The sequence below is a fragment of the Nonomuraea sp. KM90 genome, assembly GCF_052246675.1.
Lineage (GTDB): Bacteria > Actinomycetota > Actinomycetes > Streptosporangiales > Streptosporangiaceae > Nonomuraea.
Genome location: NZ_JBQQCB010000006.1, coordinates 1 through 56,636, shown reverse-complemented (window position 1 = coordinate 56,636; position 56,636 = coordinate 1). Strand labels below are relative to the sequence as shown.

Here is a 56,636-nt window from a genome sequence, read left to right as displayed (position 1 = left end):
TCGAGCCTGTTCGAGCCTGTTCGGGGCCTGGGGTCTCCCTAGCTGAAGAGTTGCTGGTAGAAGGCCAGTTCGGCGGCCAGGGCGGCGGCTCGTGTCTCCGTGCGGCGGAAGCCGTGGGACTCGCCCTCGAAGGCGAGGTACGTGCACGGCACGCCGCGTTCGGACAGCGCGTCGGCGAACGCGGCGGACTGCCCGGGTGGCACCACCGGATCATCGAGGCCCTGCAGGAGCAACATGGGACACGTCACGCCGTCCACGAGGGCGAGGGGCTCGCGGGTCGCGTACAGCTGGGGGTCCTCGGGGCCCACCAGCGCCTCCACGTAGCGTGACTCGAAGTCGTGAGTGTGCGCGACCAGCGGCCCGAGCGCGCTGACGCCGTAGTACGACACCCCTCCGGCGAACACGTCCGACCGGCAGCAGGCGGCCATCACGGTCCAGCCGCCCGCGCTGCCCCCGCGCACCGCGATCCGGCCGGGGTCGGCGAGGCCCTCCGCGGCCAGCCACCTGGCGGCGGCGACCGTGTCCTCGACGTCCACCAGGCCCCACTGGCCCCTGAGCCGGTCCCGGTAGGCCCGGCCGTAGCCGGTTGAGCCGCCGTAGTTGACGTCGAGCACGCCGATGCCGCGTGAGGTCAGGAACGCCTTCTCCAGGTCGAGGGCGGTGTCGGCGTGCGCGGTCGGACCTCCGTGCACGAAGATCACGTAGGGGGGTGTGCCGTCGGTGGCGGGGGCGTGCGGCGGGTAGAGGAACGCGTGGACGTCCGCCTGGGGGCCGGGCACCCGTACGGGGCGGGGGATGGGTAGGTAGGCCGGGTCGGGCAGGGTGGAGACGTCGCGTTTGAGGGGAGTGTGTTCGCCTGTCGTCGTGTCGACGGTGACGACGGAGCGGGGGGTGGTGGCGGCGTACCCGATGCCGACCACGCTCGTGCCCTCGGTGGCCAGCGCCGCGTCCCAGCCGGTATGGGGGACGTCGAGGTTGGTGAGCGTGCCCGAGCCGGGGTCGAGGACGCCCAGGCGCAGGTCACCGCGCCCGTGCAGGACCGCGAGACGGCCGTCGGGGAGCGGCGCGTACGGCATCCCGCCCAGGCGCCAGGGTGGTGCCGTGAACTCCTCCTCGGCTGGATGGAGGGCTCGTGCGTCGTCGCCCTGGAGGCCGACCTCGTAGAGGTTCCACCAGCCGGAGGAGTCGGAGACGAGGTAGAGCCGGGAGTCGTCCTTCCAGGCCGGGGCCAGCACGGACTCGGCGGGCCCGCCCCTGACCGTCCACGAACCCTGGCCGCCGGAGACGCCGGACAGGCGGGTGACGCGTAGTTCTGTGCCGTCCCAGGGCATGCGTGGGTGGTTCCAGCAGACGTAGGCCAGATGCCGCCCGTCTGGGGAAATGGCGGGAGAAGCGTAGAAGTCGCACCCGGTGGCCCATTCGCGGGCCTCCCCGCCGTCCAGCGGGATCGACACGATCGCCCTGGTGACCTTGCCGTCCTCGGCGTGGCGCTCGCGTACGCACCAGACCTGGCCGTCGTGCACCAGCAGATCCGCGTAGCGGCAATCCTCGTCCGTGATGGGTTTCGGTTCGCCGTTTTCGCCCAGAACGTACAGGCGCTGGTCCTTCAGGTTGGCGAACACCACCTCGCCCGCCGGGGTCACGGCGTACGGTCTGCCGCCGTACTCGTGGACCCGGGTGCGCGCGCACCACGGGGCGGGGAGCAGGTCACGGTGGGTGCCGTCGGCGGCGCGGCGGACGATCGTGGTGCGCCCGCCCTCGTCGGGACGGTCCTCGGTCCACCACACCCGGCCGTCCCTGGCCGTGGGCCAGCCGGGGCGCACGCCGGAACCGGCCACGTCTCTGGTCGAAATGGGGGAGGGCCAGAAAGGCATACCCGCATCCTGCCGGAAGATCGCCGGGAGTGCGGGCCGGTCCTCACAGTTGACGCGACCGGTCGTCACAGTTGACGGGCTGGTCGTCACGTTTACCGGGCAGTCCGCACAATTCCCGGGGCGGTCGCGGCAGCTGGCGGGTCGGTCTCCGCAGTCGCCGGTCTCCGCGGTCGCCGGTCTCCGCAGTGGCCGGTCTCCGTAGTCCGCAGGGCGGGTGCCCGCCGTTCAGTGGCAGCCCTCGGCACGTGGCTGGGTGGAGGGCAGTCGCAGGTCGGTCCGGCCGAACCACTTGCGCAGCAGTCGCGTGGCCGTCCCGTCGTGCCACATCTGGGCGATCGCCCGGTTGACGGCCTCGCAGGTCTCGATGTCGCCCTTCTTGATGCCGACGCCCCACTTCTCGTCGCTGATCGGTTCGTTGAGCAGCCGGTACCGGCCGGGATCGTGCTCGGCGAACCCGGCCAGGATCAGGTTCTCGGTGCTCACCGCGTCGAGCTGATCGGCGGCGAGCTTGCGTACGCAGTCGGAGTAGTTGCTGGCGTTCACCAGCTCGGCAGGCAGGTCGAGCCGGCCGTCCGGGGGCGGGTCCACGATCCGGCGGTACGAGTTCGAGCCCTCGGCCAGGCAGATCCGCTTGCCCCGGAGATCGGTCACCTTGCGGATCCTCGTGTCGTCCGCGCGCACCATCGTGTCCTGGCGGACGATCACGTACGGGCCGCCGAACGTCACCTTGGGCTTGCGGGCCTCCGTGATGGAGTAGGAGGCGAAGATCATGTCCACGGTGCCGTTCTGGAGCAGCGCCTCCCGGGTGGACGACGGCGACTCCCGCCACGTGATCTTCACGGGGGTGTCGCCGGCGAGGTATTTGACGACGTACCGGGCGACGTCCGTGTCGAAGCCCTCGGGCTCGCCCTCGCCCGTCCTGAGCCCCAGGCCCGGCTGGTCCCACTTGGTGCCGACGACGACAGTCCCGGTTCCCTTGATCTTTTCGACGACGGTGGCGTACGAGCCGCCGCCCGCGCAGGCGGCCAGGCCCGTCACCATGGCGCCGGCGATCGCCACGTACGCCTGACGCATGCGCCACCCCCCGATGCTTCCCCTACAACAAAGTCTGCCGCCGGTCAGGCGGTGCGAGAGAGCGTGTGCGCGGTTCTAACCGAGCCGTGGCACCTTCTTGAGGCTTTACGGGAAGCATTTCCGCAAAAATCGCTTTTACCGCAACAACGGGATATCCGGGTATTGATCGCCAGAAATAAATAACACCATGGTGGAAAAGTGTCAAATGTCCAACGGGCATTACCGATGCGCGATGATTTCTTGTTGTCGCCGATGGGCCGCCGTAGCGTGGCGAGCGTTCGATGAACAAGGGGGCTCGGTGCTTCGTCGGAGCACAAGGGAGTTCGTATGGGGGCATCACGCACGACACCGGCCCGCTGGGCCAGCGCGATCATCCTCGCGATGGCGGCCCTGGCCGTCCCGTCCCACAGCGCTTCCGCCGCGGTGGGATGGCAGCACTACGGGGCCTGGTACCGCGGGCCGGCCGGTTTCCCGCAGTCGTACGCCTGCCGTAATTACATCGGCGTCACGGCCGTCGGGAGCCGCCTTCACGTCAAGGGCTTCTACGAGTGCTCGCGGCGCATGGGCGGCTCGCTGACCGTCAACATCCGCGGCGTCGTCAAGACGAAGTACTGCTACGTCCAGCGACTCACCAGCCGCTACTGCAGCATGTCGTTCTACGTCGACAATCCCAGAGGGCGCCAGTCGTGGGTGGCGCTCACCCTGTCCGGGATCGGGCCACCCATAGAGCCGCCGCCCGCCCGCGTCTCATTCCGCTACTAGTCCACGAAATCTCGTGGACGAACGAACGGCGGTGGTGCGCGATTCGCGCACCACCGCCGTGGCGTTCCTTCCGGGAGCCGTCATTCCATGGTGGAGACGGCCTCCCTGCCCGGACCGCCGCCGGGCCCCGTGCCGATGGCCGTGGGCGGCGCGATCGGACCCGCGGCCGACTTGCGGCTGCGCCGGCTGCGGCGCTCGAGCCAGTGCGCGAGGTAACCGAGTGCCAGGTTGATCAGCACGTAGAACATGGCCAGCACGATCGCGCTCGGGATGAGGTTGCCGTAGTTGACCGCGAACTGCTTCAGCCCGGCGTTCAGCAGGTCCTCGTACGCGATGATCCAGCCCAGCGCGGTGTCCTTGAGCAGCACGACCATCTGGCTGACGATCGCCGGCATCATCGCGGTCGTCGCCTGCGGCACCAGCACCATACGCATCACCCCGGACTTGCGCAGCCCGATGGAGTAGGCGGCCTCCGACTGGCCCTTCGGCACGGAGAGGATGCCGGCCCGGACGATCTCCGCGAGCACCGACCCGTTGTACAGGGTCAGGCCGATGACCACGGCCCAGAACGCGGGCACGCTCACCGTGTAACCGCTCAGCGTGGCCGGCCCCGCCTGCACGAAGAAGATCAGGATGAGCAGGGGGATCGCCCGGAAGAACTCCACGACCCCGCCGGAGACCACCCGGATCACCCGGTGGTCGGACAGCCGGCCCAGACCGAAGACCACGCCGAACACCAGCGCCAGCACCGCCGACACGACCGCGGCCTGCAGGGTGCCGATCAGGCCGGGGATGATGAATCCGGTCCAGGTGTCGCCACGCAGGAACGGCTCCCACTTGGCGGCCTCGAGCTGGCCCTTCTCACCCAGCGTGGTGATCACCAGGTAGGCGATGAGGAGCAGGACGACGACGGACAGCAGCGTCAGCGCGTTGTTGCGCAGCCGCGCCCGCGGCCCGGGGGCGTCGAACAGGACACTCGTGCTCATCGCGCCACCGCCAGTCGCTTGGCCAGCCAGCCGAACAGGAAGCCGGTGGGCAGGGTCAGGACCATGTACCCGAAGGCGAAGCCCAGGAAGATGGGGATCGTGCCGCCGTAGTCGTCGAACATCTGCTTCATCTGGGCTGCCGCGTCGAGATAGCTGGCGACGATGACGATCGTGGTGTTCTTGGTGAGCGCGATCAGGATGCTGCCCAGCGGCGAGATGACCGACCTGAAGGCCTGCGGCAGCACCACCAGCCGCAGCGACTGGATGAAGGTGAACCCGATCGCCCGGGCGGCCTCCGCCTGCCCCAGGGCGACGGTGTTGATGCCGGAGCGCAGCGCCTCGCACACGAACGTCGCGGTGTACGCCGACAGACCGGCCACCGCCCACCAGAAGTAGTTGGTGGTGGGGTCCTCGGAGAACGTGAGCTGCATCGTGTCGCTGAGCCCCAGCGCGCAGAGGATCAGCACGAGCGTCAGGGGCGTGTTGCGGACGACGTTGACGTACGCCGTGCCGGCCCAGCGCAGGACCGGGGTTGGCGCGACCCGCATCGCCACCAGGATCGTGCCGAGAACGAGCGCGATGATCGCGCTCATGACCGTCAGCCGGATCGTCGACCAGAACCCGATGAGGATCTTGTCGAATTCCTGTACCAACGGCGAGAAATCAAACAGGGCAGAAGTGTCCATGACGTTCCTCGTCAGGAGAGCTCGCCGATGAGCAGAACGCGCTCATCGGCGAGCGACCGGGTCTGAACGGGGATCAGGCGCAGCCCTCAGCCGGCGGCGCCGCGGTCTCCACCTTCAGGCCCGTCCCGGCGAAGTGCTTCTCCAGCAGCTTGGCGGCCGTGCCGTCGGTCCACATCCCTGCGACGATCTTGTTGATCTCGTTGCAGGTCTCGATGTCGCCCTTCTTGATGCCGATGCCGTACTTCTCGTCGGTGAACGGCGCGCCGGCCACCTTCAGGGCGCTGCCCTCGCGCTTGGCGAAGCCGGCCAGGATGGTGTCGTCGGTCGTCACCACGTCGACGGCGTTGCTCTTGAGCTTGGCGATGCACTCGTCATAGCCACCCGCCGGCACCAGGGACGCCTCGACCTTGAGGCTCATCTTGTTGGTGCCCTCGGTGATGTTCTTCCACGAGTTGGAGCCGCTGACCTGGCAGACCTTCTTGCCCTTCAGCGTCTCGAGGCTCGTGATCGAGCTGTCGTCGGCCCGGATCAGCGAGTCCTGGTGCGCCAGGTAGTAGGGGCCGGCGAAGGTGACCTGCGGCTTGCGGGCGTCGGTGATCGAGTAGGTCGCGATGACCAGGTCGACCTGACCCTGCTTCAGGAAGCTCTCCCGGTTGGCGGAGCGGGCCTCCTTGAACTCGATCCCGCTCTCGGGCACGCCCATCTTGCCGGCGATGTATTTGGCGACGTCCACGTCGAAGCCCTCGACCGTGCCGTCGGGCTTCTTCAGGCCAAGACCGGGCTGGTCGTACTTGACGCCGACGACGAGTTTCTTCTCGTCCTTGGCCTTCTGCAAAACGGTGGTCGCCTCGCCGCCGCCGCAGGCGGTAAGGCCGGCGACCATGGCGCCGGCCGCGACGAGGGCTGCGCCCATGCGACGGATCTGCATCGTTACCTCGACTCTCTCAATGTGTCAGGATCTTAGAAAGGAAATCCTTGGCCCTGTCGGTCTGCGGTGAGCCGAAGAACGCCTCAGGATTGTTCTCCTCCACGATCTGGCCGTCGGCCATGAACACGACCCTGTTCGCGGCTCTGCGGGCGAAGCCCATCTCGTGTGTGACGACCATCATCGTCATGCCGTCCCGGGCCAGCCCGATCATGACGTCCAGGACTTCTTGCACCATCTCGGGGTCCAGCGCAGACGTCGGCTCGTCGAAAAGGATCATCTTCGGGTCCATGGCCAGCGCCCGGGCGATCGCCACGCGCTGCTGCTGGCCGCCGGAGAGCTGTGCGGGGTATTTCTGCGCCTGCGCCGCGATGCCGACGCGCTCCAGCAGCTCCATCGCCCGCTTCTCGGCGGCCTCACGTGCCTTGCCGCGAACCTTGATGGGCCCCAGCGTGACATTTTCGAGGATCGTCTTGTGCGCGAACAGATTGAATGACTGGAACACCATGCCGACGTCAGAGCGGAGCCTGGCCAGCGCCTTACCCTCGTCCGGCAGCTCTTGCCCGTCAAATATGATCTTCCCGTCGTTGATCGTCTCCAGTCGGTTGATCGTGCGGCACAACGTGGACTTGCCGCCGCCCGAGGGACCGATGACGACCAGAACCTCGCCACGAGAGACGGTCAAGTTGATGTTCTTCAGGACATGTAGCGCCCCGAAGTGCTTGTTGACGTTCTCCAACTGGACCAGTGGAGTGACGTCGCCGTTCTCCGTCATGGAGTAAAACGGTAGAGGGCATTAGAGCGCTGGTCACTAACCGAGCGGTACCGATCCGATCACATCATGCCGTCAAGCTGGCCTTTTAGATCGGTACGGGCCGCCGCAAGCCGGACAACGACTACTCTTGAACGTGCCATGACTGTGACCCAGGAGGGCGCCCGCACGTACGAAGTGCGCACATACGGGTGCCAGATGAACGTCCATGACTCCGAGCGGCTGTCAGGCCTGCTGGAGGACGCCGGCTACGTGGCCGCTCACGACGGTGAGACGGCCGACGTGGTGGTGTTCAACACGTGCGCCGTGCGGGAGAACGCCGACAACCGCCTCTACGGCAACCTCGGCCATCTCAGGCCGGCCAAGGTGAGCAACCCTCGCATGCAGATCGCCGTCGGGGGCTGCCTGGCGCAGAAGGACCAGGGCGAGATCGTCCGCAAGGCGCCCTGGGTCGACGTGGTGTTCGGCACCCACAACATCGGCTCGCTGCCGGTGCTGCTGGAGCGGGCCCGCATCGAGGGCGAGGCGCAGGTCGAGCTGAAGGAGTCGCTCGAGGTCTTCCCCTCGACGCTGCCCACCAAGCGCGAGTCCGCCTACGCCGCCTGGGTCGCCATCTCCGTCGGCTGCAACAACACGTGCACGTTCTGCATCGTGCCGTCGCTGCGCGGCAAGGAGAAGGACCGCCGCCCCGGCGACGTCCTCGCCGAGGTCCGGACGCTGGTGGACCAGGGCGTGCTGGAGGTCACGCTGCTGGGGCAGAACGTCAACACCTACGGCGTGGAGTTCGGCGACCGGCTCGCCTTCGGCAAGCTGCTGCGCTCCTGCGGCACCATCGAGGGGCTGGAGCGGGTGCGCTTCACCTCGCCGCACCCGGCCGCCTTCACCGACGACGTGATCGCCGCCATGGCCGAGACGCCCAACGTCATGCACCAGCTGCACATGCCGCTGCAGTCGGGCTCGGACCGGGTGCTGCGGGCGATGCGGCGCTCCTACCGGGCGGAGCGCTATCTGGGCATCATCGAGCGGGTGCGCGCCGCCATGCCGGACGCCGCCATCTCGACCGACATCATCGTCGGCTTCCCCGGCGAGACCGAGGAGGACTTCCAGGGCACGCTGGAGGTCGTCCGGCAGAGCCGCTTCGCCAACGCCTTCACCTTCCAATACTCCATCCGCCCCGGCACCCCCGCGGCCACCATGGAGGACCAGGTGCCCAAGGAGGTCGTGCAGGAGCGCTACGAGCGGCTGGTCGCCCTGCAGGAGGAGATCTCCTGGGAGGAGAACAAGAAGCAGGTGGGCCGGACGCTCGAGGTCCTGGTGGCCGAGGGCGAGGGGCGCAAGGACGAGGCGACGCACCGGCTGTCCGGGCGTGCGGCCGACAACCGGCTGGTGCACTTCGCCGTGGGGTCCGAGGCGCCGCGGCCCGGTGACATGGTGACGGTCGAGGTGACCTACGCGGCACCGCACCACCTGGTGGCGGACGGCGCCGTGCTGGGGGTCCGGCGCACGCGGGCCGGTGACGCCTGGGAGTCCCGCCAGGGCGGGGCCGCGAACGCCGGCACCGGCGTGCTGCTGGGCATGCCGACCATCGGGCGCCCCGCGCCCGCGCCCGCGGCCACGGGGGCGTGCTCGGCGCACTGAGCGAGTCAGCGGAGAAGGGCGGTGCCACCGGCGCCGCCCTTTTTCCGTCCGTACGAGGTCACCGGGTGAGGCCGCCCAGGATGTCGTAGCAGGGCTGCCGGCGGAAGTCGTGGAACGTGGCGCACGGGTCGGGCATCCCCCGCCCCCGCGACGACGGCGGCGGATCGGCGGGCCGTTCCGGGGCGGGCGCCTCGGGGGGTGCCTGCGGGGCCGGCGAGCCCTGCGGCCGCGGACGGGCCGGCCGATCCTGGGGCGGCGCCAGGGGCCTGTCCGGCCGCCGGTCCCGGCGGGGCACCTCGACGGCCGGGAACGGCGACACCGGCGGGCCCGCGCTCACCGACGGGAGGACGGTCACCGGCGGGACCCCGGTCACGGACGGGAGGGCGGAGATCGGCGGGACGGCGACGACGGGCGGGACGGCGGAGATCGGCGCGTGCCACGGCGGGACGGGCTCGATCCAGGGCGGTGACAGCGGGCCGAGCATGACGTCGGCAGGCTGGGGCGACGCGAATTGGAGCGATCCATCGGAAGGCGTCGAAGAGAGCAGAACCGCGGTCGCACTTTGTGGCGCGTTCGACGCCCAGAGTAGCGGTGATCTTGAGGAAAGCGGAGTTTCCTGATCAAATTCGGGTGGTCTTTGCGGTGATGGTTCGTGGCTGTTGGTGAATGCCAGGAATATTCCCAGCGTCGCGGTGACGAGTACCCCGACGGCTCCGGCCACGGGTGCCAGGCGGGCGCGGCTACCTGGGCAAATGGATCTAAGGGGGGACAAGTCGTGATTCCTTTGTGATTGGTGTGCGAGCATTCAGCTGTTGCGGCTAGTGTGGTCCATCACCCGCGGAAGCCGGCGAGCTTTCCCCGATACGACCGCAGGGAGCTGCACCACCATGCATGATCCGATCGAGGCGGATCGCCAGGAGATCCTTACCGGCCCCGGAGACATCCGCCCGGCTTCGAGAAACAGACCTCCGAGAAAAAGGGCGAAGAGCAACCAGAAGACCATCCTCATCGCCGCCTCGGCGCTGGTCGCCGTGCTCGCGGCGGGCGGCACCGGCTACCTGCTGGCGTCGGACTCCGGCCAGGCCGCCCAGCAGAGCGGCGGCCGCCCCGCCCCCTCGCAGAGCGTCGCGGGCGAGGACCTCGGCGGCGACGACGCCACCATGGGCGACGTCACCACCGACTCCCCTGAGGACGGCCTGCCCACCGACGCCGACGACGACGGCAGCATGGGCGACGTGGCCGACCCCGGCAACGGCGTCAGCGAGCCGGTCGACCAGGGTTCGACGGGCAGCGACTCCTCCGACGGCACCACGAAGACCGGCACCGGCAAGAAGCCGGCGACGACGTCGCCCACCAAGTCGCCGCAGTCCGCGGGCGACGCCCCCGTCGACACCCCGGCGGACGGGCCGGCGGGCGAGGTCAGCGGCCAGTGCTCGAAGAGCGGCTGCTGAACCCCGGGAAGTGGCTTGCCGCTAATGGGTCGTACTGGACCTTCGGCGGGAGCCACTCCGTTCCGTAGGGTCGGGGCATGATGACCGACAGACTTTCCGGCGGGGCCTCCGAGCTGCGGGCGTTGCACGTCCCGGGCGCCCCGCTGATCCTGCCCAACGTCTGGGACGCCGCCTCCGCCCGTGCCGTGCAGGAGGCCGGGTTCCCGGCCGTCGCCACCGGCAGCGCCGCCGTCGCCCGCGTGCTGGGGTACCCCGACGGCGAGGGCACGCCGGTCGGCGAGATGATGGCGGCCGTCGCCCGCGTGGTCAGGGCCGTCGACGTGCCCGTCACCGCCGACGTCGAGCGCGGCTACGGGCTCAAGCCCGCCGAGCTGGTCGAGCGCCTGGCCGCGACCGGGGCCGTGGGCTGCAACCTGGAGGACTCCGTGCCCGGCCGGGGCGAGCTGGTGGACCCCGGGGAGCAGGCGGACTTCCTGGCCGAGGTGCGGGCCGCCGCGGGGGACGCGCTGGTGATCAACGCCAGGGTCGACGTCTACCTGCACGGCCGGGCCACCCGCGAGGAGGCCCTGGAACGCGGGCGGCGCTACCTGGAGGCGGGAGCCGACTGCGTGTACCCCATCCTGCTGGCGGACGAGGACGAGATCCGGGCCCTGACCGGCGAGCTGGGCGGGCCGGTCAACATCCTGTTCCGGCCGGGCGCCCCTGACCTGGGCAGGCTGGCCGAGCTCGGGGTGGCCAGGATCAGCTTCGGGGGAGGGCTGCACCAGGCGGCCCACGCCTACGCCGAGGGCCTGTTCGCGAAGGTCCGGGAAGGCCGCACCCCGTACTGACCTGGGCGGCGTCGCCCCGTACGCTTGCGCTCGTGCTTGTCGCCGCGGCCGTCTGCCCGCCAACCCCGCTGGTCCTGCTGGAGATGCCCGACCTGCGCTCCGCCTGCCGGACCGCGATCGCCGCGCTGCGCGAGGCACGTCCCGACGCGCTGATCGTGGTGGGCGGCGCGGACACCACCGGTGCGTACGCCGGCGGCGCGGCGGGCACCCTGCGCCCCTGGGGCCCGGACCTCGCCGCGGGCACCGGCGAGCCCGTCCTCCCGCTGTCGCTGACCGTCGCCCGCCTGCTCATGGGCGAGCCCGCCCCGGACGGCTTCCGGTCCGTGGCCTTCGACGCCACCGCCGGGGAGTGCCGCGAGCTGGGGGAGCAGCTGGCGGAGGCCGGGGAACGGGTGGCGCTGCTGGTCATGGCCGACGGCTCGGCCTGCCTCAGCCCGCGGGCCCCGGGCAGGTACGACGAGACGGCCGGGCCGTACAACGACGGGATCGCCAAGGCCATCGCCGCCGGCGACGCGAGCGCCCTCGCGGCCCTCGACCCTGGGCAGGCCGACAGGCTGTGGGTGAGCGGGCGGGCGGCGCTGCAGGTGCTGGCGGGCGCGGCCGGCACCCGGGCCTTCGGCGGCCGCCTGCTGATGGCCACCGCCCCGTACGGGGTGGGCTATTTCGCCGGGTTGTGGGCGGCCTGACGCTTCGGCACCGGGATCCGCATCAGGTCGCGGGCCAGCACCACCTCGCCCTCGAAGCTGCGGCGCACCTCCTGGATGAAGGCCGGCTCGTCGTCGAACCCGTACCGCTCGGAGAAGTGCGTGAGCACCAGCCGGCGCACCCCCGCGTCCGCCGCCACCAGCCCCGCCTCGAACGCCGTCAGATGCCCGTACTCCTTGGCCAGCGCGCTCTCACCCGACAGGAACGTGGCCTCGATCACCAGCAGGTCTGCCCCGGAGGCCAGCTCGAAGACGGTGTCGCAGAGCCGGGTGTCCATCACGAACGCCATGCTCTGCCCCGGTTTCGGCACGCTGCACTCGTCGAGGGTGACGCCGCGCACGGAGCCGGTGCGCTGGAGCTCGCCGACCTCCGGGCCGCGGATGCCGCGGGCGGCCAGCCTCTCGGGAAGCATGCGGCGGCCGTGCGGCTCCTGGACGCGGTAGCCGTACGACTCGACGGGGTGGGACAGGCGGCGCGCGATGAGCGGGCCGACACCGGCCAGGTCGCCGGAGACGGGGTGCTCGGAGATGACCGACGTGTCGGCGAACGCGGCGGCGTGGCGGAGCCGGCGCCAGTACATCTCGCCGGAGCCCGGGAAGACCGCGCGCACCGGATGGCGGACCCTGTCGCGGGCGATGCGCTGCACGACCCCCGGCACCCCCAGGCAGTGGTCGCCGTGGAAGTGCGTCACGCACAGCCAGTGGACGTCGTGCGCGCTCAGCCCGGCGTGCACCATCTGCCGCTGCGTGCCCTCGCCGGGGTCGAAGAGGAAGCCTTGACCGTCCCAGCGCAGGAGGTAGCCGTTGTGGTTACGGTGTCGGGTAGGAACCGCGCTGGAGGTGCCCAGCACCACGAGCTCACGTGAGGACACGATGACCACGGTCTCTTTCGCCGAGGTGCCCACGCCGGTGGGCACGTTCGTGCTGGCTGTCACCGAGATCGGGCTCGTCGCGTCGGGCTGGGGGTCCCGCGCCCGGCTGGCCGGCGGGCTCGACCTGGGTGAGGTTCATGATGCGGATCGTACGGCCTTCGCGGTCGCCGAGCTGAACGCTTATTTCGCCGGGGAGCTGAAGAGGTTCGAGACGCCGATCGACTGGCGGCTCATGTCCGGCTCCCGGCTGCGGGTGCTGCGGGCCCTGCACGGAGTGCCGTACGGCAAGGCGGTCACCTACGGCGAGCTGGCCACGCTCAGCGGCTCCGGCGTGCCCGCCCGCGGCATCGGCTCGATCATGGGCTCCAACCCGATCCCGATCGTCGTGCCCTGCCACCGCGTCATCGCGGGCAACGGGCTGGGCGGGTTCAGCGGCGGTGCGGGCGTGGAGACCAAGCGCTGGCTGCTGACCCACGAGGGATACCTGCAACCGACTCTGCTCGATCTCTAGCAAACTGGTCGTGTGCGCCAGCAGCCAGTCATCGCCGTCGTGGGCCCCACCGCGGCAGGAAAGTCCGATCTCGCCGTGGACCTCGCCCTCCGGCTGGGGGGTGAGTGCGTCAACGCCGACTCCATGCAGCTCTACCGCGGCATGGACATCGGCACGGCCAAGCTGACCCCCGCCGAGCGGCGCGGGGTCCCCCACCACCTGCTGGACATCTGGGACGTCACGGTCACGGCCAGCGTGGCCGAATACCAGAAGCTGGCCAGGGCCGTCATCGACGCCGTCGAGGTGCCCGTGCTGGTCGGCGGCAGCGGCCTCTACGTGCGGGCGGCCATCGACGAGCTGGAGTTCCCCGGAACGGAGCCGGAGATCAGGGCCCGGCTGGAGGCCGAGCTGGCCGAGCGCGGCCCGGCCCCTCTCCACGAGCGGCTGCGCGGCAGCGATCCCGCCGCCGCGGCGGCCATCCTGCCGAGCAACGGCCGCCGCATCGTGCGCGCCCTGGAGGTGATCGAGCTCTCGGGGCGCCCCTTCTCGGCGACGATGCCGTCCTACGACGCCGTCTACCCGAGCGTCCAGATCGGCGTCGAGGTGCCCAGGCCGGTGCTGGACGAGCGGATCGAGGTCAGGGTCGAGCGCATGTGGGAGGCGGGCCTGGTGGAGGAGGTGCGCGCGCTGCTCGGGCAGGGGCTGGCCGAGGGGCGTACGGCCGGCCGCGCCCTCGGGTACGCCCAGATCATCCGTTTCCTGTCGGGCGAGTGGAGCGAGGAGCAGGCCAAGGCCGAGACCGTCAGGCTGACCAGGCGCTTCGCCCGCCGCCAGGAGTCGTGGTTCCGCCGGGATCCGCGGGTGTGCTGGTTGCCGTACGACGATCCGGAGCTGCTTGACCGATCCCTGGCGCTGATTGCCGCACACCCGTACGCATAAACTCCTACAATGCGCTTTCTCAAGGGGCACGGCACCGAGAACGACTTCGTCATCCTGCCTGATCCGGAGGGCGAGGTCGACGTCACGGCCTCGCTCGTCGCCAAGATCTGCGACAGGAGAGCCGGCATCGGTGCCGACGGCGTGCTCCGGGTGGTCCGTACGAAGCAGAGCCACGAGGTGGCCGACCAGGCGTCCGCCGCCGAGTGGTTCATGGACTACCGCAACTCCGACGGCAGCATGGCCGAGATGTGCGGCAACGGCGTGCGCGTGTTCGCCCGCTACCTGATGGACGCCGGTCTCGTGCACGCCACGGAGTTCGGGGTGGCGACCAGGGGCGGCCTGCGCAAGGTCCGCGCCGAGCCGAACGGCGACATCACGGTGGACATGGGCAAGCCCGTCATCCGCGGCCAGAGCGTGGCCAGCGTGGGCGGCCACGAATACCGCGGGATCCACGTCGACATGGGCAACCCCCACCTGGCCTGCGCCATCGGTGACCCCGTCCTCCAGCTCGACCTCCACCACCAGCCGGGCTTCGACACCAGGGTCTTCCCGGCGGGGGTGAACGTCGAGCTGTTCAACCCGGTCGGCGTCAGCCGGGCCGTCATGCGCGTCTACGAGCGCGGCTCCGGCGAGACCCGCGCCTGCGGCACCGGCGCGGTGGCCACCGCAGTCGCCGCCGCGCAGCTGTCGGGCGACACCACCGGCACGTGGACGGTCGAGGTGCTGGGCGGCACGCTGACCGTCATCCTCGACGAGGACACGAGCTACCTGTCCGGCCCCGCGGTCATCATCGCCAGCGGCGAACTGATGCTTGCAGAATGAAGTTCTAATAGGGGATGCTGGGTTCACTTCACGAACTGAGAGGTGGACATGGCGGACCCACGCACCACCGCTGCACAGGTCAAGGCGCCTATCGGCCAGTTCGGCGGCGGATTCATGATCTCCAGAGAGGCCAAGGCCGTCTGCGAGGAGCACGGGCTCGGCGCCCGCGAGTTCTACTTCAGAGGCCGCTGCGGCGTCCTCGGCGAGTGCGACGCCGACGTGGTCAACTCGGTCGTCGTCTTCTTCCCTCCCGCACACGTCGAGGAGAGCTGGAACGGCGGCCGCAAGCTCCCGGTCGACCGGGCCGTCGAGCTCTACGCCGAGGTGTGCCAGGCGTGGGGGCGGCGCAAGCTGGGCGGCTACGACGGCTGTGCCCGGATCGCCGAGCTGCTGCAGCCGGTCGTCGATCGGGCCTCGTCGGTCGGGGCGCCGCTGTTCGCGGGGTGGCGGGCGGTGCCGCTGGCCGCCGACCCGCCCGCCAGGGCCGTGCAGCTCATGCACGTCGTACGCGAGCTGCGCGGCGGCCTGCACGCCAACGCCGTGCTCGCGGCCGGGCTGCGGCCGCTGGAGGCGACGCTGGCGACGGACCACGACGCGACCCCGTTCGGGCAGACGACCGGCGAGATGATCGCCAAGTTCTTCACCTGGCCCGAGCCGTACGACAAGCCCGGCCCGGACGTCGTGGCCCGGCGCGCGGCCGTCGAGCAGACCACGGACGACCTCATGGCCGACGTGTTTTCGGTCCTGACCGACAGTGAATCGGACGAGCTGATCGAGCTTCTGCGTTTTGGGCACGGTCATTGACCTGGCAGACTGACTGCCCATGGACGTGGACATCTGGGCCTGGGTCGGCGAAACCCAGCAGCAGCTTTCCGAGGCGGGCAACGTTGGCCTCGCCATGGCGCTGGGAGACCTCCCTGCACAGGCCTATGAGGGCCGTTATCCCCAGCTCGACGTCATGGCCCCGGCCATCGCGCAGCAGGCGGAGACCCTGGAGCTGCCGTGGCTCGAGTTCTACGCCCGCTACTGGCACCTGATGGGCCGCATCGGCGACCGCGCCCAGGGCGCGGTCGCCATCGACGACGCGCAGCAACTTCTGGCGTTCGCCCAGCGCGAAGACGTGCGCGAGTGCCCCGCCACCCCGGCCGCCGTCGAGGCGCTGGCCGTCGTGTGGGCCAACGCCGACGGGCCCGGCCACGCCGCCGAGCGCCTGGAGACGCTCGGCGCCTACATCGAGGCCACCACCCCGGAGAAGCCGGCCTTCACCGGGCTCGTCACCCAATACGTCGCCGCCCTCATCGACGCCGGCAAGCCGGGCGAGGCGGTGACCTACGCCGAGTCCGCCGTCGAGCGGCTGCGGGTGGCCGGCCGCGAGGCGAGCTGGGAGCTCGGCGCCGAGAGCGCCCGCGCGCTGCTGGCCGTCGGCCGCACCGACGACGCGCTCAACGCGCTGCAGGCCGCGGCCGGGTTCCAGGCCGACGACCCGGTGGCCAAGGAGCACCGCGACGGCGTCCGGCGGGCCCTCATCCTGGCCACGCTCGGCCGCACCGCCGAGGCCGTGGACGCGCTGCCCGACCTCGACGTGGTGGGCGAGCACCCGCGGGTGTGGGTCGAGTGGGCGCAGGCCGTCAACAAGCTGGCCGGCTCCTCCCAGATCACCAACACCTGGCAGCTCGGCCGCGTCCTGCGCCAGTGGATGGACTACTTCGGCATGATGGGCGGCTACCGCGCCCGCGTCGAGCTCGCGCTGGTCGCGGGCGACCTGGCGATCGCCAGGCAGGGCGTGTGGCAGGCCCGGCTGCTGGCCGACGTGGCCGAGTCCGGCGCCGCCGAGCTGCGCGAGACCGGCGACCTGAGCGAGCGCATCGCCGCGCTGCGCGCCGCCGCCGAGACCACCGCCGAGCCCGAGGCGCCCGGCGCCCCGGAGGAGCGGGTGGGCCTCTTCGACGCCGCCGACGGCTTCAACGCCGACCCGGAGAAGTGGGTCGGCTGGCTGGCCCCGCTGTCCGGCCAGGACCTCGAAGCCACCCGCCGCCACACCACCACGATGGGCTTCCTCGGCTACCCGGCCACCGGCGCCGACATCTACTGGAAGCTGCTGGTCGACTCCGGCGACATCGCCACCGCCGACCCCGACGACGTGGCCTACCTGACCACGCTCCTCGTCGAGGCCCGCCAGGACGAGCGGCTGGAGCAGATGGCCGCGATGCTGCCGCACGCCGCCCAATACCTCACGCTGGCCAGGCTGCACAGCGCCCGCGAGCGCTGGCAGGAGACGCTCGACGCCGCCGAGCACGCCGTCGCGGCCGGGGCCGGGCTCGACGCCCGCCGCCTGCTGTCCGGCGCCGCCCAGCAGCTCGACCACAACGCCCGGGCCGCCGAGGTGCTCCTCGAGGTGATCGACGACCTGGTCGAGGAGGACGTCTGGCGCATGATCGTCATGGCGACCTCGGCCGAGGACTGGGAGACCGTGCGCAAGGGCGCGGCCAAGATCGGCATGCCGATCAAGTCCAAGGAGGGCCCGATCGAGGAGGAGATGGGCCTCATCAGGCTCATCCTGCCCGCGCCCGACGGCGGCCAGCGCCAGGTCCTGTCGATCCGCACCGGCCCCGCCACCGCCAGGCTGGCCCTGCCGCAGCCGCGCGGGATGGACTACAACGCCGGCGACCTGGTCGTGTTCGACCCGCAGCTGCTGGAGCCGGTCCCCGACGACCCGCAGGAGCAGCAGAACTTCGTGCCGCCCTTCGCCGCGGTGCGCATCCTGCGGCCGGGCGGCTACACCAGCTACTTCTTCGACGGCGCCGCGCCGAGCGAGGAGGACTGGGCGGAGTTCACCGAGGTCATGGCCGAGCGCGGCTGGCCGATGTGGGTCTACAGCGACGAGAACTACCAGGTCACCCACCCGACCAGCGGCGAGCCGCTGCCGGGCGTGTTCGGCTGGGTCGCGGTGCCGCCCAACGTGGCGCCCTCCGAGGTCGACGCGCTGCTCGACGACGCCACCGAGCGGTGGGTGCACCCGCTGGCCTGGCTCGACCTGGCCCGCGAGATCGACGTCGAGGTCGAGCGGCACGAGCGGATCGTCAAGGAATACGGCCTGTAACGAGTCGCCGCCGGGCTCCGGCCCCGGCGACGTGGTGCCGGGCTCCGGTCCCTGTGACGGGGTCTGGCGTGGTGCCGGGCTTCGGTCTCGACCGGGAGGTTTGACGTGCTGGAGCGGTTCCGGCTCGACGGGAAGGTGGCCATCGTCACCGGGGCCTCCGCGGGGCTGGGCGTGGCCTTCGCGCGGGGCCTGGCCGAGGCGGGCGCCGACGTGGTGATCGGCGCCCGGCGCAAGGAGCGGCTGGAGGAGACGCGGCGGCTGGTCGAGGAGACCGGCCGCCGGTGCCTGGCCGTGCCCGCCGACGTGGCGCGACCCGAGGACTGCGACGCCCTGGTGGCCGCGGCCGTCGAGACCATGGGCGGGGTCGACGTGCTGATCAACAACGCGGGAGTCGGCACGGCCGTGCCCGCGCTGCGCGAGACGCCCGAGGAGTTCCGGCAGGTCATCGACATCAACCTGCACGGCACCTACTGGATGGCCCAGGCGTGCGCGCGGGTGATGCGGCCCGGCTCGTCCATCGTGAACATCGGCAGCGTGCTCGCCGAGACCACCGCCGGGCTGCCGCAGGCCGCCTACACCGCGTCCAAGGCGGCCGTCGCCGGGCTGACCCGCGACCTGGCCCAGCAGTGGACCGGGCGGCGGGGGATCAGGGTCAACTGCCTGGAGCCCGGGTTCTTCGCCTCGGAGATGACCGAGCAGTACAAAACCGGCTACCTCCAGCAGGTCGTGGAGTCGCGGGTGGTCATGAAGCGCGCCGGTGACCCGGCCGAGCTGGTGGCCGCCGCGGTGTTCCTGGCGAGCGACGCGTCCTCGTACGTCACCGGGGTGACGCTCCCGGTGGACGGCGGGATCCTGCTCACCTGAGCCCCGCCGTACTTCGGCGGGTGTCCCCGTTGGGCAGGGAGGGGGCAGGGAGGCGGGGCCGTGGCGGCTGCGCGGAAGCCGCGGTCGGCAGGCGGTCGTGCTGGCTGGGATGTGAGGTTCGGCGGGGGAGTCGTGCCCGGGCGGGGTGTGGCCGGGCGAGCGGGTCGAGCCGGGCAGGGTGTGCGGTTCGGCGGGTGGGTCGGGCTGAGGCGGGTGTGGTCAGGTGAGAGGCGGGTGTGGTCAGGCGAGCAGGTCGTGCTGGGCGGCGAGGAAGCCGGCGTGGAAGCGGGTCCGGGCGCCCAGGCGCTCGCAGAGCACCTGCACGCGGCGCTGCACCGTACGCGGGCTGAGGCCGAGTTGCCTGGCGATGGCGTCGTCCTTCATGCCGGCCGCGAGCAGCGCCAGCACCTCCGTGTCCGGGGCCTGCGGCCACGCCTCCGGCTCCAGGGCGTCGGCCGACAGGCGCAGCGGCACGGCGGCCCGCCACAGCGTCTCGAACAGCCCCACCAGCGCGTCGAGCAGCGCGGACGGGTGCACCACGAGCGCGCTCTCCACGGCCCGGTCCTCGTCGGAGACCAGCGGCAGGATGGCGGTGCGGGCGTCGGCGATGGCCAGCTTGACCGGCACCTGCCCGAGCCTGGCCTGCTCGCCGTCGGCGATGGCGCGGCGGGTGTGGGCCAGCATGCCGGGGTGCTCGAAGGCCAGCGGGCTGTAGATGCCACGGGTCGGCGCTCCCTGGCGGGCCGCGCGCTGCCGGTTCTCCTGGTCGTCGCTGACGTCCACCGCGTACGGCGGATGGACCAGCACCAGCATCTCCCGGGTCGCGTTGCGTTCGAGCTGGAGGTAGCGCCGGGCCACGGCGTCGCGGCCGGTCACCACCTCCAGCACCTCCTCCGGATGCGGCCCGCTGCGCTCGGCGACCTCCGTGGCCAGCAGCGCGGCGGCGGCCCGGCTGTGCGTGAGCTCCTCCTGGCGGCGCGCGACGAGGATGTCGATGGCGACGTTCGGGGGAGTGGCGACCAGCCGCAGCGGCCGGCCCGCCACCCGGGAGATCAGGCCCAGGTCCTCCAGCCGGGGCAACATGCGGCGGATGGCGGCGGCGGACGAGCCGGTCTCGGCGGCCAGCTCGCTCAGCGTCGCCGGGCCGTGCCGGAGCAGGGCCCGGTAGGAGGTCTCCTCGGCGACGGTGACGCCGAGTCCCTCAAGTAAGCGTCGCTGCGCCATGTCGCCTCTTCCTGACGTGCCATGATCCGAAACAAGAGTATGGGGGCCACCTCCGGCGGTGAAGGGGCCCTTGTTCCCCGAAGCGCGGGGATCTATGTTCGTTGCGTAGTCCGGTACGTGTTGCGCATTATGGAACAACCGGAGGCGTCATGAGTCGGCCCCGATTGGTGATCGTGGGGGCGGGGATCGTGGGCTGTGCCCTCGCCGACGAGCTCACCGAGCGGGGGTGGACGGACGTCACGGTCGTCGACCAGGGACCGCTCTTCGCGGCGGGCGGGTCCAGCTCGCACGCTCCCGGCCTGGTCTTCCAGACGAACCCGTCGAAGACGATGACCGAGTTCGCCGCCTACACCGTGCGCAAGTACACCGCTCTCGGCGAGCGCTGCTTCCGCCAGGTCGGCGGCCTGGAGGTGGCCACCACCCCCGAACGCTGGACCGACCTGCACCGCAAGCAGGGCTGGGCCGAGTCGTGGGGGGTCGAGGCGCGCCTGCTCGACCCCGCCGGATGTGCCGAGCTGTGGCCGCTGCTCGACCGGGACAAGGTGCTCGGCGGGTTCCACGTGCCCAGTGACGGGCTGGCGACGGCGGTCGCCTGCGGTGAGGCGCAGGCGGCGCGGGCCACCGAGCGCGGCGCCAGGTTCCTGGCGGGGCACACGGTGGTCGGCATCGAGGCGCGGGGCGGCCGGGTCACCGGGGTCGCGGTGGTGACCTCGGGGGAGTACCGGACGATCCCGGCCGACGTGGTGGTGTGCGCGGCCGGGTTCTGGGGGCCTTCGATCGGGCGGATGGCCGGGCTGACCGTGCCGCTGCTGCCCCTGGCCCACCAGTACGCCAGGTCCGGCCCGCTGGCCGCGAAGGGGGAGGGCCCGATCCTTCGCCACCAGGACCGTGACCTGTACTTCCGGTGGCACGGCGACCGCGTCGGCATCGGCTCGTACGCGCACCGTCCCATGCCGGTCACCCAGGACGAGATCGGCCCCAAGTCCACCACGATGCCGTCGGTGCAGGCGTTCACCGAGGAGGACTTCGACCCCTCCTGGCGGGACGCGGTCGAGCTGCTGCCGGCGCTGGCCGAGTCCAAGTACGAGGACGGCATCAACGGGATCTTCTCCTTCACCCCCGACGGATTCCCGTTGATCGGGGAGGCGCCGCAGCTGGACGGGTTCTGGCTGGCCGAGGCCGTGTGGGTGACGCATTCGGCCGGGGTGGCGCGGGCGCTGGCCGAGGTGCTGGTGACCGGGCGCTCCGAGATCGACCTGCACGAGTGCGAGCTCAGCCGGTTCGAGCAGGCGCAGCTCTCGCCCGCGTTCATCGAGGAGCGGGGCAAGCAGAACTTCGTCGAGGTCTACGACGTCATCCACCCGCTGCAGCCGATGGAGTCGCCGCGACCGCTCCGTACCAGCCCGTTCTACCCCCGGCAGCGGGAACTGGGGGCGTACTTCCTGGAGGCGGCCGGGTGGGAGCGGCCGCACTGGTTCGAGGCGAACGTGCCGCTGCTGGAGCGGCTCGTACGCCGCCGCAGGGACGAGTTCGCCGACGTGCCGGAGGAGGCGAAGGGCATGGCCGCGGAGCCGTTCCTGGGCGTCTCCCAGCGGGGCGAGTGGGCGAGCCGGCACTGGTCGCCGGTCGCCGCCGCCGAGGCGCACGCCACCAGGGAGGGGGTCGCGCTCTACGACATGACCCCGCTCAAGCGCATCGAGGTCAGCGGCCCCGGCTCGGCGGCGTTCCTGCAGCGGATGACCACGAACAACGTGGACAGGAAGCCCGGCTCGGTCACCTACACGCTGCTGCTGGACGCGAAGGGCGGCATCCGGTCCGACCTCACGGTCGCGCGCCTGGCCGAGGACCGCTTCCAGATCGGCGCGAACGGCAACCTCGACCTCGACTGGCTGACCCGGCACGCGCCGGGCGCGGTGCGGGTGCACGACCTCACCCCGGGGACCTGCTGTGTCGGCGTGTGGGGGCCGCGGGCCAGGGAGCTGGTGCAGGGCCTGACCGACATGGACCTGTCGCACGAGAACTTCCGCTACTTCGGCTGCAAGAGTGGATACGTCGGGCACGTTCCGGTGCTGGCCCTGCGGGTCTCGTACGTGGGCGAGCTGGGCTGGGAGCTGTACACCGGCGCGGACATGGGTCTCAAGCTCTGGGACACCCTGTGGGAGCCCGGGCTGGCGATCGCGGGCGGGCGGGCGGCGTTCAACAGCTTGCGGCTGGAGAAGGGCTACCGGCTCTGGGGCGTCGACATGACGACCGAGCACAACCCGTACGAGGCCGGGCTCGGCTTCGCCGTCAAGGAAGGCAAGGACTTCATCGGCCGCGACGCCCTCACCACGGAGATCACCCGTAAGCTGGTGCCGCTGGTCTGCACCGAGGTGGTCATGGGCAAGGAGCCGGTCAGGCACGCCGGCCGCACGGTCGGCCACGTCACCAGCGCCGCCTACGGCCACACCGTCCGGCGCCCCATCGCGTACGCGTGGCTGCCGATCGAGCTCGCAGAACCCGGAACGCATGTGGATATTTCCTACTTCGGCCGCCGTGTCCCCGCGGAGGTCGCCGCCGAGCCGCTGTACGACCCCGGGATGGAGAAGATCAGGCGTTGACCCACCCCGACTTCCTCTGGCGCAACCCCGACCCCAAGCCCGCCTACGACGTGGTGATCGTCGGCGGCGGCGGGCACGGCCTGGCCACCGCCTACTACCTGGCCAGGAACCACGGCCTGACGAACGTCGCCGTCCTGGAGCGGGGCTGGCTGGCCGGCGGGAACATGGCCCGCAACACCACGATCATCCGCTCCAACTACCTGTGGGACGAGAGCGCCGGGATCTACGAGCACTCGCTGAAACTGTGGGAGGGGCTCAGCGCGGAGCTGGACTACGACCTGCAGTTCAGCCAGCGCGGCGTGCTCAACCTGGCGCACAACCTGGGCGACGTGCGCGAGGGCAGGCGCCGGGTGAACGCGAACCGGCTCAACGGCGTGGACGCCGAGTGGCTGGACGCGGCCGAGGTCAAGAAGTTCTGCCCGGTCATCAACGTGTCCGGGCAGGCCCGCTACCCGGTCATGGGAGCTACTCTGCAGCGGCGCGGGGGGATCGCCAAGCACGACCACGTGGCCTGGGCGCTGGCCCGCAAGGCGGACGCGTACGGGATCGACCTGATCCAGGGCTGCGAGGTCACCGGGTTCGAGATCACGAAAAACCGGGTGACGGCCGTACAGACCTCGCGGGGCCGGATCGCCGCCGGGAAGGTCGCGCTCGCGGCGGCCGGGCACACCTCGGTGCTGGCCGCGCAGGCCGGGATCAGGCTGCCGCTGCAGTCGCACCCGCTGCAGGCGCTGGTGTCGGAGCTGCTGGAGCCGGTGCTCGACTGCGTGGTCATGTCGAACGCCGTCCACGTGTACGTCAGCCAGGCCCACAAGGGCGAGCTGGTCATGGGGGCCGGGATCGACGCGTACAACTCCTACGGGCAGCGCGGTGGCGTGCACGTCATCGAGGCGCAGATGGCGGCGGCGCTGGAGCTGTTCCCGATCTTCAGCCGGGTACGCGTGCTGCGCACCTGGGCCGGGATCGTCGACGTCTCCCCGGACGCCTCGCCCATCATCGGCCCCACCCCTGTCGACGGCCTGTACATCAACGCCGGCTGGGGCACCGGCGGCTTCAAGGCCACCCCCGGATCGGGCTGGGTCTACGCCCACACCCTCGCCCACGAGCGGCCCCACCCGCTGGCGGAGCCGTTCGCGCTGGAGAGGTTCAGCACGGGAGCGCTCATCGACGAGCACGGCGCGGCGGCGGTGGCGCACTGATGCTGCTCATCGACTGCCCGCACTGCGGCCCGCGCGACGAGAACGAGTTCCACTACGGCGGCCAGGCCGGGATCGCGTATCCGCGAGAGGAGACCTCCGACGAGGAGTGGGCCGCCTACGTCTTCCTGCGCGACAACCCCAAGGGCTGGTTCCGCGAGCGCTGGTTCCACGTGCACGGCTGCCGGACCTGGTTCGCCGTCGAGCGGCACACCGTCACCCACGAGATCAGGAAGCCCTCATGAGGTTCACGTTCGACGGCCGGCCGATGCGGGGCGAGCCGGGTGACACGCTGGCCGCCGCCCTCCTGCGCAACGGGGTGCGCGTGGTGGGCCGCAGCGTCGAGCTCGACCGCCCGCGCGGCGTCTTCACCGCCGGCTCCGAGGAGCCGAACGCCCTGGTCCGCGTGGGCGCCGACCCGATGTTGGCGGCCACGACCGTGGAGCTGTACGACGGGCTGGAGGCGTGGAGCCTGCGCGGCAAGGGGCGGGTGGATCCGGACGGCGGCCTCGGCACAGCGGATGAGCGGCGGTGCGACAAGGGCTACCTGCACTGCGACGTGCTCGTGGTCGGCGGCGGGCCGGCCGGGCTGGCCGCCGCGGTGGCGGCGGGGCGGTCGGGCGCGCGGGTGATCCTCGTGGACGAGCAGCCCCGGCTGGGCGGCGACCTGCTGAACGCCCGCCTGCTCCTGGACGGGGCGCCCGCGCTCGACTGGGTGGACGGGCTGGAGCTGCCGGGCCGGGTGCTCACCCGGACGACCGCCGTCGGCTACTACGACCACAACTACGTGGTGGCCGTGCAGCGGCGGGCGCGCGGCGAGCGGTTGTGGCACATCAGGGCGCGCAGGGTGGTGCTGGCGACGGGGGCGCACGAGCGCTCGCTCGCCTTCCCGGGCAACGACCGGCCCGGGGTGATGCTGGCCTCGGCCGCCCGTACGTACGCCAACCGGTACGGCGTGGCGCCCTGGCGGCGGGCGGTCGTGTTCGCCTGCGCGGACTCGGGCTACGAGGCGGCGCGGGACCTGGCGGCGGCCGGGGTGGAGGTGGTCGCGATCGCCGATCCCCGTGACGACGCCGCTCAGGTGGTGACCGGCACGACCGGCGACGCGGCGGGCGTGCTGACCGGGGTCCAGGTGGGCTCCCGGCACATCGAGGCCGACCTGCTGGCGGTGGCCGGGGGCTGGAACCCGGCCGTTCACCTGTTCAGCCAGTCGCAGGGGCGGGTCCGCTTCGACGAGGAGCTGCAGGCGTTCGTGCCGGGCACCTCGGCCCAGGCCGAGCGGTCAGCGGGGGCCTGCAGGGGCCTGTACGGCACCCGCGAGGCCATCGCGGACGGCTACGCCGCCGGTCAGGAGGCCGCCGAGCTGGCGCTGTCAGGCCGGCCGGCCGCGAGCACGCCCCCTGCGGCCGGCGAGGCGGCCGGGAGCGTGCCCGCCGGTCCGGGCACGCAGGGGTTGCGGGTGCCGCAGTGCGACGAGCAGCCGCCGCGGCCGCCGGCGGCGCTCTGGACGGTCGAGGGGACCTCCGGCGAGCCCGCGTTCGCCGACCTGCACCGGGACGTGACCGTCGCCGACCTGGCCAGGGCCGCCGGGACCGGGATGCGCTCGGTGGAGCACGTCAAGCGCTACACCACCGCGGGCACCGGCGCCGACCAGGGCAAGACCTCGGGCGCGGTCGTCGTCGGCGTCATGTCCGCCCTCCTCGGGGCCGCGCCGGGCCAGGTGGGGACCACGACGTTCCGGCCCCCGTACGCGCCGGTCTCCTTCGCCACCCTCGCCGGACGCGACCGCGGCGAGCTGTCCGACCCCGTCAGGACCACCGCCCTGCACGACTCCCACGTCGCCAGGGGAGCGGTGTTCGAGGACGTCGGCCAGTGGAAGCGCCCCTGGTACTTCCCCCAGGACGGCGAGCCCATGGAGGCGGCCGTGCGGCGCGAGTGCCACGCGGCCCGCACCGCCGTGGCCGCCATGGACGCCTCCACGCTCGGTAAGATCGACATCCGGGGCGCGGACGCGGGCGCGTTCCTCGACCGGATCTACACGAACATGTACTCCACCCTCGCCGTCGGCGCCTGCCGCTACGGCCTGATGTGCGGGGCGGACGGCATGGTGCTCGACGACGGCACCACCACCCGGCTCGCCGAGGACCACTACCTCATGACCACGACCACGGGCAACGCCGCCACGGTGCTCGACTGGCTGGAGGAGTGGCACCAGACGGAGTGGCCCGGACTGGACGTGTCGTTCACCTCGGTCACCGACCACTGGGCGACCGTCGCCGTGGCGGGACCGCGCGCCAGGCAGGTGCTCGCGGCCGTCGCGCCGGGGGCGCTCGACCTGGCCTTCATGCGGTACGCGGCCACCGACGTGCTGGGCGTGCCGGGACGGGTGTTCCGGATCAGCTTCTCGGGCGAGCTGGCCTACGAGGTCAACGTGCCCTGGCCCTACGGGCGGGCGCTCTGGGAGGCGGTGCTGGACGCCGGCGCGGTGCCGTACGGGACCGAGACCATGCACGTGCTGCGGGCCGAGAAGGGGTTCGCGATCGTCGGCCAGGAGACCGACGGCACCGTCACCCCGCAGGACCTCGGCATGGCCTGGATCGTCTCCAAGCGCAAGCCGGACTTCGTCGGCAAGCGCTCGCACGCCCGCCCCGACACCGCGCGGAGCGGCCGCAAGCGCCTGGTCGGCCTGCTGCCCGACGACCCGGCGGCGCGGATGGAGGAGGGGGCCCAGCTCGTCGCGGCCGGGCGGTCCCTGGACGGCGTGGTGCCGATGCTCGGACATGTGACCTCCGGCTACGACAGCGTGGCGCTCGGCCGCACGTTCGCCCTGGCCCTGGCCAAGGACGTCGCGGCCGGTGACCGGCTGACCGCCGTGTCCGGGGGAGCGGCGCATCCGGTGACCGTGGTGGAGCCCGTCTTCTACGACCCGGAGAACACCCGCCGCGAGGGCGAGCCGTGGACGGGCACGCCCCTCCCCTACGAGGGGGAGTGCCGGGCCGAGAGTCCCGCCGCCGCGTTCGCCGCCCGGTTCGAGGCCGCGTTCGAGGCTGCGGGCGGGGACGGGGTGCGGTTGCGGGAGGTGGCGTTCGAGCCCATGTGGGAGGTGCGGGGCGCGGATCCGGGGGTGGGGCTGCGGCTGGGCCCGTCCTGGTGGCTCGTGTCCGGAAATATCACGCCACGGCCGGGGTGGGTGGACGTGTCGGGGCAGCGTACGATCCTGGAGCTGTCCGGACCGGAGGCCGAGGAGGTGCTGATCACCGGCTGCCCGCTGGACCTGCGCTCCCTCTCCGGCCACGCCCAGACGCTGCTGGGCCGGACCTCCGTCGTCCTGGAGCGGACGGCTCCCGGAACGTACCGGATCTACGTCAGGTCGTCCTTCACCCGGTATCTGGCGGAGTGGCTCCTCGACGCGATTGACGCTTTATAGGTCTATATCCGGGCATTACCTAGACTTTACGAAAACATCGACGAAAGTCTGGGGGCGGACGTGCGGGTACGGGCGTTCATGGCCGGTCTGGCCACGGCGGTGGCAGTGGCCGGGTGCGGCGGGCTCGAAGCCCGGTCGTCCGGCGGTCCGAAGGCCACGAAACCGGACTCGGCCTCGATCTCCGAGGCCCGCGAGAAGCTCGACAAGCTGGCCGTCAAGGGCCGCGCGCCCAAGACCGGCTTCGACCGCGACGAGTTCGGCCCGGCCTGGTCCGACGTGGACCGCAACGGCTGCGACACCCGCAACGACATCCTCAAGCGCGACCTGGTGGACGAGACGTTCCGGTCCGGCACCCACGACTGCATCGTGCTGACCGGCACCCTGCACGACCCGTACAGCGGCAAGACCATCAAGTTCCGGCGCGGCCAGGACACCAGCATGGATGTCCAGATCGACCACGTGATCCCGCTGTCGGACGCCTGGCAGAAGGGCGCCCGGCAGTGGTCGGCGACCAAGCGCAAGGAGTTCGCTAACGACCCGCTGAACCTCATGGCCGTGGACGGCCCGCTGAACGGCCAGAAGAGCGACTCCGACGCCGCCACCTGGCTGCCGCCCCGCAAGTCGTACCGCTGCACCTACATCGCCCGGCAGGTCGACGTGAAGGCGAAGTACGGGGTCTGGGTGACCTCGGCGGAGAAGACCGCGATGGAAGGCATCCTGGAGAACTGCTGACGTCACGCGGCGGTGTCCGTAAGATCACGATTCATGCGTGTGACAAGACGTACCCATGCGATCGCCGTGTCCGCCCTCCTCGCCGCCGCGGCCCTGACCGCACCGCCCGCCCAGGCCGCGGCCGCCAACGTCGTCGTGCTCGACTGGAACGTCCACGGTGAGAGCGCCGACATGAAGGCCATCGCCGAGGTCGTCCGCGACAGCGGCGCCAACGTCGTCACGCTCCAGGAGATCCATCGCCGGCCGGGCGCCGACCAGGTGCGCCAGCTCGCCGACGAGCTCGGCTGGGACATCACGGCCAACGCCCACTTCGGCGCGGGCGACGACGTCGGTCCCTGCGACGACCCGCAGCCGGGCAAGGCGGGGAACGCGATCCTGTCCTCGTACAAGATCGTCGAGCGGGTCACGCTGCCGCTCACGAACTTCACCACCTGCCCCGTCAACCGGTCCATGGCCGGGGTGAAGCTCGACCTCGGCGGCGGCTCGCAGATCCGGGTGTTCACCACCCACCTGTCGCCGGGCCTCTCGCAGACCTCGGTCAGCCGCCGCGAGGCCCAGGCCGCCAAGGTGCTGGACTATTTCGGCTCCAGGTCGCAGATCGTCCTCACCGGCGACTTCAACGCCAGGCCCACCGACGCGCTGTCCAAGCGGTTCGTGAGCGCGGGCTGGACGGACACCGGCGCCAGGTACGCCAACAAGCCCACCCTCGGCGACGCCCGCATCGACTACGTCTACACGCGAGGGGTCACGACGACGAGCGGGTCCGTGCTGCCGACCACGCTGTCCGACCACCGGCCCATCGTGATGAGAATGGTTCATTGAATCTCTGAGGAGGGTGGCGCGGCATGGGGACGCCGGCCCACCGAGAGGCGGGCCGGCGTCGTCGGGCAAAGGGGATCAGTCGTCGTCGCCGTCGTCCTGCCGGTCGTCGCTGTCGTCCCGGTCGTTCCGGTCGGTCTCCTGCTTGGTGACCTTGCCCGAGGCCGCGTCGACGTCCACCTCGTGCCGCTCCGAGCCCTTGGTCAGCTCGAGCTCCCACACGTCCGCCTGCCGGCCACGGCGGTCGAAGTCGAGCTCGCTGACCCAGGCTCCCGGCACGGCCTTGTGGGCGATCTCGATGGCCTGCTCGGCTGTGACCTTGGGGGCGGCGGGGGCGGTGGCGGTGGCGGCGTAGGCGGCGCCGCCGCCCGCGACCAGCGCGACGATCCCGGCACCAGTGGCAATGAGCTTCTTCGTGATCTGCATGACTCCACGAAACCGCGAGAGCGGGTAACCGGGCGCTAAACGACGGTTAAGGCCACGAGAAGGCGTTCAGGGCGCGCCGAGCAGCATCTCGACGCGCGCCCCGCCCTCCTCCGGCCGCGACACGGACAGGCCGCCGCCGGAGGACTCCGCGGTACGCCGGGCGATGTCCAGCCCGAGCCCCGTGGAGCCGCCCGCGCTGTTCCCCCGCTCCAGCAGCGCGGGCTCGAACCCGGGCCCCGCGTCCGCCACGGACAGCAGGGCCCCGGGAGGGTGCGGCCGGAGCCGTACGGACATGGAGACCCCCTCCGGCGTGTGCGCGAAGACGTTGCCCAGCAGCGCGTCCACGCACGCCGCCAGCTCCTCGGCCCCCACCGCGACCGGCAGCGGCCCGTCCGGCAGGGAGATCGACACCTCCCGCCCCTGGTCCTCGGCCAGCACCGACCAGAACCGCACCCGCTCGCCCACCACCGCCGCCGCGTCGCACGAGTCGCGCCCGGCCGAGCGGCGCCGCGCCTCCGTGATGACCGCGCTCACCGCCCTCTGCAGCGCGTCCACCCTGGTCTGCACCCGGGCCGCCTCCTCCGGGTCCCGCAGCGACTCGGCGTCCAGCCGCAGGCCCGTCAGCGGGGTGCGCAGCCGGTGCGAGAGGTCGGCGACGGACTCCCGCTCGGCCACCAGCAGCTCGTCTATCCGCCCGGCCAGGTGGTTGAGCGCCAGCGCCACGGAACGTACCTCGGGGGGCCCGCCCGGCTCGGCCCTGGCGGTCAGGTCCCCGCCGGCCAGCCGGTGCGAGACCCGCGCCAGGCCGTCCACCGGCTTCGTCACGGCCAGCGCGAGCCGGTCCGCCAGCACGATGCCCAGCGCCACCAGCCCCAGCCCCAGCAGCACCAGGGCCAGCCAGGCCTCCCGCACGCCCCTCATCAGCTCGGCGTCCGGCACGAACACCCTGATCACGGCCGTGCCGCCGGGTGACTGCGCCGAGACGAGCACCTCCCTGCCCCCGGCGGCCTCGGCGGTGACGCTGCGGCCGGTCGCGGCCAGGCGTACGGCGTCGGACCGCGCGGCCCGCGCCCCCACCGCGCTCCCGTCCGGCAGGAACACCGTGACCGGCCGCGACACCTGCTCCACCGCCAGCTCGAGGTCGGGCGTGCCCACCGTGACGGCGACGGACTCGGCGGCGGCCGTGGCCCGGCTCATCGCCCCGTTCTCGGCCACGGCGCGGATCAGCAGCGCCATCGGGACCAGCAGCGCGATCAGCACCAGCGAGGTCGTCGCCGCGACGAGCAGCGCCAGCCACCGCCTCATGAGGGCTCGACCAGCTTGACGCCCACGCCGCGCACCGTGTGCAGGTAGCGGGGCTCGGCGGCCGTCTCGCCCAGCTTCCTGCGCAGCCACGACAGGTGCACGTCCACGGTCTTGTCCGCCCCGCCGTACGGCAGCTGCCACACCTCCGTCAGCAGCTCCCGCTTGGTGACCACCTCGCCGGGCCGCGCGGCCAGGTAGTGCAGCACGTCGAACTCGCGCGGCGTCAGGTCCAGCGCCGCGCCGTCGAGCGTGGCCGTCCGTGCCCGGGGATCCACCCGCAGCGCCCCCACCGCCAGCGGTTCGGGCGCCGACCCGCCGGCCCGCCGCAGCACGGCCCGCACCCGGGCGTCGAGCTGCGCCGCGCTGTACGGCTTCACCACGTAGTCGTCGGCGCCCGCGTCCAGCACCGGCACCATCTCGGCGTCCCCGTCCCTGGCCGTGGCCACGATGACCGGCACCCGGCTGACCGCCCGCAACATCCGCAGCAGCTCCACCCCGTCCAGGTCGGGCAGCCCCAGGTCGAGCACGATCAGGTCGGGACGGTCCTGCACGGCCAGCCGCAGCCCGTCCAGCGCCGTCGGGGAGGAGGACACGGCATGGCCGAGCTCCCGCAGCCCCCGGCTGAGCGCCGTGCGGATCGCCACATCGTCCTCGATGAGCAGAATGTCAGCCATATCAAGAACGTAGACGCTCTGTGGCGATGACTTGGGCAGCCTTAGCGCCGCCTTAACCTGGCCTTAGCCGTACATGGGGGAACCTGAGCGGGATGAAGAGACTCGTCGTGGCCTGGGCCGCCACCGTGCTCGCCGCCACCGGCGCCGCCGTGGCGGTGCTCGGCCTGCTCGGCAACGGCCTCACCGGCACCGACAGCCGCGTCCTCGGCCCGGCCGAGGTGCGCCAGGCCCTGGCCACCGCCACCACGCGCGCCCCCGCCACGCCGGCCGCCGCGCCGTCGCAGACGTCGCAGGGCAAGCTGATCCGCAGCGCGGGCGGGAACGTGATCGCCTCCTGCGACGGCGACCTGGTCACGCTGCGCTCGTGGAGCCCCGCCCAGAACTACTCGGTGGACGAGGTCGAGTCGGGGCCGGCGCGGGAGGCGAAGGTCGAGTTCGAGCCGGACGAGGGCGAGGAGATCGAGCTCACCATCGTCTGCTCCGGCGGCCGTCCCGTCACCCGCACCCGGTAGCCAGCCGGGCCACGTACGCCGTCTTGGCGTCGCCCGAGAAGCCGCGGGCCCGGTAGAAGGCGTGGGTCGAGGGCCTGCCCGAGCCCGTCGTGAGGGGAGGCCGACCGGGTGAGCGCGGGGTGCGGCCTCGCGGAACATGCCGGGAGCGCTCAGGAGATCTCGGCGCCGAGGGCCGCCTTGGTCAGCTCCGCCTGGCGGCGGATCTGGCCGAGGACGACGGCGTTGACCCCCTTGGCCTCGAACGTGGCGACCATCCTGTCCATGACCGCGTTCGCCCGCGCCAGGTCGCCCTGCCGCGCCTCCGCCCTGGCCAGGCGGCGCATCACCAGGTTCAGGGTGATGTTGTCGATGGTGGCCGCGCGGGCGACGTGGGTCAGGTGCTCGATGCCCTGCTTGGGGTCCGGCGGCCGGATGCGCAGCTCGTTGCCGGGGGTCAGCTCCTTGAACTCCCGCTCGGCGTTCAGCCCCTTGACCAGCCGGGCGTAGACGGCCAGCGGGTGGCCGCCGTAGCGGCTGATGACCTCGTCCAGCGCCAGGTTGCCCGAGCGCAGCTCCGGCGAGTCGGAGCCGAGCAGCGAGAACAGCTTGCCCTGCTCCTCGCCCAGCATGAGCTCGGCCACCTGGTGGTCGTCGCGGGTGACCGGGAAGCGCACCCTGACCAGGCAGGCGGGGGAGACGATGCGGGAGCCGTCGGCGGCGATGTACTGGGCGCGCACGTGATAGTCGCCGGGCTGCTGGAAGTAGTGGCCGTCGCGCCCGTGCCCGATGTACGCACTCCGGTACATGGCCGGATTGCCCGGGTCCAGCCGGATCTCCGGTGAGGTGTCCACGCAGTGCCGCATCATCGGCCGGTACAGCACGGTCCGGCCGCCCGGCTGCGTGATCGAGACCTGGGTGAACTCCGTGTCGGGGTGCAGGTGCCCGTGCGTGGTGCGCGGCTCGCCGGCGTAGGAGAGCTTGAGCTCGACCACGACGGGCTCGCCGAGCTCGAACGACTCGTTGGCGCGCACCTCCAGCCGCAGCCCCGAGCGGTCCTCGACCGGCTGCTCGAAGGGGTCGATCTCGGCGGCCCCGGTGCCGAACGCGTTCGCGCCCATGGCCACGTCGCGGTAGAAGCCGTGCCGCAGGTGCACCAGCTCCGGTTCGGTGAACTGGAACGGGAAGGCGGCCCAGTAGCCCGCCTCGCCGCCGGGGCGGTAGTTCTGTACGTAGTTCATCCAGGACAGGTCGCCGAAGCCGCCATCCGGGCCCAGCGGCTGGGGCGGGCGGGCCAGGTTCTTCTGCCAGGAGTGCAGCAGGTTGAAGGCGTGCCCGAGCTCATGCACGTACGTACGTAACTGCGCCCGCTGCGACTGCGGCGACGTGCCCTGGATCGCGTCGTGGAACACCGCGGCACCCTGCCGCTGCCGGGCGTCGTTGTAGTCGAACATGATCCCCCGGTAGCCGCCCACGTGCTTGCCGGCCACCAGCAGCCACACCCGCCACGCCGGCGCGTCGCCGAACGCGCTGAAGTGCCGGGTCATCGCGTGGTGCAGCTCGGCGTCGTCCCACGCCAGGTCGGAGCCCGACCCGTCGACCGGGATCACCCCCGGCTCGCTCACCCGCAGCTCGATGCCCGCCTCCGCGTAGGCGGCGCCCACCGTCAGCTCCCTGGCCGGCGAGCCGCTCGGCCCGGGCAGCGTACCGGTCCGGTACGACACGAACGGCACGGCCCCGACCACGGAGTCCTGCTCCAGCAGCACGCTGCGGAAGTACGGCGAGGCGAACGACACCTGGTACGTGCGCCCCGCGACCGAGGCCGTCCCCGTCCGGTCGTTGATCGTGATGCTCACGTCCCGGACCGAGGTGTCGAACGAGAACCGCCCGCGCCCGTGGATCAGCGTGCCGTCGATCGCCGGGGCGTCGACCAGGAAGGAGCCGGCGTACGAGGTGGTCGCGCCGGCCACGGTGAACAGGTCGCCGCTGATCCGTCCCGTCGGCCTGGGCCCGTCGACGTCGACGCGGAGCGCCAGCCGCGAGTCGCCGTCCTGTCCCTCGTACAACCCGCTGATCATGGGAGCTCCCTGGGGGATCGCTGGGGGTTATACGGGCACACTTCTCCCGGAGACAGGCCCTGTCAACGACTCCCGCGAACTTGGAGTGCCCCCAGCAGTTCCTCCGACGCCCTGGTGATCGCCTCGACGGCCCGGTCGAAGGCCTCGGCGTTGTGCGCGGCGGGTGCGCGGAAGCCCGAGATCTTCCTGACGTACTGCAGCGCCGCGGCGCGCACGTCCTCCTCCGTCACGCTCTCGGTGAACGGCGGGCGGAGGGTTTTGATGCTTCTACACATGCCTCAACCGTAATAGCCGATGCGCTGGCTTATCTCCCGCGCACCCTCGGCGAGCAGCTCCCCGACCTCCGGCAGCCGGTCCGGCGTCAGCCGGTAGGACGGCCCGGAGGCGCTGACCGCGGCCACGACCGAGCCGTCGGCGCCCCTGATCGGCGCCGCCACCGCGTTCAGCCCGACCTCCAGCTCCTCCACCGTGGCCGCCCAGCCGCGCTCCCTGATCTCGTCGAGCCGCAGCTCCGCCGCCGAGGTGACGGTCCGCGGGGTGTAGCGCTCCAGCTCGGCCGGCGGCCGCAGCGCGCCGTAGGCCAGCAGCACCTTGCCGCTGGAGGTGGCGTGGGAGGGGGTGCGCTGCCCGACCCAGTTGTGGCCGCTGATGGCGGCGGGGCCGCGCACCTGGCTGATGTTGACCGTGTCGCCGTTGCGCGGCACCGCGATGTTGACCGTCTCGCCGATCGCCTCCGCCAGGCGCAGGCACACCGGCCGGCTCTCGCGCGACAGGTCGAGCTGGGCCGTGGCCGCGCCCGCCAGCCGTACGACGCCGAACCCGAGCCGGTAGCGCCCGCGGTCGCCGGTCTGCTCCACCAGCCCGCCCTGCTCCAGCGCCGCCAGCAGCCGGAAGGCCGTGGACTTGTGCACATCGAGCTCCACCGCGAGATCCGTCACCCGTGTGGCGCCGTCGCGGGCGAGGATCTCCAGGATCGCGATGGCACGATCGACGGACTGGATCGACGTGCTGTTGCTCATAGCGCAACAGAGTACTTTGTCGGGGCCGTGTGAAAGCCTGCCGAGCATGGCAGAGAGAACCGGTTATCCCGACGGCGCGCCCTGCTGGGCGCAACTGCTCACGCGAGACGCCGTCGCCGCCGAGCGCTTCTACGCCGGGCTGTTCGGATGGGAGTGCCGTGACCAGGGCGGATGGTCGATGGCTCGGCTCGACGGCCGTCCCGTCGCCGCGATCACCCCTGACCCGCAGGCCGGCGACCCGGCCGCCTGGACGGTCTACCTGGCCACCGCCGACCTCCCGGCGGCCGTCGGCAAGGTGGATGCGGCGGGCGGCAAGCTGATCGAGGGCCCCGCCGGGGGTTACGCGCTGGTGAGCGATCCGGCCGGGGCGAAGTTCGCGATCTACCAGCCGGGGGAGTTCGCCGGGGCGGGGGTGACCGCCGAGCCGGGGGCGATGAGCTGGGCCGAGGTCAACGTGCCCGACGGCGAGGCGGCCGACGCGTTCTACGGGGCGCTGTTCCCCTACGAGAGGGAGCCGGTGCCGGGCGGGATCGACTACGCGGTCTACAAGGTGGGCGGCGAGCCGGTCTGCGGGCGGCTGCGGATGGACGAGCACTGGGAGGGGGTGGCGCCGCACTGGATGGTCTACTTCGACGTGGCCGACCTGGGCGCCGCCGTGGCCAGGCTGCCCGAGCTGGGCGCGGAGGTGCCGGTGCCGCCGTTCGACTCCCCCCACGGCCGCATCGCGGTCGTCCACCACCCGGGCGGGGGCGGCTTCTTCAGCCTGCGCCAGCCACGGGGCTGAGCTCGCCGCCGAAGTCGAGGGCGATCTTGCGCATGCCCTCGGCGAGGTCGTCGCGGTCCAGCGCGTCGATCCGCTCGGCCGGTCCCGAGACCGACATCGCGGCCACCACCCGGTCGCCGTCCCACACGGGCACGGCCAGGCAGTGCACGCCGAGCTCCTCCTCGCCCAGGTCCATGGCATAGCCACGGCTCTTGACGGTGCCGAGCTCGGCCAGCATGGCGGCCACGTCGGTGATCGTGTTAGGGGTGCGGCGGGGCATGCCCGTGCGCTCGAACACGGCGACCGCGTCCGGCGCGGGCCGCCCGGCCAGCAGCACCTTGCCCACCGCCGTGCTGTGCGGCAGCACCCGCCGGCCGACCTCGGCGAACATCCTCAGCCTGCGCGGCGAGGGCACCTGGGCCACGTAGACGACGAAGTCGCCTTCGAGCACGGCCAGGTTCGCGGTCTCGCCGGACAGCTCGACCATTTTGGTCAGGTAGGGCTGTGCCCACACGCCGACCATGCTCTCCGCGATGCCGCCCAGCCGTACGAGGCCGCCGCCCAGGGCGTAGCGCCGGTCGGACTCCTGGCGTACGTAGCCGCGGGCGAGCAGCGTCTGCAGCAGCCGGTGGATGGTGCCGTACGGCAGCCCGGTCCTGGTGGCGATCTCCGACAGGCCGGCCTCGCCCCCGTGTTCGGCCAGGGCTTCCAGCACGTCGAGCGCCCGCTCGACCGACTGGACACTCATAGGGTGACCCCGCGCAGGGAGGCGTCCAGCACCTCGGCCGTGTGCGCCACCCTGATGTCCGCGCCGCCGCGCCGCACGGCCGCCGCGATCTGCATCGTGCACCCGGGGTTGGCCGAGACGAGCAGGTCGGCGCCGGTGGTCGCGACCGCCGCGGCCTTCCGGTCACCCAGGTCGCGGGCGGCCTGGGGCTGCAACAGGTTGTACGTGCCCGCCGACCCGCAGCAGATGGCCGACTCCGGGATCTCGCGCAGCTCCAGCTCCGGGATGCCCCTCAGCAGCTCGCGCGGCTGCGCCCGCACACCCTGGGCGTGGGCCAGGTGGCAGGCGTCGTGGTAGGCGACGGTGAGCGGCAGCGGGTGCCGCTTGGCCACGGGGCCCAGCTCGGCCAGGTATTCCGACAGGTCCATGACCCGGAACGCGGGCTCGTGCCCGAGCAGCTCGGCGTACTCCTTCATCGTGGAGCCGCAGCCGGCCGCGTTCACCACGACGGTGTCCACGCCGGCCCGCTCGAACACCCGCACCGTGCCGCGCGCCAGCCGCTTGGCCTGCGCGTCGAGCCCGGAGTGCACGCTGAGCGCCCCGCAGCAGCCCTGCTCGGGCGGGATGACCACGTCGCAGCCCTCCAGCGCCAGCACCCGCGCGGTGGCCGCGTTGACCTGCGGGAAGAACTCCCGCTGCACGCACCCGGTGAGCATCCCGACCACGGCCCGCCGCTCGCCCCTGGCATGCACCACGCGCGGCAGGCGCTGGCGGTGCTCCACGTGCGGCGCGAGCGTGGCCATGGCGCCCAGGCTCGGGTGCACCCGGGCGAGGAACGGCGCCATCCGCTCCGCCAGCCACATCGTCGGCCGCAGCAGCCGCAGCCGGCGCGGGTAGGGGAACAGGCTGAACACGATGCCGCGCACGGCCCGCTCCTGCGGCGGGCGTACGTGGTGCCGCTCCACCTCGACCCGGGTCAGCTCGATCAGCCGGTCGTACTGGACCCCGGAGGGGCACGCCGTCACGCACGCCATGCAGCCCAGGCAGGCGTCGAAGTGCCCGGCCATCTCAGGGGTGATCGGGGTGCCCTCGACGTGCTGCTGCATGAGGTTGATGCGCCCGCGCGGCGAGTCCATCTCCTCCCCCCACAGCGCGTACGTCGGGCACGTAGGCAGGCAGAACCCGCAGTGCACGCAGTCGTTGATCAGCTTCGGATCCACGTCAGATGCCTCCCACGAACCGGCCGGGAGACATCCTGCGCCCGGGATCGAACCGTTCCTTGACCCGCCGCATCAACGGCAGCCCGCTCACGTGCCCCCACCTGTCGACCCCCTCGTACGGCGTGGCGAGCACGCTCACCCGCCCCCCGGCCGCCTCCACCCGCTCGCGCAGCCCGGAGACCGCCGCGGCCAGCTCGTCCTCCTCCATCGCCCGCCACGACTCCAGCAGCATGCGCCCGGAGACCGGCGAGCCGCGCAGGGCCAGCCCGCCCCTGGCCGCCGCGTCGAGTACGGCCCGCGTGCCCGAGGCCGGGAACCGCACCTCGACCAGCACCTCGTCACCCTGGATCAGCCCCCACCACGACGGCGGCTCCCCGGTCACCGTGCCCTTGCCGATCAGCTCGCGCAGCGCCTCGGCCCTGGCCTCGGCCGCCGTGCCCTCCACCAGCGCGGCCAGGCCGACCGGTCCGGCGGGGTCCGGCCGGTCCACCTCGACCGCGCTCGGCTCGGCCTGCGAGGCGGCCAGCGCCGCGGCGATCGGCGGCACCTCGGCCGGGTCGAGCTCCGCGACCGCCCAGCGGCGGCCGGCGGGCAGTGGGTGCAGGCGGAAGGTGGCCTCCGCGATGACGCCGAGCGTGCCGTACGAGCCGGTGAAGAGCTTGCCCAGGTCGTAGCCCGCGACGTTCTTCACCACCTTGCCGCCCGACTTGGCGACGGTCCCGTCGGGGAGCACGACGGTGATGCCGATGAGCAGGTCGCGGGCGGTGCCGTAGCGGAACGCGCGCGGCCCCGGCATCGGGGCGGCCAGCGTGCCGCCGACCGTCGCGTCCTCGGCGAACGGCACGTCGAGCGCCAGCTCCTGCCCCTTGCCCGCCAGGGTCTCCGACAGCGCCGCCATCGTCACCCCGGCCTGCGCCCGCACGACGAGGTCGCCGGCCGCGTGCTCCAAAACCTCGTTCATGCAGCACATGTCCAGCAGGACGTCGCACCGCTCGGGCGCCGGGCCCCAGTGCAGCTTCGTGCCGCCGCCCGCGGGCACCACCGCCAGGTCCTGCTCGGCGCAGGCCCGCAGCACGGCCGCGACCTCCTCCACGGTCTCCGGCAGCGCGACCAGGCTGGGCCGCACCCCGCCCACCGCGTCGTCCGCGCCGGCCGGCCTGGTCGTCACCCCGCCGATCAAAACTGCTCCGCCTTCCCGGACTCGACGAGCGGATGCACGCCTTTGCGCACGCCCGGCACCTCGCCGCACAACCTCGGGGTGGGGAACACCTTGCCCGGGTTCGCCAGCCCGCGGGGGTCGAACGCGCACCGGACGAGCTGCATGGTGTCCAGGTCGTCCTCGCTGAACATCCTCGGCATGTATCGGGATTTGTCCACCCCGACTCCGTGCTCGCCCGTGATGGAGCCGCCGTGCTCGATGCACAGGTCCAGGATCGCGCCCGAGACCACCTCGGCCCGCTCGCCCGCCCCCGGCTCCCCGTCGTCGAACAGCACCAGCGGGTGCAGGTTGCCGTCCCCGGCGTGGAAGACGTTGGCCACCCTGATCCCGTGCTCCTGCGAGAGCCGGTCGATGGCGGCCAGCACGGCGGGCAGCGACGTACGCGGGACCACGCCGTCCTGCACGATGTAGGCCGGGCTGATGCGCCCGACGGCGGCGAACGCGGACTTGCGGCCCTTCCAGATCGCCGCCCGCTCGTCCGGCCCGGCCGCCACCCGCAGCTCGAACGCCCCCGAGCAGATCTCCCGGAGCTGCGCGAACTGCCGCTCCACCTCGGCCGCCGGCCCGTCGAGCTCGACGATCAGCACGGCCCCGGCGCCCTCGGGATAGGAGCAGGCCACCGCCGCCTCGGCCGCCGCGATGGCCAGCGCGTCCATCATCTCGATCGCGGCCGGCACGATGCCGGCCCCGATGATCGCCGAGACCGCCTGCCCGCCCTGCTCGATGCTCTCGAACGCGGCCAGCACCGTGGTCACGGCCTCGGGCGCGCGGCTGAGCCGTACCGTGATCTTGGTGGCGATGCCCAGCGTGCCCTCCGAGCCGATGAACACCCCGAGCAGGTCGTAGCCCGGGTCCATGCGGTCGAGCGTGACCAGGTCGCCGTCGGGGGTGACGATCTCGCAGGCCTCGACGTGGTTGACGGTGAAACCGTATTTGAGGCAGTGGGCGCCGCCGGAGTTCTCCGCCACGTTGCCGCCGATCGAGCAGACCTGCTGGCTGGAGGGGTCGGGGGCGTAGTAGTAGCCGCGGTCGCGGACGGCCTCGGTGATCGCCAGGTTCGTGACGCCGGGCTCCACGACCGCCCGGCGGTCGTCCAGGTCGACCTCCAGGATCGCGCGCATCTTGGAGGTGACGATCAGCACGCCGTCCTCGCGGGGGAGCGCGCCCCCCGACAGGCCCGTGCCCGACCCCCGGGCCACGAAGGGCACGCCGAAGTCGTTGCACAGGCGTACCACGCGGGCGACCTGCTCGGCCGTGTTCGGCAGCACGACCACGGCGGGGGTCGCCCGGTGGTAGGTGAGGCCGTCGCACTCGTAGGTGCGCAGGCGTACCGGATCGGTGATCACCGAGTCGTGGGGCAGCAGCGACCGCAGGGCTGCTATCAGCGTTTCCATCACCGATCCCCCTTTCTTATGGCATTTGAGCATAGGCCGGAAGCGTCAGGAACTCCGCGAAGTCGTCGTCCAGCGCCACCTCCTTGAACAACGCCGTCGCCTGCCCGAACAACTCCTCGTCGTAGGCGGGCTCCTGGGCGATCTTGGCCAGCTCCTCGGAGATGATCCGCTCGACCAGCTCCTTCGTCACCTGCGCGCCCGTGTCCTTCAGCCTGATGTCGTTGTGGATCCACTGCCAGATCTGCGAGCGCGAGATCTCGGCGGTGGCGGCGTCCTCCATGAGGTTGTGGATGGCCACCGCGCCCAGCCCGCCCATCCAGGCGGCCAGGTAGCGCAGCGCCACGTCCACGTTGTTGCGCAGCCCCGACTCGGTGATCCCGCCCGGCGTCTCGGAGACCGCCAGCAGGTCGGCGGCGGACACGCTGACGTCCTCGCGCAGCCGGTCGAGCTGGTGGGGCCGCGAGCCCAGCACCCCGTCGAACACCTCGCGGCAGATCGGCACCAGGTCCGGGTGCGCCACCCACGACCCGTCGAACCCGTCGCCCGACTCGCGCGTCTTGTCCGCCCGCACCTTCTCCAGCGCCACCGCGTTCACCTCGGGATCCCGGCGCGACGGGATGAACGCCGCCATCCCGCCGATCGCGTGCGCGCCGCGCTTGTGGCACGTGCGCACGAGCAGCTCGGTGTACGCGCGCATGAACGGGGCGGTCATCGTCACCGCGTTCCGCTCCGGCAGCAGGAACTCGCGGCCCCGGGTGCGGAACTTCTTGATCACGCTGAACAGGTAGTCCCAGCGGCCCGCGTTGAGCCCCGCCGAGTGGTCGCGCAGCTCGTAGAGGATCTCCTCCATCTCGAACGCCGCCGGGTACGTCTCGATGAGCACGGTCGCCCTGATGCTGCCGTGGGGGATGCCGAGCAGCTCCTGAGCCCTGGTGAACACGTCGTTCCAGAGCCGGGCCTCCAGGTGGGACTCGATCTTGGGCAGGTAGAAGTACGGGCCCTTGCCCTTGTCGAGCTGCCGCTGGGCGCAGTGGAAGAAGTAGAGCCCGAAGTCGAACAGCGACCCCGAGACCGGCTGCCCGTCCACCTGGGCGTGCTTCTCGTCCAGGTGCCAGCCGCGCGGGCGCACCACGACGGTGGCCAGCTCGGCGTCGGGCCTGAGCGCGTACGCCTTGCCGCCGGACTCGAAGTCGATCGTACGGTCGAGCGCGTCGCGCAGGTTGAGGTGGCCGGACACGCAGTTTTCCCACAGGGGGGAGTTGGCGTCCTCGAAGTCGGCCAGCCACACCTTGGCACCGGAGTTGAGGGCGTTGATGGTCATCTTCTTGTCGACCGGGCCGGTGATCTCGACGCGGCGGTCCTCCAGACCGGGCGCCGGGGGCGCGACCTGCCAGTCGGCCTCCCTGACCTCCTTGGTCTCCGGCAGGAAGTCGAGCATGCCGCCCGCCGACAGCTCCGCCTGGCGCGTCTGGCGGGCGTCAAGCAGCTCCAGCCGCCTGGCGCCGAACTCCCGCTGGAGAGCCGCCACGAAGTCGAGCGCCTCCGGCGTGAGGATCTCGTCGAACCGGTCGAGCATCGGGCCGGTGATCTCCATGGGTCCTCATCTTTCCGCATCCTGGAAAACGACTTCTGGATTGTGGAAGTTAAGCTACCCCCCTGACATAGGCGGGTCAAAGGTTGGGGTTACCTCGGGGGCGCCTAGGGGGTGTTCCGGATGTCGGTCGAGGGCGCTTCACGGCAGGATTTCCAGCATGAAGACGATGGCGATCGCGGGCGGCCTGCTGGCCTCCGCCGTGCTGCTGACCGGATGCGGGCTCGCGAGCGTGGCCGGTCCGGGGAGCGAGGAGACGGCCTCGTACCAGGTGACGGAGAAGGTCACCAAGCTCCAGCTCAAGAGCAACTCCGGCGACGCCGTGATCACGGAGACGGACGGTTCCGCGGTGCGCGTCGTCGAGACACTGCGCTGGCGCGGCGGCGACAAGCCCAAGCCGGAGCACAAGGTCGAGGGTGACGCGCTGTTCCTCACGTACAGCTGCCCCTCGGACTGGGGGAGCTGCGGCGTCGACTACAAGATCGAGATCCCCAAGGGGCTGCACGTCGACCTGGACAGCGGCTCGGGCAACCTCACGCTCAGGAGCCTGACCGGGCCGATCGACGTGCACGTGGGCTCGGGCGACGTGGACGCCGCGGACCTGCGGGGCAAGAAGGTGATCGCCGACGCGGGGTCGGGGAACATCGACCTCAAGTACGCCGCCGCGCCGGAAAGCGCCGAGCTGAAGACGGGATCGGGGGATATCACGCTGAATGTTCCCGATGGTGCTTATGACGTGAAAACGGATGTTGGATCCGGCGACGCCAACGTTTCGGTCAAGAACGACGGCGCCTCACCGAACAAGATCTCGCTCACCGCGGGTTCCGGTGACATCACCGTGTCGCCTGCTTGACAGGGACGTGAGGTACCTGGATAACCAGGTGATTGCGCCGGGGATGTCATGCCACCATCGTGGGAAGACATCGAGGTGTCCAGACGTTCCCTAATAGAGATGACACGAATGCACGAATACACCGCGCTCGACGAGTTCGAGACCGGCGACATGGACCTCGAGGAGCGCCAGGCGCTGCGGCGCGTGGCGGGCCTCTCCACCGAACTCCAGGATGTCTCCGAGGTCGAGTACCGGCAGTTGCGGCTCGAGCGGGTCGTCCTTGTCGGCGTCTGGACCTCCGGCACCTCGGAGGACGCCGAAAACTCCCTCCTGGAGCTCAAGCTCCTGGCCGAGACGGCTGGGTCGCAGGTGCTCGACGGGCTCATCCAGCGCCGCCAGAAGCCCGACCCGGCAACCTACATCGGCTCGGGCAAGGCCCTGGAGCTGCGTGACGTGGTCGAGTCCACCGGGGCCGACACCGTGATCTGCGACGGCGAGCTGGCCCCCGGGCAGCTCCGCCAGCTCGAGGAGACGGTCAAGGTCAAGGTCATCGACCGCACCGCGCTGATTCTCGACATCTTCGCCCAGCACGCCAAGAGCCGAGAGGGCAAGGCCCAGGTCGAGCTGGCTCAGCTCTCCTACCTGCTGCCGCGCCTGCGCGGCTGGGGTGGCAACCTGTCCCGGCAGGTCGGCGGTCGCGCCGCCGGCGGTGTCGGCATCGGTGGCCGCGGCCCCGGTGAGACCAAGATCGAGCTGGACCGCCGGCGCATCCGCGAGCGGATGTCGAAGCTGCGCCGGCAGATCAGCGGCATGTCCACCTCGCGCGACACCATGCGCTACCAGCGCCAGCGCCGCGAGGTGCCGGCCGTGGCGATCGCCGGTTACACCAACGCCGGCAAGTCCTCGCTGCTCAACCGCATCACCGGTGCGGGCGTGCTGGTGGAGGACGCGCTGTTCGCCACCCTCGACCCGACCGTGCGCCGCGCGCGCACGCCGGAGGGCAGGCTGTTCACGATCGCCGACACCGTCGGCTTCGTCCGGCACCTGCCGCACCAGCTCGTCGAGGCCTTCCGTTCCACGCTGGAGGAGGTCGCCGACGCCGACCTGATCCTGCACGTGGTGGACGGCTCGCACCCCGACCCCGAGGGGCAGCTCGCGGCGGTGCGCGAGGTGTTCGCCGACATCGAGGGCGCTCCCGACGTGCCCGAGATCGTGGTGATCAACAAGGCCGACGCGGCCGACCAGGAGGTGCTCGACCGGATCGCCAGGCGCGAGCGCGACAGCATCGTGGTCTCGGCGCGCACGGGCAAGGGCATTCCCGAGCTGCTGAGGCTCATCGAGGAGCGGCTGCCGCGGCTGGACCACGAGGTCCATCTGCTGGTGCCGTACGACAGGGGTGACCTGATCTCGCGGGCCCACAAGGAGGGCGAGGTGCTCTCGGTGGACCACGTGGAGGACGGCACGATCCTGCACGCCAGGGTGCTTCCGAGCCTGTCCCAGGAGCTGCTGCGCGTGGGCAAGCCGGTGGAGCGCGTCTCCTAGCCCTTTCTTCGCTGTCCGGCATGGTTGGGCAGCTCTCGCCGCAAAGCGCGCAGAGCTGCCCAAAAGCGGCAGTGGTCCCCGAACCCTGGGATTGCTAGGATTGGCCAGACCTAACGTTGGTCTGGTCTTTGGTTTGGGTTCTGGTTTCAATGCTGACTGCAGGTGGTCGAGTCGTCAGCGGGGGTCATGGGGGCAAGGTAGGGCTGCGTGACGCGTGGGATGAGTGGTCTTTCTTCCGAATAACCCTGTACAGCAGCCCAACATGTGAAATAACGTAACTGAACTGAAATCGCCGGATCATGCGTCCGGCGATACGGTCACCGCACTGATGCGGATGAGAGCAGGAGACCCCCCATGTCGTCCGGACCCGGAGCGGACTCAGTGGGCGCGGCCCAGGCCGTGCGCTGGGCTCTGCGCATGCCCTGGGGGTCGTGCTGGGTGGTGATGCGGTGACCGTTCGGCTCCTTACCAACATCGGCCGCCTCTGGACCGGCAACGAGGTCCTCAGCAACGCCGCCATCCTGGTGCACAACGACCGCATCGCGTGGGTCGGGCGCGCGCCCGACCTGCCGCAGAGCGTTCCCGGAGTCGTCGACGACATCGTCGACGTCGACCACGTCGAAAACCTGGGCGGCGCTCTCGTCACGCCCGGGCTCATCGACGCCCACACGCACCCCGTCTACGCCGGCAACCGCTACGCCGAGCTGGCCATCCGCACCGGCGGCTCCACCTCCGCCTCCATCACCGCGGCGGGCGGCGGCGTGGGCTCCACCGTCACCGTGACCCGCGGCACCGACCCGTGGACGCTCTGCAACGGCGTGCGCGAGCGGCTGCGCGGCTGGCTGCTCAGCGGCACCACCACCGTCGAGGCCAAGACCGGCTACCACCTCACCCGCGACGGCGAGCTCGCCGACGTGCGGCTCCTTCGCGAGCTGGAGAAGGAGCCGATGATGCCGCGGGTGCACGTCACGTTCCTGGCCGCGCACGTGGTGCCGCCCGAATACTTCGGCAGGCAGCGCGAATACGTCGAGGCCGTGGGCGCCTGGTGCGCCGACGCGGCCGCGGCGGGCGCCGACAGCGTCGACGTCTACTGCGACGAGGGCCACTTCACCACCGAGGAGTCCCGCTGGGTCCTCGCCTCCGGCCGCAATGTCGGCCTGCTGCCGCGCATCCACGCCGGCACCTACAGCCGCCGCGGCGCCGTCCAGCTGGCCGCCGAGCTCGGCTGCGCGTCGGCTGACGGCCTCCACCACATGTCCGACGAGGACATCGCGATCATGTCGCGCTACGGCGTGCCCGCCGTCGTCTGCCCGGCCACCGCCCTCCAGCGCGGCCACCTCCCGCCGGTCCGCCAGATGATCAAGCACGGCGTCCAGATCGCCCTCGGCAGCGACCACAACCCCGGCTACTGCGGCATCACCTCGATGTCCCTGGTGATCGCCATGGCGGTGTCGGCGTTCGGGATGAGCGTCAACGACGCGCTCCGCGCGGCCACCCTCGGCGGCGCCACGGTGCTGGGCGCGCCGGACCGCGGGGTCCTGGCTCCGGGGCGGCTGGCGGACATCGTGCAGTGGGACGCCGACCACGAGGGCGCCTTCGCCTGGTCGTTCGGACTCAAGCCGCGTCGGGTATGGCGGGGTGGGACGCCCGTTCAGTAGTTAATCTCGGGTTATGTCGCCGTTGGTCGCTGTTGTCACGGATTCAACCGCTTACCTGGGGTCTGTGGATGGTGTGGCCGTGGTTCCCGTACAGGTGATCGCACGACCACCCGCTGATGCCGGCACCTCCCGGCCCACCACCACGTCACCCGGCACCACGTTACCCGGCACCACGTCACCCGCCGCCATCGCTCCCGTCATCACCACTCCCTCAGCCTCCGCCCCTTCTCTTCCCGCCGCGCCAGCGCCTCCGGCAACCGCTGGGCGCGCCCCCTCGATCCGGTCCGCAACCCCTCCGGGCCCGGCGAACCTCGGCCCGACACGGCCATCCAACGTGACGACCCCCTCGCAGACGGTCCATGCGGCCACATCGGGGCGGCCCACAGGCGGCGGTGTGTCGTTCGACGAGGGCTCCTTCACCGGAGACTTCGCCTCGGCCACCACCTCGCGCCCATCGCCGACCCGCTTCGCCGCGTGCTATTCGGACCTGGCCGCCGCCGGAGCCACGGCGATCGTCTCGATCCACGTATCAGGTGAACTTTCGGGCACGATCGAATCCGCCCGGGCCGCCGCCCGCGACGCCCCCGTACCGGTGGAAGTGATCGACAGCCGCTCGATCGCGATGGGCCTGGGCTATCCGGTCCTGGCCGCCGCCCGTACCGCCGCGAGCGGGGCCTCCCTGGAGGCGGTGACGGCGGCCGCCCGCCGCTGCATGGAGGCCACGCGCACGTTCTTCTACGTGGACACCCTCGACTACCTCCGCCGCAGCGGCCGCATCGGCGCCGCCGCCTCCCTCGTCGGCTCGGCCCTCATGATCAAGCCCCTGCTCCACGTCGTGGACGGCCGCATCTCCCTCCTGGAAAAGGTCCGTACCGCCGCCCGCGCCATCGCCCGCCTGGAGGACCTCGCGGTGCGGGCAGCGGGGGACGGCCCTGTCGAGGTGGCGGTGCAGCATCTTGGCGCGAGGGAACGGGCCGAGGCGCTGGCGGAGCGGCTGCCGAAGCGGATCTCCGGGCTGGTGGACCTGCGGGTGGTGGAGGTGGGGGCGGTGATCGGCGTACACGTGGGGCCGGGCATGCTCGGCCTGACCGTCACGTCATGCGACCATTAGCCACCCTGCCGGTTCGCGTGACCATGCACCCTCTGCCATAAGTCCCATGACCGCCCTGTCGGCCACGTATCGAACGGGACACCCCACCACCCCCTACCGGCCGGCAAGCCGCGACCATCGCCATCCCAGACGCGTCGCCCCCTCCCACAACCCCCCTGTCCCTTGCCCTGAGCGCCCGCTCCCACCGCCGTCCACAGCCATGTCCCCCACTCCTACCGCTATCCCCAGAACGCCGCTCGGGTCCTCTCCAGCTGGCTCCCAGGCCATACCGTCGCCTGCGTGCGAACCCCCGATCCGTCGGCAGAGCGGGCCATAGCCGAATCCCGGCTACGGTCGATCACGGCCCCTGCCCGCCGCCCCCGCCGTCTCCTGGGCCGCCCGCCGTGGGCCACGGGAAGCGGACCCGGAGCCCGGAGGGAAACCCACCACTCAGCCCCCACGGAGAACTGGCAGGAGGGAGCTTCCGCCTCGACACCCCCAACCTCCCTGCGAAACGGGACGAAGTGGATCGACCCCTCCACCGCCACGCACACCACAACCAACAACGACAACATCTCCCAGGACCCCCCGCCCACACCCCAGCCCCCGTCCAGGCCCGCCCCCATCCCGCTACCAGCCTCGGTCAAAAGACTCCACAAGATCCTCAGCTCCCAGAGCCCCGCCCTCGACCCAGGCAGGCCAGGCATACGCGTCCTACTCGCCGTAGGCGGTCTCGCCACGGCCGTAGCAGCCTTCTTCGTCTGGCGATCGCAACCCTCCCCCCAACCCCTCCCACCACCCACCCCGATCGCCTCGATCACGCCTTTGACCCCGTCCCCCACCACCGCCAAGGTGACCGTCCACGTAGCCGGCAAGATCCGCGAACCAGGCGTCTACCTCCTCCCCTCAGGATCCCGGGTGGCGGACGCCGTGACCGCCGCCGGAGGGGTGTCCCGAGGAGCCTCCACGGGACAACTCAACCTGGCCAGACGCCTGATCGACGGCGAGCAGATAGTCGTGGGCGCCACCCAGGGCCAGGCGGTGGCCGGTTCTCCCGCAGCTGACCCGGCCACCGCCATCCTCGACCTCAACACCGCCACCGCCGACCAACTGGAGCAGCTTCCGGGCGTGGGAGAGGTCCTGGCAGCACGCATCATCGAATTCCGCACCAGCCGCGGCGGCTTCACCACCGTCGACCAACTCCGCGAGGTCAGCGGTATCGGCTCAAGAAGGTTCGAAGAGATCAAACCAAAGGTCCGGGTCTGACATGCCCGGCCCGCCCATCGAACCCACCGGCCCAGCACGTACCGACAACGCCCACGAGCTCTCCGGCGATCAACCCCACGAAGGGCACCACCCGCACGACCACACCCCCACAGCCAACCCCAGCCCGGGCCCGCACCTCGGCGCTGCCCCTACCCCCTGTCCCGACGCTGCCCCCACCCCCCGCCCTGACGCTGCCCCCGCCCCATGCCCTGACGCCGTCCCCGCCCCATGCCCTGACGTTGGCTGCGCACCCTGTCATGACCCCGCCTCCGACTCGGGCCATGCCGCTGGATTCCGCCTCGACCCCAGTGCTGGCCCCTCCTCGGATCCGGACTCGGATCCCGCCTCGAGCGCGCGCGACCACGCTTGGCCCCTCACCCTCCCCGCTCTAGCAGCCTGGGCCAGCGCTCTCACCCTCCTCGCATGCCCAGCCAGCACCGGCATGATCGTCGCCGCTTCCGCCGTCCTCGGCGCAGCAGCGACCGCCTGGTTCACTCGCGCAGCGGTCGATCACACCGAGCGTCATAACGCCGACCCCACCAAACGGCAGGACGCCGACCGCACCAATCGCCAGCACGCCGACCGCACCGAATGCCGTGACGCTTACCGCACCGAATGTCGGGCCGCTGCTCCCACCAGCTTGGGCGCCGAACGGACCGGCTGGCGCGGGGCCAGGCAGAGGTCATGGCGGAACATCGCCATAGCCACACTCATCTGCGCAGCCGCGGCCGCAGCCTCGGTCGCCCTCCGAATCCACGCCATCACCACGGGCCCAGCAGCAGAACTCGCAGCCCAGAACGCATTCATCACCGCCCAGATCGCGCTGACCGACGACCCCAAGCGCAGACCCAAGGGAAACGGACGCTTCAACCAAGAAAGCTACGTGATCTCCGCAGACCTAAAGATCATCCAGACGTCCACGACCAGAGAAGCCATCAACGTTCCCATCACTGTCTTCGCCACCGGCCGAGCCTGGAACACCCTCCTGCCGACCCAACACGTCGAGGTCACCGGCCGCCTGGCGCAACCGACCCCTGGCACCCTGGTAGCCGCCACGCTGCTCGTCCGAGAGCCACCACGAGTCCTGACACCCCCATCCAGCCTCCAGACCGCAGCGGGAACCCTCAGATCGGGCCTGCGATCCGCCGCCGACGTGCTGCCACCCGACCAGCGCGGCCTCCTCCCCGGCCTGGTAGTCGGTGACGTGTCCCGCATGGACCCCCAGGTGACCTCCGACCTCAGAGAAGCCGGCCTGAGCCACCTGAACGCCGTAAGCGGCGCCAATCTGGCGATCGTCGCGGGTGCGACCCTCGCACTCTCCCGCCTGATCGGCCTCTCCCTCCCCGTGAGAGCCGTGTTCGCCGCCGTCGCGATGCTCGCGTTCACCGTGGTCGCGCGCCCTTCCCCGAGCGTCCTGCGAGCTCTTCTGATGGGCCTGGCAGCAGCCATCGCCATGGGCACAGGCCGCTCGAAGGACGGCTTCGCGGCCCTGTCAGCGACGGTCCTCTTCCTGGTGCTGTTCGCCCCCGAACTTGCCCGTTCCTACGGTTTCGCCCTCTCGGTCGCCGCGACAGCAGGCATCCTCCTCCTCGCACCGCGCTGGCGAGACAAGCTGTCAGGCTCGAAAGACGAGGCCGCCCCATCGGAAGCACCTGGCACCGAACCTCACCAACACCGGGACGGCGGCCCTGAACCGCTCGATGCCTCGGCTTTGGGCCGTGCTCAGTCTTCGGATGGTGCCTCGACCCCCGGATTCGGCCCTGTGCCAGTCCGTAGCCCGGTTCCGGTCGGCGCCACCGCCCCAGCGGATGGCGCAGCCCCACCCCGTGGTACGGTCCCACCCCGTGGTACGGCCCCAGTGCGTGGCGCAGTCCTAGCCCGTGGTGAGGCCCTAGCCCGTGGTGAGGCCCCGGCCCGTGGTGAGGCCTCCGCCCGAGGTGAGGCCTCAGCCGGTGGTGTGGCCCCGCCCCGTGGTGCCTCGGCCCAGAGACCGGCCTCGGTTGGGAACTCGGCCTCGGACAAGCCGACGTACCGGCTACCCCGCTGGGTGGCCGAGGCAGTGGCTGTGCCGGCGGCAGCGCAGGTCGCCGTGACCCCTGTGCTGGTCCTGATGTCGGGACAGCTGACGCCCGTCGCGGTGATCGGCAACCTGCTGGTCGCACCGGCAGTCGCGCCCGCGACGCTGCTCGGCTTCGGCGCCGCTCTGGTGGCACCCCTGTGGCCTGATGGTGCGCGGCTGCTCGTGATCCCGGCCGGTTACGCGGTCGGTTGGATCGTCACGGTGGCCCGGTGGGCGGTGAACCTTCCGTTCGCCACCGTGCCTTGGCCTGCTGGACTGCCTGGGCTGGGCCTGCTCCTGCTCGCGGTGGCCGTGGCGATCCCGATCCTGCGACGCCGGGCCTGGCGCGTCATCGCAGCGACAGCGGCCGGTGCCGCCCTGGTGGCGGTGCTGGTGGTCCGGCCCATCGCCGGTCCATGGCCTCCCAAGGGCTGGCTCATGGTGATGTGCGACGTGGGGCAGGGAGACGGCCTGGTGGTCTCGGCCGGACCGGGGCGAGGCGTCGTGGTCGACACGGGACCTGACCCGGTCGCCATGGATCGGTGCCTGCGAAGACTCGGTGTGGAGGACGTACCGTTGCTCGTTCTCACCCATCCCCATGCGGACCACGTGGATGGCCTGCCGGGTGTTCTCCGTAACAGGCGCGTTGGCGCGGTGGTCGTCAGCCCGCTGCGTGCCGGTGACAGGGCCGGTTCACGTGTCTCAGCCACGCTGGCGCATCGCCGGATACCCGAATGGACGGCCTCACCGGGGACGCGCTGGAGGTTCGGGCCGTCGGAACTGACCGTCTTGGCCCCGGATCCCGCTCATGGCGAGATGAACGGATATGGCGAGGGCAGCGCGATCAACAACTTGAGCGTGGTCATGCACGTACGCTGGCGATCCGGATCGATCCTGCTCGGCGGCGATCTGGAAACGGAGGCGCAGGAGGAACTGCTGCGCGGGCTCGCCGTACGGGCTGACATCCTCAAGACTCCGCACCACGGGTCGAACCGGCAGTCTCCGGCCTTCCTGGCGTCGCTTGGTGCGCGAGCCGCGTTGATCAGTGTGGGAGCCGACAACGACTACGGTCATCCCGCCATGTCCACACTCGGGCTTCTGCGGCGGCTCGGGCTCACCGTCTACCGCACCGATCAGTCGGGGGACCTGGCGGTGGTGGAGGCGGGGGACGGGCGGATGGCGGTGGTCCCGCGCGGGCCGTAGCAGCAGCACCGGCCGCCGGGAGGTGAGGCACTAGCGGTACATGTCACCAGGTCCTCGTCGGCGGGGCGGCGGGTAGCCCTGGAGCAGGGCCGCAACGTCGCCGGGAGGTGGGGAGCGGTACGGGTCGCTAGGAGGTGGGTGAGCGCGGTGCGGGTCGCTGGGTGGCGGTGGTACGGAGGTCGGTCAGGGCGGTGGTGGCGGTGGCGGTGGTACGGAGCCCGGCCAGGGCGGCGGTGGCCCGAGGAAGTTGGAGGCGGACTCCGACGCCCGCTTGGGCAGCGAGCTGGAGTGCGTCGGCGAGTGGGTTGCCGGCCCGGTGGGAGCGCGGCATGGCCGCTCACCCCACAAGCGCCCTGCCTGCTTGTGCACCATGAGGCGTTGCTCATCGTCGCATTGCGCCGCATTGAGCTTGTCCGACGACCTTGCTTTGGCCGTTCTCGCGGGTATCTTCAGCCTTACGATCATGGTTGTCGCGGCGGGCGTTCGGTCTCCTGCTCAATCCGCATTCTCGCCCGGGGAGCGGCTTGGTCTGGGGAAGCGGCGCGGTCCCGCGGCCGGCGTGGTTCCGAGAAGCGGCGTGGCCCTAGGGAGCGGTGTGGTTCCGGGATGTGGCGTGGTATCGGGGAACGGCTCGTGCTTGGGCCTGGCGTGGTTCCGGGGAGTTGGGCACTTCTGGCGGGCAGCGAGGTCCCGGGGACCGGCGCGGTTCCACCGAAACGACGCCGTTCTAGGGGCGGCGCGGTTTGGCGGAACGATGCTGTTCCGCGTACCGACGTTGTCCCGTGTAGCGACGTCGACCCGTCCGCCGTCGCCGAGTTGAGTGCCCGTCGACCTTCCAGGAGCACCGTATGACCTCAGAACCGATCTTCCGCAGGGTGGGCCGGCCGGTGGACGGTGTGCCCAACATCGTCGCCATCGTCCTGGACGACACGGGTTTCGCCCAGCTCGGCTGTTTCGGCTCTGACATCGCCACCCCCAACATGGACTGGCTGGCTGCCGGAGGGCTGCGTTACAACCGGTTCCACGTGACCGCTCTTTGCTCGCCGTCCCGCGCCTCGTTCCTGACCGGACGTAATCACCACGCGGTCGGCATGGGTTTCCTCACCGACATCCCGCTGGATCACCCGGGATACACCGCCCGCATCCCGCGGTCGGCGGCGACCCTGCCGCGGATCCTGCGTGACAACGGCTACTCCACCCTGGCCGTGGGCAAGTGGCATCTTACGCCGCGCTTCGAACGTTCGGCGGCCGGTCCGTTCAGTCACTGGCCGCTCGGCCTCGGGTTCGAGCGCTACTACGGTTTCCTGCAGGGCGACGCCAACCACTACGCCCCCAACCTCGTGGAGGACAACCACTACGTCGACCCGCCCGCCACCCCGGAAGAGAGCTACCACCTCACCGAGGACCTGACCGACCGCGCCATCCGTTACCTGAATGATCAGCAGCACGCAGCACCGGGCAAACCCTTTTTCCTCTACTTCGGCCTTGGCGCCCTGCACTCCCCGCACCATGTGACGCCCGAATGGGTCGAGCCGTACCGTGGCCGCTTCGACCAGGGATGGGAGGCCTGGCGGGAGGAGACCTTCCGACGCCAGGTCGACATGGGCGTCGTGCCCTCCGGCACCGCTCTCACGCCGCGCCCGGACTGGGTGCCTGCCTGGGAGGGGCTCAGCGCCGACCGACGTCGCATGTACGCCCGCCAGCAGGAGGTCTTCGCGGGTTTCCTCACCCACACCGATGCCCAGATCGGCCGCCTGCTCGACCATCTTGAAGAGACCGGACAACTCGACAACACGATCGTCGTGCTGTTCTCCGACAACGGGGCCAGCGCCGAAGGCGGCCTCGACGGCAGTGTCAACGAGCACCGGTTCTCCGCCGGCGTCCGCGAGTCCCTGGCGGACAACCTCGCCCACTACGACGACTGGGGCGGCCCCCGCACCTACAACCACTACGCGTGGGGGTGGGCGTGGGCCGGCAACACCCCGTTCCGGCTGTGGAAGCGCTACACCTGGCTCGGTGGGACGCGTACCCCGCTCATCGTCCACTGGCCGGCCGGGATCCGCGAGCATGGCGCGGTACGAGCGCCGGTCGTGCACGTCAACGACCTGTTACCGACGCTCCTGGATGCGATCGGCATCCAGGCGCCGGACGTCGTGGACGGGATCGACCAGCAGCAGATCGACGGGGCCAGCTTCCGTGCCACCTTCGACGACGCCGGGGCGGCCGCGCCGCGCGACACCCAGTACTTCGAGATGCTGGGCTCCCGCTCCCTCATCCACGGACGGTGGAAGGCCACCACCGACCACGTCTCCGCGGGCATCCTCGACGAGGAGGAACTGCTCACCGGGAGCCGCGCTTTTGAGGACGACCGCTGGGCGTTGTTCGATCTGTCAGCCGACTTCTCCGAATCCACCGACGTGGCCGGCGAGCATCCGGAGGTGGTCGCCGAACTCCGGCGGCTGTGGGACCGGGAGGCCGAGCGCAACCATGTTCTGCCGCTCTACGACAACCTCGTCGACCGTTTCGGCGCCCTCATCGGCCCGGTCTGGTCCGCGGGCGACGATCGTACGTTCCGCCCCGGCGCCTCTCCCATCTGCGACGAGTCCCTCCCCATGCTCTTCGGCGGCTTCCGATTCACCGCCGAGGTGGAGGCTGCCGACGTTCCCGACGGGGTCCTGTTCGCCCTGGGGGACTGGCACGGCGGTTTCGCCCTTTACGTCACCGAAGGACGCCTGGCCTTCACCTTTGCCCGCGCTGACGGACTGCTGGAGGTCGTCGCCGATCGGCCTGTGCCGCCCGGCCGCCACAGCCTGGCCATTGCCCACGCCACAGGCCCAGACCGCCCCGCCTTCCACCTGATCCAGGACGACGCTGTGGTGGGCACCCTGGCCTTCGACGGCTTGCTTCCCTTCGCCCTCCAGCATGGCGGCGCCGGTCTCCGCCTGGGCCACGACGCCGGCCTGCCCGTGTCCGACCGCTACCGCACCCCGTCGCCCTGGAACGGACGCCTCCTCTCCGTTCGCCTCCAGACGCCCGGCCCTTCGGTGCCCGACCCCCTCACCGACGCCAAAGCCGCCCTCCACGCCGACTGACCGATCCCGCAACCCGTAGTGGCTGGTCGGTGGGCGGCGGCCGGTGTTGGGCTCCGTACCTCAGAGCCCTCTGCGACCACGAGCCCAAGCGCATCATGGCGTCCTCGCTGCAGGCCGATCGAAAACGTCAGCCCGTGATCATAGTCTTGGCGACCATGGCCCCCATGCCGACCGTGTCGTACGACCTTCACGTCTCATACAGGCAGGCATACCTCGTCGACGGATACGAGGAAATCCCGGTCATGGAGGACCGTCCTGACGACGATCCTGTGCATCCCGTGGGGATCATCCGAGTGTCAGCGGAGGAGGGCAAGGCTCTCCTGATCACGGGCCTGTGCAGCGGTCCGGTCGGCTTCTCGGTGGTCGTGTCCGATGAGGACCCGGGAGCGGACACCGATGGGTACGAGGACATCGTAGAGATCAGCTACCGGGCCCAGTCGGAATGGCTCCGCATAGCCGAATGGTCAGGCGAAGGAGATCACCTGCTACCCAAGTTGTCCTCGGGACCGGGGTGGTATCGGCTGCGCTATCACGGCGTGAACATGGACGAGGGCAACAAAGTGAACATGTTGGCCCCGGAGGATGCCGTCGTCGACTGCTACCTGCTGCAGATCTGGCCGCAGCCTGAGTCCCCGCCGCATGTGGTCAAAAGCACGAGCCACCAGCTCGCCTACTGGCGCCGCGTCAAGTGACGTCCCGACCGACACTCTCGGCGGCCCACCGCCACGAATCCGAAAAGGGCCAGAGGGTGAGGTGGTGCGGTGCTTTCGGCCCGCGCCGGGGAGTTGCAAGACCACAATCGCATCGCACTGCCACCTTGAACGTCGTTCGGTGGCCCGAGCAATGATCGAAACCTGTGGATCGCCTCGATTGATGATTCGGGCGATCAGGCCCATCCTGGTGAGGGCGCGGCCGGGGAGCGATCGAGTACCAGGTTGTCGGCGGCGCATGGCATGCTGCCTGACATGGCGGGAACCGATCCAGCACCTGTGACCTTGATCCTCGGCGATGAGGAGCTGCTGGCCGACCGGGCAGTGAGTGGTGTCGTCGCGGCGGCGCGGGCGGCCGACCCCGGCTCGGATGTGCATGATCTTGTGGGGGGCAAGGTCACGACCGGTGAGCTCACGCAGCTCACCTCGCCTTCGCTCTTCGGGGATCGGTCTGTGGTGGTGATCCGGTCCGCCCAGGATCTGCCGAAGGACGTCATCACCGAGATCGTGGCCTATACCAAGCAGCCTTCCGACGACACCGTGATGGTGCTGTCCCATCCGGGTGGGGTGAAGGGGAAGGCGCTGGTCGATGGGGTGAAGAAGGCCGGGGCCAAGGTGATCACGGTCAACAAGGTCACCAAGGCCGGGGAGCGGCTCGACTTCATCAAGGGCGAGTTCAAGCGGGCGGGGCGGAACATCTCCGCCGACGCGGCCCAGGCGTTGCTCGACGCGGTGGGGAACGATCTGCGGGAGCTGGCGGCGGCGTGCAATCAGCTGGCGTTCGACAGCGAGGACAAGACGATCGGTGCGGCGTCGGTCGCTCGCTATCACAAGGGGCGGGCCGAGGTCACCGGCTTCAACGTGGCCGACTCGGCGATCGAGGGGCGGTTGGCCGATGCTCTGGAGCAGTTGCGGTGGGCTCTCGGCACCGGGGTCGCGCCCGTCCTGCTGGTGAGTGCGCTGGCCGGTGGGTTGCGGTCGCTGGCGAAGGTCGGCAGCGCGCCGCGCAACCTCCGAGGTGGGCAGCTGGCCAGCCATGTCGGCATGCCGCCGTGGAAGGTGGACCGGGTGAAGCGGCAGCTCAACGGCTGGGGGCCGGAAGGGCTGTCCAGGGCGATCCAGGCCGTGGCCAGCGCCGATGAGCAGGTCAAGGGCGGGGGAGCAGACCCGGCTTACGCGTTGGAGCACACGGTCCAGGTCATCGTGGCCAACCGAACAGGCCGGTAGCCGAACGATCGCCATTCAGGCCGTTCCGGCGGGCGTCGGGCCGGGCTGGGCTTAGCTTGCGATTTAAGCAGGTCCGGGCATCGGTGCAGGTGCGTCCAGATCGCGCCCGATGTTGTGGCATATCACCATGTAACGGGACGTACCGGAATGTGACTGCCGCGCTACGGCGTGTCGTGTCAGTCGGGAGCGGCCACCGCCTTCATCTTCGGTGTTGAGAAGACGCCGGAGAAGAGGGGTGGCCGCAGATGTTCACTATTGCAGGCGCG

General features: G+C 71.1%; 49 protein-coding genes. 28 read left to right on the top strand and 21 right to left on the bottom strand.

All coding sequences use genetic code 11. The annotated features are described in order from the left end of the window. Window positions 1–38: 38 nt before the first annotated feature. Entirely contained in the window at window positions 39–1,874 is a 1,836-nt protein-coding gene (locus ACTWPW_RS09445; RefSeq protein ID WP_443168461.1) for a prolyl oligopeptidase family serine peptidase, read from the bottom strand. A gap of 225 nt (window positions 1,875–2,099) precedes the next feature. Further along, window positions 2,100–2,948: a glutamate ABC transporter substrate-binding protein gene (locus tag ACTWPW_RS09440; RefSeq protein ID WP_375115900.1), complete on the bottom strand. Its 849-nt coding sequence runs from the start codon at window positions 2,946–2,948 to the stop codon at window positions 2,100–2,102. A gap of 327 nt (window positions 2,949–3,275) precedes the next feature. Here ACTWPW_RS09440 and ACTWPW_RS09435 point away from each other — a divergent pair, with 327 nt between their 5' ends. Next, window positions 3,276–3,710 carry a hypothetical protein gene (locus ACTWPW_RS09435; protein WP_443168460.1) on the top strand — a complete coding sequence of 145 codons (435 nt, stop codon included), beginning with the start codon at window positions 3,276–3,278 and terminating at the stop codon, window positions 3,708–3,710. 80 nt (window positions 3,711–3,790) lie between these two features. On the opposite strand, the gene ACTWPW_RS09430 is transcribed toward ACTWPW_RS09435, so the two are convergent. From ACTWPW_RS09430 to ACTWPW_RS09415, 4 genes are all read right to left on the bottom strand, one after another. Continuing rightward, a complete protein-coding gene (locus ACTWPW_RS09430; protein ID WP_443168459.1) occupies window positions 3,791–4,696 on the bottom strand; it encodes an amino acid ABC transporter permease in 906 nt (301 codons plus the stop codon). Continuing rightward, the gene (locus ACTWPW_RS09425) at window positions 4,693–5,382 is read right to left on the bottom strand and encodes an amino acid ABC transporter permease (protein WP_375115903.1); all 690 of its coding nucleotides are present in this window, start codon (window positions 5,380–5,382) and stop codon (window positions 4,693–4,695) included. The genes ACTWPW_RS09430 and ACTWPW_RS09425 overlap by 4 nt, the downstream gene beginning before the upstream one ends. 73 nt (window positions 5,383–5,455) lie before the next feature. Beyond that, window positions 5,456–6,295 carry a glutamate ABC transporter substrate-binding protein gene (locus ACTWPW_RS09420; protein ID WP_375115904.1) on the bottom strand — a complete coding sequence of 280 codons (840 nt, stop codon included), beginning with the start codon at window positions 6,293–6,295 and terminating at the stop codon, window positions 5,456–5,458. Between the two features lie 31 nt (window positions 6,296–6,326). Next, window positions 6,327–7,082 (bottom strand): amino acid ABC transporter ATP-binding protein, encoded by a 756-nt coding sequence (locus tag ACTWPW_RS09415; RefSeq protein WP_375115905.1) that lies wholly within the window; start codon window positions 7,080–7,082, stop codon window positions 6,327–6,329. A gap of 138 nt (window positions 7,083–7,220) precedes the next feature. Between ACTWPW_RS09415 and miaB the strand changes: the two genes are divergently transcribed. Next, the gene (miaB, locus tag ACTWPW_RS09410) at window positions 7,221–8,717 is read left to right on the top strand and encodes a tRNA (N6-isopentenyl adenosine(37)-C2)-methylthiotransferase MiaB (RefSeq protein ID WP_375115906.1); all 1,497 of its coding nucleotides are present in this window, start codon (window positions 7,221–7,223) and stop codon (window positions 8,715–8,717) included. 58 nt (window positions 8,718–8,775) lie between these two features. On the opposite strand, the gene ACTWPW_RS09405 is transcribed toward miaB, so the two are convergent. Next, window positions 8,776–9,201 (bottom strand): hypothetical protein, encoded by a 426-nt coding sequence (locus ACTWPW_RS09405; protein WP_375115907.1) that lies wholly within the window; start codon window positions 9,199–9,201, stop codon window positions 8,776–8,778. A gap of 403 nt (window positions 9,202–9,604) precedes the next feature. Between ACTWPW_RS09405 and ACTWPW_RS09400 the strand changes: the two genes are divergently transcribed. The 3 genes from ACTWPW_RS09400 to ACTWPW_RS09390 all read left to right on the top strand — a co-directional run bounded on the left by ACTWPW_RS09400 (window position 9,605) and on the right by ACTWPW_RS09390 (window position 11,684). Continuing rightward, a complete protein-coding gene (locus ACTWPW_RS09400) occupies window positions 9,605–10,168 on the top strand; it encodes a hypothetical protein (protein WP_375115908.1) in 564 nt (187 codons plus the stop codon). A 77-nt stretch (window positions 10,169–10,245) separates the two neighbouring features. Next, entirely contained in the window at window positions 10,246–10,998 is a 753-nt protein-coding gene (locus tag ACTWPW_RS09395) for an isocitrate lyase/PEP mutase family protein (protein WP_375115909.1), read from the top strand. Between the two features lie 32 nt (window positions 10,999–11,030). Beyond that, window positions 11,031–11,684 carry a hypothetical protein gene (locus tag ACTWPW_RS09390; RefSeq protein WP_443168458.1) on the top strand — a complete coding sequence of 218 codons (654 nt, stop codon included), beginning with the start codon at window positions 11,031–11,033 and terminating at the stop codon, window positions 11,682–11,684. Here the strand turns inward: ACTWPW_RS09390 and ACTWPW_RS09385 are convergent. Further along, entirely contained in the window at window positions 11,657–12,574 is a 918-nt protein-coding gene (locus tag ACTWPW_RS09385; RefSeq protein ID WP_375115911.1) for a ribonuclease Z, read from the bottom strand. The two genes, ACTWPW_RS09390 and ACTWPW_RS09385, sit on opposite strands and share 28 nt — an antisense overlap. Before the next feature lies 1 nt (window position 12,575). On the opposite strand from ACTWPW_RS09385, the gene ACTWPW_RS09380 reads away from it, so the two are divergent. The 6 genes from ACTWPW_RS09380 (at window position 12,576) to ACTWPW_RS09355 (ending at window position 18,789) form a co-directional block, all read left to right on the top strand. Further along, on the top strand, window positions 12,576–13,085 hold the full coding sequence (locus ACTWPW_RS09380; RefSeq protein ID WP_375115912.1) for a methylated-DNA--[protein]-cysteine S-methyltransferase: 510 nt from the start codon (window positions 12,576–12,578) through the stop codon (window positions 13,083–13,085). A 12-nt stretch (window positions 13,086–13,097) separates the two neighbouring features. Beyond that, window positions 13,098–14,003: a tRNA (adenosine(37)-N6)-dimethylallyltransferase MiaA gene (gene miaA / locus ACTWPW_RS09375; RefSeq protein ID WP_443168457.1), complete on the top strand. Its 906-nt coding sequence runs from the start codon at window positions 13,098–13,100 to the stop codon at window positions 14,001–14,003. A 9-nt stretch (window positions 14,004–14,012) separates the two neighbouring features. Continuing rightward, window positions 14,013–14,825, top strand: coding sequence for a diaminopimelate epimerase (gene dapF, locus ACTWPW_RS09370; protein WP_443168456.1), 813 nt, complete (start codon window positions 14,013–14,015; stop codon window positions 14,823–14,825). Between the two features lie 48 nt (window positions 14,826–14,873). Further along, window positions 14,874–15,629: an SCO6745 family protein gene (locus ACTWPW_RS09365; RefSeq protein ID WP_375115915.1), complete on the top strand. Its 756-nt coding sequence runs from the start codon at window positions 14,874–14,876 to the stop codon at window positions 15,627–15,629. A 19-nt stretch (window positions 15,630–15,648) separates the two neighbouring features. Then, complete coding sequence (locus ACTWPW_RS09360; protein WP_375115916.1) at window positions 15,649–17,925, top strand: tetratricopeptide repeat protein; 2,277 nt, start codon at window positions 15,649–15,651, stop codon at window positions 17,923–17,925. Between the two features lie 105 nt (window positions 17,926–18,030). Then, complete coding sequence (locus ACTWPW_RS09355; protein WP_375115917.1) at window positions 18,031–18,789, top strand: SDR family NAD(P)-dependent oxidoreductase; 759 nt, start codon at window positions 18,031–18,033, stop codon at window positions 18,787–18,789. A 240-nt stretch (window positions 18,790–19,029) separates the two neighbouring features. On the opposite strand, the gene ACTWPW_RS09350 is transcribed toward ACTWPW_RS09355, so the two are convergent. After that, a complete protein-coding gene (locus ACTWPW_RS09350; RefSeq protein ID WP_443168455.1) occupies window positions 19,030–20,013 on the bottom strand; it encodes a helix-turn-helix domain-containing protein in 984 nt (327 codons plus the stop codon). 149 nt (window positions 20,014–20,162) lie between these two features. On the opposite strand from ACTWPW_RS09350, the gene ACTWPW_RS09345 reads away from it, so the two are divergent. Genes ACTWPW_RS09345 through ACTWPW_RS09320 form a run of 6 tightly spaced genes read left to right on the top strand, consistent with a single transcriptional unit; the run spans window position 20,163 to window position 28,790 of the window. Beyond that, a complete protein-coding gene (locus ACTWPW_RS09345) occupies window positions 20,163–22,613 on the top strand; it encodes a GcvT family protein (protein ID WP_443168454.1) in 2,451 nt (816 codons plus the stop codon). Next, complete coding sequence (locus ACTWPW_RS09340; protein ID WP_443168453.1) at window positions 22,610–23,812, top strand: sarcosine oxidase subunit beta family protein; 1,203 nt, start codon at window positions 22,610–22,612, stop codon at window positions 23,810–23,812. The genes ACTWPW_RS09345 and ACTWPW_RS09340 overlap by 4 nt, the downstream gene beginning before the upstream one ends. Next, window positions 23,812–24,054, top strand: a complete 243-nt coding sequence (locus ACTWPW_RS09335; RefSeq protein ID WP_364133539.1) for a sarcosine oxidase subunit delta — start codon at window positions 23,812–23,814, stop codon at window positions 24,052–24,054. The genes ACTWPW_RS09340 and ACTWPW_RS09335 overlap by 1 nt, the downstream gene beginning before the upstream one ends. Next, window positions 24,051–27,236 carry a 2Fe-2S iron-sulfur cluster-binding protein gene (locus tag ACTWPW_RS09330; RefSeq protein ID WP_443168452.1) on the top strand — a complete coding sequence of 1,062 codons (3,186 nt, stop codon included), beginning with the start codon at window positions 24,051–24,053 and terminating at the stop codon, window positions 27,234–27,236. The genes ACTWPW_RS09335 and ACTWPW_RS09330 overlap by 4 nt, the downstream gene beginning before the upstream one ends. A gap of 60 nt (window positions 27,237–27,296) precedes the next feature. Continuing rightward, window positions 27,297–27,968: an HNH endonuclease family protein gene (locus tag ACTWPW_RS09325; RefSeq protein WP_375115922.1), complete on the top strand. Its 672-nt coding sequence runs from the start codon at window positions 27,297–27,299 to the stop codon at window positions 27,966–27,968. 33 nt (window positions 27,969–28,001) lie between these two features. Beyond that, window positions 28,002–28,790 (top strand): endonuclease/exonuclease/phosphatase family protein, encoded by a 789-nt coding sequence (locus tag ACTWPW_RS09320; RefSeq protein ID WP_443168451.1) that lies wholly within the window; start codon window positions 28,002–28,004, stop codon window positions 28,788–28,790. Between the two features lie 75 nt (window positions 28,791–28,865). Here ACTWPW_RS09320 and ACTWPW_RS09315 read toward each other — a convergent pair whose 3' ends face one another. The 3 genes from ACTWPW_RS09315 to ACTWPW_RS09305 all read right to left on the bottom strand — a co-directional run bounded on the left by ACTWPW_RS09315 (window position 28,866) and on the right by ACTWPW_RS09305 (window position 31,192). Beyond that, a complete protein-coding gene (locus ACTWPW_RS09315) occupies window positions 28,866–29,213 on the bottom strand; it encodes a PepSY domain-containing protein (RefSeq protein WP_443168450.1) in 348 nt (115 codons plus the stop codon). A 66-nt stretch (window positions 29,214–29,279) separates the two neighbouring features. Then, window positions 29,280–30,518 (bottom strand): ATP-binding protein, encoded by a 1,239-nt coding sequence (locus ACTWPW_RS09310; RefSeq protein ID WP_443168449.1) that lies wholly within the window; start codon window positions 30,516–30,518, stop codon window positions 29,280–29,282. Further along, entirely contained in the window at window positions 30,515–31,192 is a 678-nt protein-coding gene (locus ACTWPW_RS09305) for a response regulator transcription factor (protein WP_364133521.1), read from the bottom strand. The genes ACTWPW_RS09310 and ACTWPW_RS09305 overlap by 4 nt, the downstream gene beginning before the upstream one ends. Before the next feature lie 92 nt (window positions 31,193–31,284). Here ACTWPW_RS09305 and ACTWPW_RS09300 point away from each other — a divergent pair, with 92 nt between their 5' ends. Beyond that, window positions 31,285–31,704 (top strand): hypothetical protein, encoded by a 420-nt coding sequence (locus ACTWPW_RS09300; RefSeq protein WP_375115926.1) that lies wholly within the window; start codon window positions 31,285–31,287, stop codon window positions 31,702–31,704. A 149-nt stretch (window positions 31,705–31,853) separates the two neighbouring features. On the opposite strand, the gene ACTWPW_RS09295 is transcribed toward ACTWPW_RS09300, so the two are convergent. The 3 genes from ACTWPW_RS09295 to ACTWPW_RS09285 all read right to left on the bottom strand — a co-directional run bounded on the left by ACTWPW_RS09295 (window position 31,854) and on the right by ACTWPW_RS09285 (window position 34,777). Beyond that, window positions 31,854–33,758 carry a hypothetical protein gene (locus ACTWPW_RS09295; RefSeq protein ID WP_443168448.1) on the bottom strand — a complete coding sequence of 635 codons (1,905 nt, stop codon included), beginning with the start codon at window positions 33,756–33,758 and terminating at the stop codon, window positions 31,854–31,856. Window positions 33,759–33,820: 62 nt separating this feature from the next. Then, complete coding sequence (locus ACTWPW_RS09290) at window positions 33,821–34,033, bottom strand: DUF2277 domain-containing protein (RefSeq protein ID WP_364133512.1); 213 nt, start codon at window positions 34,031–34,033, stop codon at window positions 33,821–33,823. Window positions 34,034–34,036: 3 nt separating this feature from the next. Continuing rightward, the gene (locus tag ACTWPW_RS09285) at window positions 34,037–34,777 is read right to left on the bottom strand and encodes an IclR family transcriptional regulator (protein WP_375115928.1); all 741 of its coding nucleotides are present in this window, start codon (window positions 34,775–34,777) and stop codon (window positions 34,037–34,039) included. 46 nt (window positions 34,778–34,823) lie between these two features. On the opposite strand from ACTWPW_RS09285, the gene ACTWPW_RS09280 reads away from it, so the two are divergent. Beyond that, a complete protein-coding gene (locus ACTWPW_RS09280) occupies window positions 34,824–35,561 on the top strand; it encodes a VOC family protein (protein ID WP_443168447.1) in 738 nt (245 codons plus the stop codon). On the opposite strand, the gene ACTWPW_RS09275 is transcribed toward ACTWPW_RS09280, so the two are convergent. Genes ACTWPW_RS09275 through aceB form a run of 5 tightly spaced genes read right to left on the bottom strand, consistent with a single transcriptional unit; the run spans window position 35,536 to window position 41,694 of the window. Further along, on the bottom strand, window positions 35,536–36,288 hold the full coding sequence (locus ACTWPW_RS09275) for an IclR family transcriptional regulator (RefSeq protein ID WP_375115931.1): 753 nt from the start codon (window positions 36,286–36,288) through the stop codon (window positions 35,536–35,538). The genes ACTWPW_RS09280 and ACTWPW_RS09275 overlap by 26 nt on opposite strands. Then, window positions 36,285–37,487: a (Fe-S)-binding protein gene (locus tag ACTWPW_RS09270; protein ID WP_443168446.1), complete on the bottom strand. Its 1,203-nt coding sequence runs from the start codon at window positions 37,485–37,487 to the stop codon at window positions 36,285–36,287. Before ACTWPW_RS09270 ends, ACTWPW_RS09275 begins: the two co-directional genes overlap by 4 nt. Window position 37,488: 1 nt before the next feature. Continuing rightward, window positions 37,489–38,655: an FAD-binding oxidoreductase gene (locus ACTWPW_RS09265; protein ID WP_443168445.1), complete on the bottom strand. Its 1,167-nt coding sequence runs from the start codon at window positions 38,653–38,655 to the stop codon at window positions 37,489–37,491. 8 nt (window positions 38,656–38,663) lie between these two features. Continuing rightward, entirely contained in the window at window positions 38,664–40,100 is a 1,437-nt protein-coding gene (locus ACTWPW_RS09260; RefSeq protein ID WP_443168548.1) for an FAD-linked oxidase C-terminal domain-containing protein, read from the bottom strand. A gap of 16 nt (window positions 40,101–40,116) precedes the next feature. Next, entirely contained in the window at window positions 40,117–41,694 is a 1,578-nt protein-coding gene (gene aceB / locus ACTWPW_RS09255) for a malate synthase A (RefSeq protein WP_375115934.1), read from the bottom strand. A 157-nt stretch (window positions 41,695–41,851) separates the two neighbouring features. Here aceB and ACTWPW_RS09250 point away from each other — a divergent pair, with 157 nt between their 5' ends. The 6 genes from ACTWPW_RS09250 to ACTWPW_RS09225 all read left to right on the top strand — a co-directional run bounded on the left by ACTWPW_RS09250 (window position 41,852) and on the right by ACTWPW_RS09225 (window position 51,341). Next, window positions 41,852–42,544: a DUF4097 family beta strand repeat-containing protein gene (locus ACTWPW_RS09250; RefSeq protein ID WP_443168444.1), complete on the top strand. Its 693-nt coding sequence runs from the start codon at window positions 41,852–41,854 to the stop codon at window positions 42,542–42,544. 108 nt (window positions 42,545–42,652) lie between these two features. After that, window positions 42,653–44,065, top strand: coding sequence for a GTPase HflX (hflX, locus tag ACTWPW_RS09245; RefSeq protein ID WP_375115949.1), 1,413 nt, complete (start codon window positions 42,653–42,655; stop codon window positions 44,063–44,065). A 449-nt stretch (window positions 44,066–44,514) separates the two neighbouring features. Then, complete coding sequence (gene hutI, locus ACTWPW_RS09240; RefSeq protein ID WP_364133489.1) at window positions 44,515–45,723, top strand: imidazolonepropionase; 1,209 nt, start codon at window positions 44,515–44,517, stop codon at window positions 45,721–45,723. Between the two features lie 394 nt (window positions 45,724–46,117). Then, complete coding sequence (locus ACTWPW_RS09235) at window positions 46,118–46,834, top strand: DegV family protein (RefSeq protein ID WP_443168443.1); 717 nt, start codon at window positions 46,118–46,120, stop codon at window positions 46,832–46,834. 831 nt (window positions 46,835–47,665) lie between these two features. After that, on the top strand, window positions 47,666–48,079 hold the full coding sequence (locus ACTWPW_RS09230) for a helix-hairpin-helix domain-containing protein (RefSeq protein ID WP_443168442.1): 414 nt from the start codon (window positions 47,666–47,668) through the stop codon (window positions 48,077–48,079). A gap of 442 nt (window positions 48,080–48,521) precedes the next feature. Then, window positions 48,522–51,341, top strand: coding sequence for a ComEC/Rec2 family competence protein (locus tag ACTWPW_RS09225; RefSeq protein ID WP_443168441.1), 2,820 nt, complete (start codon window positions 48,522–48,524; stop codon window positions 51,339–51,341). 127 nt (window positions 51,342–51,468) lie between these two features. Here ACTWPW_RS09225 and ACTWPW_RS09220 read toward each other — a convergent pair whose 3' ends face one another. Further along, window positions 51,469–51,672, bottom strand: a complete 204-nt coding sequence (locus ACTWPW_RS09220) for a hypothetical protein (protein WP_375119376.1) — start codon at window positions 51,670–51,672, stop codon at window positions 51,469–51,471. Window positions 51,673–52,189: 517 nt separating this feature from the next. On the opposite strand from ACTWPW_RS09220, the gene ACTWPW_RS09215 reads away from it, so the two are divergent. The 3 genes from ACTWPW_RS09215 to holA all read left to right on the top strand — a co-directional run bounded on the left by ACTWPW_RS09215 (window position 52,190) and on the right by holA (window position 56,370). After that, on the top strand, window positions 52,190–54,433 hold the full coding sequence (locus tag ACTWPW_RS09215) for an arylsulfatase (protein WP_443168440.1): 2,244 nt from the start codon (window positions 52,190–52,192) through the stop codon (window positions 54,431–54,433). 164 nt (window positions 54,434–54,597) lie between these two features. Further along, the gene (locus tag ACTWPW_RS09210) at window positions 54,598–55,125 is read left to right on the top strand and encodes a hypothetical protein (protein ID WP_443168439.1); all 528 of its coding nucleotides are present in this window, start codon (window positions 54,598–54,600) and stop codon (window positions 55,123–55,125) included. Between the two features lie 261 nt (window positions 55,126–55,386). Next, window positions 55,387–56,370 (top strand): DNA polymerase III subunit delta, encoded by a 984-nt coding sequence (gene holA / locus ACTWPW_RS09205; RefSeq protein ID WP_375119377.1) that lies wholly within the window; start codon window positions 55,387–55,389, stop codon window positions 56,368–56,370. Window positions 56,371–56,636 lie beyond the last annotated feature (266 nt).

Coding starts and splice junctions, on each gene's coding strand:
- ACTWPW_RS09215 (WP_443168440.1), top strand. CDS start 52,190: ATGACCTCAGAACCGATCTTCCGCAGGGTGGGCCGGCCGGTGGACGGT.
- ACTWPW_RS09425 (WP_375115903.1), bottom strand. CDS start 5,382: ATGGACACTTCTGCCCTGTTTGATTTCTCGCCGTTGGTACAGGAATTC.
- ACTWPW_RS09320 (WP_443168451.1), top strand. CDS start 28,002: ATGCGTGTGACAAGACGTACCCATGCGATCGCCGTGTCCGCCCTCCTC.
- ACTWPW_RS09435 (WP_443168460.1), top strand. CDS start 3,276: ATGGGGGCATCACGCACGACACCGGCCCGCTGGGCCAGCGCGATCATC.
- ACTWPW_RS09360 (WP_375115916.1), top strand. CDS start 15,649: ATGGACGTGGACATCTGGGCCTGGGTCGGCGAAACCCAGCAGCAGCTT.
- ACTWPW_RS09220 (WP_375119376.1), bottom strand. CDS start 51,672: ATGCCGCGCTCCCACCGGGCCGGCAACCCACTCGCCGACGCACTCCAG.
- ACTWPW_RS09395 (WP_375115909.1), top strand. CDS start 10,246: ATGATGACCGACAGACTTTCCGGCGGGGCCTCCGAGCTGCGGGCGTTG.
- ACTWPW_RS09210 (WP_443168439.1), top strand. CDS start 54,598: ATGCCGACCGTGTCGTACGACCTTCACGTCTCATACAGGCAGGCATAC.
- ACTWPW_RS09420 (WP_375115904.1), bottom strand. CDS start 6,295: ATGGGCGCAGCCCTCGTCGCGGCCGGCGCCATGGTCGCCGGCCTTACC.
- ACTWPW_RS09440 (WP_375115900.1), bottom strand. CDS start 2,948: ATGCGTCAGGCGTACGTGGCGATCGCCGGCGCCATGGTGACGGGCCTG.
- ACTWPW_RS09335 (WP_364133539.1), top strand. CDS start 23,812: ATGCTGCTCATCGACTGCCCGCACTGCGGCCCGCGCGACGAGAACGAG.
- ACTWPW_RS09250 (WP_443168444.1), top strand. CDS start 41,852: ATGAAGACGATGGCGATCGCGGGCGGCCTGCTGGCCTCCGCCGTGCTG.
- ACTWPW_RS09345 (WP_443168454.1), top strand. CDS start 20,163: ATGAGTCGGCCCCGATTGGTGATCGTGGGGGCGGGGATCGTGGGCTGT.
- ACTWPW_RS09305 (WP_364133521.1), bottom strand. CDS start 31,192: ATGGCTGACATTCTGCTCATCGAGGACGATGTGGCGATCCGCACGGCG.
- miaB (WP_375115906.1), top strand. CDS start 7,221: ATGACTGTGACCCAGGAGGGCGCCCGCACGTACGAAGTGCGCACATAC.
- aceB (WP_375115934.1), bottom strand. CDS start 41,694: ATGGAGATCACCGGCCCGATGCTCGACCGGTTCGACGAGATCCTCACG.
- ACTWPW_RS09415 (WP_375115905.1), bottom strand. CDS start 7,082: ATGACGGAGAACGGCGACGTCACTCCACTGGTCCAGTTGGAGAACGTC.
- ACTWPW_RS09315 (WP_443168450.1), bottom strand. CDS start 29,213: ATGCAGATCACGAAGAAGCTCATTGCCACTGGTGCCGGGATCGTCGCG.
- ACTWPW_RS09445 (WP_443168461.1), bottom strand. CDS start 1,874: ATGCCTTTCTGGCCCTCCCCCATTTCGACCAGAGACGTGGCCGGTTCC.
- ACTWPW_RS09405 (WP_375115907.1), bottom strand. CDS start 9,201: ATGCTCGGCCCGCTGTCACCGCCCTGGATCGAGCCCGTCCCGCCGTGG.
- ACTWPW_RS09330 (WP_443168452.1), top strand. CDS start 24,051: ATGAGGTTCACGTTCGACGGCCGGCCGATGCGGGGCGAGCCGGGTGAC.
- ACTWPW_RS09310 (WP_443168449.1), bottom strand. CDS start 30,518: ATGAGGCGGTGGCTGGCGCTGCTCGTCGCGGCGACGACCTCGCTGGTG.
- ACTWPW_RS09400 (WP_375115908.1), top strand. CDS start 9,605: ATGCATGATCCGATCGAGGCGGATCGCCAGGAGATCCTTACCGGCCCC.
- holA (WP_375119377.1), top strand. CDS start 55,387: ATGCTGCCTGACATGGCGGGAACCGATCCAGCACCTGTGACCTTGATC.
- ACTWPW_RS09280 (WP_443168447.1), top strand. CDS start 34,824: ATGGCAGAGAGAACCGGTTATCCCGACGGCGCGCCCTGCTGGGCGCAA.
- ACTWPW_RS09225 (WP_443168441.1), top strand. CDS start 48,522: ATGATCGTCGCCGCTTCCGCCGTCCTCGGCGCAGCAGCGACCGCCTGG.
- ACTWPW_RS09260 (WP_443168548.1), bottom strand. CDS start 40,100: ATGGAAACGCTGATAGCAGCCCTGCGGTCGCTGCTGCCCCACGACTCG.
- ACTWPW_RS09290 (WP_364133512.1), bottom strand. CDS start 34,033: ATGTGTAGAAGCATCAAAACCCTCCGCCCGCCGTTCACCGAGAGCGTG.
- ACTWPW_RS09295 (WP_443168448.1), bottom strand. CDS start 33,758: ATGATCAGCGGGTTGTACGAGGGACAGGACGGCGACTCGCGGCTGGCG.
- ACTWPW_RS09430 (WP_443168459.1), bottom strand. CDS start 4,696: ATGAGCACGAGTGTCCTGTTCGACGCCCCCGGGCCGCGGGCGCGGCTG.
- hflX (WP_375115949.1), top strand. CDS start 42,653: ATGCACGAATACACCGCGCTCGACGAGTTCGAGACCGGCGACATGGAC.
- ACTWPW_RS09285 (WP_375115928.1), bottom strand. CDS start 34,777: ATGAGCAACAGCACGTCGATCCAGTCCGTCGATCGTGCCATCGCGATC.
- dapF (WP_443168456.1), top strand. CDS start 14,013: ATGCGCTTTCTCAAGGGGCACGGCACCGAGAACGACTTCGTCATCCTG.
- ACTWPW_RS09380 (WP_375115912.1), top strand. CDS start 12,576: ATGACCACGGTCTCTTTCGCCGAGGTGCCCACGCCGGTGGGCACGTTC.
- ACTWPW_RS09275 (WP_375115931.1), bottom strand. CDS start 36,288: ATGAGTGTCCAGTCGGTCGAGCGGGCGCTCGACGTGCTGGAAGCCCTG.
- ACTWPW_RS09300 (WP_375115926.1), top strand. CDS start 31,285: ATGAAGAGACTCGTCGTGGCCTGGGCCGCCACCGTGCTCGCCGCCACC.
- ACTWPW_RS09365 (WP_375115915.1), top strand. CDS start 14,874: ATGGCGGACCCACGCACCACCGCTGCACAGGTCAAGGCGCCTATCGGC.
- ACTWPW_RS09350 (WP_443168455.1), bottom strand. CDS start 20,013: ATGGCGCAGCGACGCTTACTTGAGGGACTCGGCGTCACCGTCGCCGAG.